Genomic DNA, 57,671 nt, shown 5'->3' with positions numbered 1-57,671 from the left:
GATAACGTCCTAGGTATAAATATGATTGGCCCCCACGTAACTGAGCTCATTAATGAATTATCACTATTTCAATTTATGAATGGTTCAACATTGGAATTAGGGTTAACTACACATGCACATCCGTCACTTTCAGAAGTGCTGATGGAATTAGGATTAAAAGTCGAAAATAGATCGATTCACGTTTAATTAAGGAGGATACAAAATGTTTGATTATAAATCAGTAGGTCTTGATACTTCTGAATTAAAATCTATGTATAAATGGATGGATTTAGGCCGAAAAATTGATGAGCGCATGTGGCTACTTAATCGTGCAGGTAAAATACCTTTTGTAATAAGCTGTCAGGGACAAGAAGCTACACAAATAGGTATGGCATTCGCAATGCAAGAAGGGGATATTTCATCACCTTATTATAGAGATCTTGCACTTGTTACATATTTAGGTATGACGCCACTTGATTCAATGTTAGCTGCTTTTGGTAAACGTGATGATATCAGTTCTGGCGGCAAACAAATGCCATCTCATTTTAGTAAAAAAGAAAAAGGAATTCTATCTCAAGGTTCACCAGTTGCTACACAAATATTACATGCAGTTGGTGCTGCACTAGCTTTAAAAATGGACAGTAAACAAAATATTGCAATAACTACTGTAGGTGAAGGAAGTTCTAACCAAGGAGATTTCCATGAAGGTTTAAACTTCGCTGGTGTACATAAATTACCTTTTATTTGCGTTATAGAAAATAATAAATATGCTATTTCTGTACCTGACTCATTGCAATATGGTACTGAAAAATTATCTGATCGTGCTATTGGATATGGTATACATGGTGAACAAGTAGATGGCAATGATCCTATTGCAGTATATAAAGTTATGAAAGAGGCTCGTGAGCGTGCATTGAGTGGCGAAGGTTCAACTTTAATTGAAGCGATGTGTACACGTTTGACTGCGCATTCTTCTGATGATGATGATAAATATCGTTCACAAGAAGAACGTGAAGGATTAAAATCATTGGATTGTAATCAAAAATTCAAATCTTTCTTATTAGAAGAAGGAATTATTGATGAACAGTGGTTGGATGAAATAGAAAAAGAACATAAAGAAATTGTTAATCAAGCTACAAAAGAAGCTGAAAAAGCACCTTATCCATCACCAGAAGAAACTTACACACATGTCTACGAAGAAGGGAGCTTAAATAATGGCTAAATTATCTTATTTAGAAGCGATTCATCAAGGTCTAGACCAAGCAATGGAAAAAGACAATGATGTTTTTGTATTGGGTGAAGATGTAGGTAAAAAAGGTGGCGTCTTTGGTGTTACTCTAGGATTACAACAAAAATATGGGGAAGCACGTGTGTTAGACACGCCATTAGCTGAATCTAACATTGTGGGAACTGGTATAGGAGCAGCAATGATGGGTAAAAGACCAGTGGCAGAAATACAATTTGCAGAATACATTTTACCTGCTACCAACCAAATTATGAGTGAAGCTGCTAAGATGAGATATCGCTCAAATAATGATTGGCACTGTCCATTAACCATTCGTTCTCCATTTGGCGGTGGAATTCATGGCGCTTTATACCATTCTCAAAGTGTAGAATCTATTTTTGCATCAACACCTGGTCTAACAATAGTCATACCTTCTTCACCTTATGATGCAAAGGGGCTATTACTTGCTTCAATCGAATCTAATGACCCAGTCCTATACTTTGAACATAAAAAAGCATATCGTTTATTAAAAGAAGAAGTACCTGAGTCATATTATACGGTGCCAATTGGTAAAGCTGATGTAAAACGTGAAGGAGATGACATTACAGTATTTACCTATGGCTTATGTGTCAATTATTGTATACAAGCTGCTGATATGTTAATGGAAGAAGGCATCAATGTTGAAGTTGTAGATTTACGTACCGTGTATCCATTAGATAAAGATACAATTATTGAACGCGCGAAACAAACAGGTAAAATATTATTAGTTACTGAGGATAATTTAGAAGGAAGTATTATTTCTGAAGTAGCCGCTATTATTTCAGAAAACTGTTTATTTGACCTTGATGCACCGATTATGAGACTTGCCGGGCCAGATGTTCCATCAATGCCATTTGCACCGACGCTTGAAGATGAGTTTATGATAAATCCAGAAAAAATAAAAAACAAAATGCGTGAACTCGCAGAATTTTAAGGAGGCACAACCATGGAAATTAAAATGCCTAAACTCGGTGAAAGTGTACATGAAGGAACAATTGAACAATGGCTTGTTTCAGTAGGCGATAAAATAGAAGAATATGACCCACTTTGTGAAGTCATAACTGATAAAGTTACAGCAGAAGTGCCATCATCATTTGCAGGTACAATCCGTGAAATTATTGTGGAGGAAGGTACAACAGTTGAAGTAGGTGAAGTAATTTGTTACTTAGATACTGAAGAAGATTTATCAGATGAAAATACCGATAACGGTGCTACAAATGACCAACCTGAAGATGTAAAAGAAACATCACAAACTCAAGAGAGTAACTCAAATGTAAACAATAGCGAAAACGCTGCAGCTGATCAGCGCCCTCAAAATAATGGACGTTTTTCACCTGTAGTATTTAAACTAGCGTCTGAACATCAAATTGACCTTTCACAAGTTAAAGGAACTGGCTTTGAAGGAAGAGTAACTAAAAAGGACATAGAGAAAGCAATCAAAGAAGGTACCCATAAATTAGGTTCAGAAATCATCGCGCCTAAAGACTCACCTAAAGTCAATAAGCAAGTGCAATATAATGAACCCTCTCCGGGTTCAGCAATACCAGTAAATGGCGTTCGTAAGCAAATTGCTGAAAATATGGTCAACAGTGTTAATGAAATCCCACATGCTTGGATGATGGTAGAGGCAGATGCTACAAATCTAGTTAAAACAAGAAATTATCATAAAAATAGTTTTAAAGAAAATGAAGGTTATAACCTTACTTATTTTGCATTCTTTGTAAAAGCAGTTGCAGAAGGCTTAAAAGCATATCCTTTACTAAATAGCAGCTGGCAAAATTCTGAAATAGTAATGCATAAAGATGTTAATATTTCAATTGCAGTAGCTGATGAAGAGAAATTATATGTTCCAGTAATCAAAAATGCTGATGAAAAATCTTTAAAAGGCATTGCTAGAGAAATTAATGATTTAGCTCAAAAAGCACGTAATAAAAAATTAAGATCTGAAGATATGCAAGGTGGTACTTTTACAGTCAATAATACTGGTACATTTGGTTCAGTATCATCTATGGGAATTATCAATCACCCTGAAGCAGCAATACTTCAAATTGAATCTATTATCAAAAAACCTGTCGTTATTGATGATATGATTGCAATTAGACATATGGTTAATTTATGTATTTCTATCGACCATCGTATATTAGATGGCTTGCAAGCAGGTAGATTTATGAATTTCGTCAAAACGAGAATCGAGCAATATTCTATAGAAAACACAAGCATTTATTAGTTTTGTAATATCGGTAAATACTATTAAATATGATAAATAGTAAGTTAGAAATCAAATTTCATTATTTTGATTTCTAACTTTTTTATTTTAAAAACTTTATTATTGAAGGTTCCATGATGAACGAACTTGTTGTCAGATTAAACACACATGTTGAACTATTGTCTATATATTAGTAAAATGAAATTAATAAATTGATAACGAAAGGTGATTTGAATATGGATTTAAATTTTGATTTATATATGAATGATGTAGTAAGCCAAGCAAGAAATGAAATCGAAGAAGCAGGTTATGAACAATTAACGACAGCTGATGAAGTTGATAAAGTCTTAAATCAAGAAGGCACATCACTAGTAATGGTTAACTCAGTTTGTGGTTGTGCCGGTGGTATTGCTAGACCAGCAGCTACGCATGCATTACATTATGATAAATTACCAGACAGACTTGTAACAGTGTTTGCTGGACAAGATAAAGAAGCAACTCAACAAGCAAGAGATTATTTTAAAGGATATGCACCATCAAGCCCATCATTTGCATTAATAAAAAATGGTGAAATCACACAAATGATAGAACGCCATCAAATCGAAGGCCACGATGTGATGGATGTTATTAATCAATTACAAAATTTATTTGATACTTATTGTGATGAAAGATAGAGGTTAACATCGATGATGCGATTAAATCCATATCGAATCGGATTTAGAACAATTAAAACTGCTGTAGGTATGGCACTAGGAATTATCATTGCTAAATTAATGGGGTTAGATAATTTTGCTTCTAGTGCCATTTTAGTGGTGCTTTGTATTAAACATACAAAAGTGCATTCACTACAAGCGATAATATCTAGATTTGTCTCTTGTATATTAATCCTTGTGATTGGCTCAATAGCTTTCAGTTATTTTGGTCAAAGCGCAATTATTTTAGGTGTGATCGTACTTTTATTTATACCGCTCACTGTTGTTTTTAAAGTACAAGAGGGAGTAGTTACAAGTTGTGTTATTTTGCTGCATGTATTTAATGCTAAAGTCATTGACATACACTTGTTTATCAATGAAATTTTATTGTTAATCGTTGGTCTAGGTATTGCATTTTTAATGAATTTAATCATGCCTAGTTTAGACTTTAAACTAAAACAATATAAAGAGGAAATAGAAAATCAATTCACAAAAATCTTTGAAACATTTAGTACTACTTGCAAAGCACCTAACCCTACTTTAGATATGTCCTTCAATCAATTACAACTTACGATACAAAAAGCAAAATCAATTGCATTTAGAGATGTTAAAAATCATTTTGTACGTAATGAAAATTCTTACTATCATTATTTTGATATGAGAGAAGCACAGTTAGAATTATTAGAAAGAATGTCTAAAATGATACAAAACATTGAAACAAAAGACACGTTATTAGATAAAATCAGTAGTTTGTTTTTAGAGGTAGCTCAAAACGTAAATAGTAATGATTATACTGCCTTACGCTTGCATTCTCTTTATGAAATCAAATTAGAGTTAGATCAATTAGAGTTACCAAACTCACATGCTTCTTTCAGAACTAGAGCAAGCATTAAACAATTACTCAATGAATTAGAAGAATATTTAGAAGTTAAATCACAATTCGGATCCTTAAAATTACATAAAGATACAAAATCAACAATTTTTTCATAATATGCATAAATAATAATCACCTTGACCTAGTTAAAAGAAATGGCGCACTCACTTTCTTTTACCTAGGTCATTTTAATGTAAAAAAGCACAAAAAATGTACCATAAAGCAATATAATTTACACCGCTAAATGATACATGACACAATTTTAATTAATATTTATTTTCATTTTTTAATTTGTTAAAGGAACTATACTCGTCAAGATTAATGCAAGTACGACTGCTATCAACATAACTACAATTATAAATCTAAGCACTTTATTGTTATTCAAACTTAATTCCTCCAAAATATATCAAATGCGTTTTAAAAAGCAATATTGTACTGTGACTCATCCACAATATTTCAAGTCACTACTATTTTATCAATGTATATTATAACATAACTAGACGAATACGTATAAACATATTTGTTTTGCTAAGCTTTAAACTTATGTAAACTAAAATAAATTGTGATTATAGAAAAGGGGATTTATATGATAAATAAACAACGTCTATTAGAGACATTTTTAGAACTCGTTCAAATTGATTCTGAAAGTGGCAATGAACAGGATATCCAATACCATCTTAAAAAAATAATGGAACAGCAAAATATAGATATCTATGAAGATAAAGCCAGTATTCAAAATGATACTTTAGGTGCGAATAATTTAATTTGCACCTTAAAGGCAACGCCCAATTATGACCATCTTGAAAAAATATATTTCACAAGTCATATGGATACAGTTGTACCAGGTCAAAAAATCACACCAACTGTAAAAGATGATGGATACATATACTCAGATGGAACTACGATTTTAGGTGCAGATGATAAGGCTGGCTTAGCAGCTATTATAGAATTTATCCATGTTATTAATGAACAACATTTGCCTCATGGTCAAATTCAATTTATTTTGACTGTTGGTGAAGAAATTGGCTTAGAGGGGGCGAAAGCAATAGATAAAACTTTACTAGATGCGAGTTATGGTTTTGCAATTGATGCAAGTGTTCCAGTTGGCACAACTGTAGTTGGTGCGCCAACTCAAATGAAACTGAATGCGACTATATTTGGAAAAACAGCGCACGCCAGTACACCTAACCATGGTATAAGCGCAATCAATGTAGCTGCAAAGGCAATTAGTGAAATGAACTTAGGTCGAATAGATGACTATACCACTGCAAATATTGGTCGTTTTGAAGGTGGTTCTGCTACCAATATTGTGGCAGAAAAAGTAACATTAAATGCAGAAGCACGTTCACATTCAGAAGAAAGTATCGTCAGACAAGTCAATCATATGAAATCTGTTTTTGAAACAACAGCAAAAAGGTATCATTGTCATGCCGAAGTAGAAATCATCAAAAGTTATCCAGGATTTAAAATTTCTGATGATGCAGCGGTAACTTCTATAGCAAAATCTAGCGCTTTAGCTTTAGGTTTAGAAGCAAATACTGTCATTGCTGGTGGTGGATCAGATGGTAATATAATAAATCAACTTGGAATACCTACAGTCATTTTAGGTGTAGGTTATGAAAACATTCACACTACAGAAGAAAGAATTTCAATTGAATCTTTAAATCAGTTAGCTAGTCAACTTTTAAGTATTAACGACGTGCTTATTAAACAATCTATAAACTGATTAAGTGAATATAAAGATACCTTTGTGATACAATATACTAGAAAACTTTAATAAGAGAGGTTAGTTAAATGACACAACAAATAGGTGTAGTAGGTTTAGCCGTAATGGGTAAAAACCTTGCTTGGAATATTGAATCACGTGGATACAGCGTATCAGTTTTTAACCGTTCTTCAGAAAAAACAGATGAAATGGTAAAAGAATCTGAAGGAAAAAACATACATCCAACATATTCAATGGAAGAATTTGTAAATTCCTTAGAAAAACCCCGTAAAATACTACTAATGGTAAAAGCAGGAACAGCTACAGATGCAACAATTGATACGCTTTTACCATTATTAGACGATGATGACATTTTAATTGATGGTGGAAATACTAATTATCAAGATACAATTAGACGAAACAAAGCACTCGCTGAAAGTGGTGTTAATTTCATTGGTATGGGTGTATCTGGTGGTGAAGTTGGTGCATTAACAGGACCTTCACTTATGCCTGGTGGACAAGAAGCAGCTTTTAATAAAGTGAGTCATATATTAGAAGCTATATCAGCAAAAGCAAAAGACGGCGCACCATGTGTAGCCTATATCGGACCAAATGGTGCCGGACATTACGTTAAAATGGTCCATAATGGTATAGAATATGCTGACATGCAGTTAATTGCAGAAAGTTATGCAATGATGAAAAACTTACTAGGTATGTCACATGAAGATATCGCTCAAACATTTAAGGATTGGAATGCTGGGGAATTATCAAGTTATTTAATAGAAATAACTGGTGATATTTTCAATAAATTAGATGATGAAACAAATGGACCATTAGTTGAACAAATACTAGATACAGCCGGCCAAAAAGGTACTGGTAAATGGACATCTATCAATGCTTTAGAACTAGGAATACCTTTAACAATAATCACTGAATCTGTATTTGCTCGTTTTATTTCTTCAATTAAAGAAGAACGTGTAAATGCTTCTAAACAATTAAATGGACCTAGTGCTAAATTTGAGGGTGATAAAGAAGCATTCCTTGAAAAAATCCGCAAAGCACTTTATATGAGTAAAATCTGTTCTTACGCGCAAGGTTTTGCTCAAATGAGAAAAGCTAGTGAAGACCATGCATGGAATCTTCAATTAGGTGAGCTTGCTATGATCTGGCGTGAAGGTTGTATAATCCGTGCGCAATTCTTACAAAAAATTAAAGAAGCGTATGATAATGATAGTGAATTACAAAACTTACTATTAGATCCTTATTTCAAAGACATCGTTACAAATTATCAAGATGCTTTACGTGACGTTGTAGCAACAGGCGTACAAAATGGCGTACCAACACCTGGTTTTTCTGCAAGTATTAACTATTATGACAGTTATCGTTCAGAAAATTTACCAGCTAACTTAATCCAAGCACAACGCGATTATTTTGGTGCACACACATATGAGCGTAAAGACCGTTCTGGTATTTTCCATACACAGTGGATTGATGAATAATTTAGATGTTTTATAACATTCATGTTCTAATATAATTATCTCAGATGGAACTGAAAAATTACCAAAAACATAAGTAATTCTAGCTAAAGCGTGTTAATTGTCATTAAAATTAACGATGGATTGGCCTCAAATAGTGAAGTTCATAATTATAATATAAACACTTTCGCTAAATTCATAATATAAAATGAATTTATACGGAAGTGTTTTTTCTATAAATAAAATTACTTATTCAATCGAATTTAAAAATAAAGTTATTGTTTAGCTGATTTTTAAAAATGAAATCTATATGTATAAACTAAATATCTTTTTTATATCATACCTGTTTCATTTGGAAGCGATTACGCCAAACTTTTGACTTTTATACATACATTAATTAACCTAATAATATATGTAATTAATTCTTTTATATTTAATATTGTATTAACCTATAACAATGAAATATTCGCTACTGCTTGTCATGCAAATATTTTATGACAATACAACTCATAGGTAACACTTCAAATATTAATAATGAACGGATTTAACGAATTCAATACCTTTGAAGGGGGATTTATATGAACAGGAAATGGTGGAAAGAAGCAATTGCTTACCAAGTTTATCCAAGAAGCTTTAATGATACAAATAACGATGGTATCGGAGATTTAAAAGGTGTGATAGAAAAATTAGATTACTTAGATGATTTAGGCATCGATGTTATTTGGCTTAGCCCAATGTATAAATCTCCAAATGATGATAATGGTTATGACATTAGCGACTATAAAGATATTATGGATGAGTTTGGGACTATGGAAGATTTTGATCAATTACTATATGAAGTACATCAAAGAGATATGAAATTAATATTAGATTTAGTCGTAAACCATACGTCAGATGAACATCAGTGGTTTATAGAATCAAAATCAAGTAAAGATAATCCTAAACGTGACTGGTATATCTGGAGAGATCCGAAACCAGATGGTTCAGAGCCAAATAATTGGGAAAGTATATTTAATGGATCTACATGGGAATTTGATGAACATACAGGTCAATATTATTTTCATTTATTCAGTAAAAAACAACCAGATTTAAACTGGGAAAATAAAGAAGTGAGAAATGCTATTTTTGAAATGATGAATTGGTGGTTTAATAAAGGTATAGATGGTTTTAGAGTAGATGCAATAACACATATTAAAAAAACATTTGAAGCTGGTGACTTAAAACTACCAGAAGGAAAAGATTATGCGCCAGCATTTGAAGTGGATATGAATCAACCTGGCATACAAACTTGGTTACAAGAAATGAAGGATAAATCTTTAAATCATTATGATATTATGACTGTAGGGGAAGCAAACGGCGTCAGTCCAGATAATGCTGAACCATGGGTAGGTGAGTCAACTGGTAAGTTCAATATGATTTTTCAATTCGAACATTTAAGTTTATGGAATTCAGGTGATGTTAAATTTGATGTCAATGCCTATAAAAATGTGTTAAATGAATGGCAAAAAAAACTTGAAAATGTTGGTTGGAATGCATTATTTATTGAAAATCATGATCAGCCAAGACGTGTATCAACTTGGGGAGATGATTCGCATTATTGGTTTGAATCTGCTACAAGTCATGCAGTCGTTTATTTTTTACAAAAAGGTACACCCTTTATCTATCAAGGGCAAGAAATTGGTATGACCAATTATCCATTTGATGATATTAAAACTTTTAATGATGTTGCAGTAGTCAATGAATACCAAATTGTCAAACAGCAGGGTGGCGACGTATCCAAACTTTTAGATAAACATAAAAAAGAAAATAGAGATAATTCACGAACGCCTATGCAATGGAATAGTTCTAACTTTGCAGGATTTTCAGACGTAACGCCTTGGTTCCCTGTAAATCCAAACTATAAAACGATTAATGTTGCACAACAACAACAAGACCCAAATTCAATATTAAATTTCTATAAAGCTTTAATAAAATTAAAAAAATCTCAAGATATTTTTACATATGGAACGTTTAATCTAGTTGATTCAGAAAATAGTCAAGTATTTGCATATACACGAGAATTAGATGGTCAAAGTGTACTAATTGTTGGTAATTTAACAAATCAAGAAGCTAAATTATACTTTGATATGAACGTGATAGAAGAAAATATCTTACTACACAACTATAAAAGCAATACTATTGATTTTGAAAATATCCAACCATACGAAGCATTTGTAATTAAATTATAAAACATTTTCGATTTACCACATTAAATAGTATTACAAACACAAAATAGCGAGTAAGCAACTCAATTAATAATAAGTTTGCTTACTCGCTTTTTGTTATTTAAGCATTTTTGTGTATTGTTATTCAAGTATGTCATATTGCTCTTGATCAACAGGCATCCATAATTGAACTTTAGTGAATGGATCTTCGAATGAGATGTCAAATGGATAAACTTCAACATACAAACTATTATGTTCATAGGGTAATGTCATTTGCAGGCTAGTCTCAATATAATACCAAGCTTCATTGACGACATAATCCATCTCACCTTGCAAATTAAATTTAGCATATTGTCTTTCAGGTAAGTAACGACTTTCAAGATGAGCAGGGTATCTTTCACTTGGCACGCCAACAAAAATTTCCATACCATGATCAAGTGGACAATTAACCACAAATAGCTCATGAGGACTCGTATCATTATATCGTTGTAATTCCTTAACTTTATCGTCAATTAATAAATCTTCTAAAAAATCAGGCACTTTAAATGGGTTGTCAATCTCGTCTGAATTCAAAAATTTAGCATAACCCACTAAAGATAAGCCTTGTGTATCTTCTAAACGATACGTATAAGGCGCACGTTCTGTAGTAGTAAGTTTAATATAAAGTCTTGGTTGCATTTTTAAATCGTCTCGTTTTGTATTGACTTGAATAGGAGAAACACCATGAAAATCACTAAAATCATTAGCAAAATCATTAGCATCTTTATAGCTATACTTTTTTGCAACATCTACCAAGCGAGCTGAACCACTTAAAATGTCTTGAGCAGCTAAAGTCAATCTTCTTGACCTTGCATATTCTGTTGGCGATTGACCTACAATCATTTTAAATGATTGATCAATATGAAATGGTGAAAGACCAACGTAATCACTAAGTGCTTGCAAATGTAAAGGTTCTAGCAAATGATCTTCAATATATACAATTGCCTGTTGGATTTGCTTGATAACGTCCAAAACTTTCACTCCTAAATTATAACTAAATACAATTAAATATGTACCTCGCTACTTTTCTATACACTATGTTATGAATCATTGTTGATTAGTTCTATTTTACATCATTTTTATATGACTTACATCTCAAAAATATTAAATAGGGTAAAATGTAAACAATCTAAAATTGTATATTCATAGTTTAATCAATAGTCTAAATCATAACACAAATAGGGTATAATAAAAAAGCAACAACACAAGCACAAATAGAAACTTGTATCATTGCCTTATTTTTTAAAAGTTACATGTTAACTAATGAATATCGTCCCACCAGTGGAAACCATCTCTACTTAATAGTAAATCACTTGCTAATGGACCATTTGTTCCAGCTGTATAATTAGGGAATTCAGGTTCATTTTGGTTCCATTCTTCTTGAATTGCATCAACGAATTTCCAAGTTGATTTTAATTCTTCCCAATGTGTAAAGTTAGTTGCATCTCCATTTAAACAGTCAAATAATAAATTTTCATAAGCATCAACCGTATTCATTTTATCTTGCGCGCTCATTGCGTACGATAGTTGTACTGGCTCAGTTTCAATGCCTTGTACATTCTTTTTAGCATTTAAGTGTAAGGAGACACCCTCATTTGGTTGTATGTTAATAACTAGGAGGTTGGAATCTAATTTTTTATCTGTTTTATAGTATAGGTTCATTGGAACTTCTTTGAATTCGACAACTACTTGAATCGTTTTACTTTTCATTCGTTTACCAGTTCTTATATAGAACGGTACACCAGCCCATCTAAAATTATCAATCGTTAGTTTACCTGAAACAAAAGTTGGTGTGGTAGAATTTTCTGCTACACGATCTTCATCTCTATAACGTTTTACTTGCTGACCTTCAATGACACCTTCATCATATTGACCACGAACAAAATTTTGCCGAACTTCTTCTGGTTCTAATTTACGTAAAGATTTTAAAGCTTTAACTTTTTCTGCTCTGATATCTTCACTATTTAAACTAATAGGTGCTTCCATTGCGAGTAAGGCAACCATTTGTAACATATGGTTTTGAACCATATCTTTTAATGCGCCGCTAGATTCGTAGTAGCCACCTCTGTCTTCAACACCAAGCACTTCCGATGAAGTAACTTGAATGTTAGAAATGTATTTGTTATTCCACAATGGTTCGAACATTGCGTTGGCAAAACGTAATACCTCAATATTTTGAACCATATCTTTGCCTAGATAATGATCGATACGGTATATTTCTTCTTCTTTAAATGAACGACGTAATTGTTCATTTAATTTTTCAGCAGATTCTAAATCTGAGCCGAATGGTTTTTCAATTACTAGGCGTTTAAAACCTGTTGTATCTGTTAATCCAGAAGATTTTAAATAGTCAGATATAACACCAAAGAAATTTGGAGCCATAGCTAAATAAAAGAGTCTATTACCTTGCAATTGGAAATCATGATCTAATTTATTACTGAATTCTAATAGTGATTGATAACTCGCTTCATCACTTACATCGTGTTTATGATAAAATACGTGTTCCATAAATTTATCTAAGTGTTTAGTATCTTTAACGTGTTCTTGAATTGACGACTTCACTTGACTACGGAAATCATCGTTTGTTAAATCTCTTCTACCAATTCCAACGATTGCAATGTGCTCATTCAAATTTTCTTGTTGGTATAAATGGAATAATGATGGAAATAATTTTCTGTGACTAAGATCACCAGTTGCTCCAAAAATAGTAATTAAGCATGGGATATCTTTATTTCTAGTATTCAAGATCAAAACCTCAATTCTTTATTAAATCTGTATTTATTATAGACCAATATACCAGTATCTTCCCACAATTTTGCTTGTAATATCATATTTTATTATATTTTTAATACTTTTATATGATAAAATATGAACAAGAAGAGGAGGCATATGCATGGAAATTACGTTTTTTGGGACAAGTGCTGGTCTGCCAACTAAAGAAAGAAATACGCAAGCGATTGCATTAAATTTGGAACCATACTCTAACAGCATATGGCTTTTTGATGTTGGTGAGGGCACACAGCATCAAATATTACATCATTCAATTAAATTAGGTAAAGTTGATCACATTTTTATCACGCATATGCACGGAGATCATATATTTGGCTTACCTGGCTTGCTAACAAGCCGTTCTTTCCAAGGAGGTGAGGGTAAACCGCTTACGATTATTGGTCCCAAAGGTATTAAATCATATATAGAAACAACTTTAACTTTATCAGAATCAAAATTAAATTATCCTATTACCTATATTGAGGTTGAGGAACAATTGTCCTATCAACACAATGGATTTAATGTTGAAGCACATATGTTAAATCATGGTATTCCTTCATTTGGATATAGAGTGGAAGCACCATATAAATCTGGTAAAATAAATGTTGAAGCACTTAGAAGCATCGGATTAGAACCCGGCCCTAAATATCAAGATGTAAAAAACAATGAAACATTTGAATATAAAGGTGAAATATACAACTCCAAGGACTTTAAAGACGACGCAGTTAAAGGTCCAGTAGTAGCAATATTTGGAGACACTATGCCTTGTAAAAATGAATTATTAATTGCACGTGATGCAAATATCATGGTACATGAAAGTACATATATAGAAGGAGATAAATCATTGGCTAATAGTTATCACCATAGTCATATTGATGATGTTTTTGAATTGATAAGAGAAGCCAATGTCGACTACAGTTTAATCACACATATCAGTAATCGTTATACTAAAGAAGAAGTATGTGAAATTAGTAAATCGCTTAAACTTTTAAGTGATACACCACCATTTAATTTTGTTAATGACTTTGATGCTTGGCAATTTTAAAAATGAAAAGTGGGGCAGTTATCTAAAAATTGATGTATTCCAAAACGAGTCTTAATAATAAACTTTGGAAGTATTTTACAATTTAGATTACTGTCCCACTTATCTATAATAATTTAATTTTTTTAAAAGATATTAATCATTGTCTTGGTTGGATAATTCAATACTTCTATTAACTGCAGAACGTAAACAATCTTCGAATATAGCCTCTATATCATAATCTGCAAGTGCATTAAGTCCTGCTTGTGTTGTACCACCTTTAGAAGTGATATTTTTTCTTAACTGTTCCATACTCAATTCTGAACGTTCTATCATTTTACTCGTTCCTATAATTAAATTCCGAATCGATTCTTCTACTTGTGATTTTTCTAAACCTAAACGTGTACCTGCTGTAACATATTGCTCAAAGACATGGTATAAAAATGCTGGACCGCTTCCAGTAATCGCTGTTACTTGATGTAAATTATCTTCTGAAACTTCTATTGCAGAACCAAATGCATTTATTAAACTATCAACTTCTTCTTTTGATTTAGCGCCGAAATTATTGGAAAAGCTAATGCCAGTAACTGAATGTCCGACATGTGCATTTGTGTTTGGCATGATACGCGCAATTGGATTATTAGAAGCCAATTTTTCACGAATATAGCTAATCGGTAAACCAGCCATAATAGAAATGAATTTATTCTTTTCTGCAATATATGGTTTGATACGGTCTGCTAACTCATCAAAATCATATGGTTTCGTTCCTAAGAATACATAATCTGCATCTTCTAACAATGCCGCATCATCATAGCTATAGTTCACACCTAACTCGTCAGCATATTCTTTTAATGCAACTTCATTCGAACGATTCGTTAAATAAATATTTTTAGAATCAATCACTTTTGAACTAACGATACCTGTAAAAATTGCATGCGCCATATTTCCGGCACCATAAAATACTAGTTTCATGTGAAGACTTCACTTCCTCTTTGCTTTTTATGTTTCCATACTAACATAGTTTTAAATTATGGCTAAGAATTTTTAAAGATCTATAGTAAAATATCATTTACACTCATATACTTAAACTATGAATTTAAAGCTAGGAGAATTTACTATGATAGGTAAACATTTTATATTAACAGGTGGTACAAGTGGATTAGGAAAAGCCATATTAAAAACATTATTAACTAAAAAAGTACATGTTACGGTACTAGCACGAAATCCAGAGAAATTAAAACAATTTAAAACACAATATAACACAGAACATCTTAATATCATTAAATGTGATTTACAATCACAACAGGAAATCATGGATTTAAAAAATTACTTTCAACATCAAACGATTGATGGACTCATCTATTGTTCTGGTCTTGGGTATTTTAAATCCATTGAAGACCATACATCTGTTGAAATGTTTGAAACATATAAGTTGAATGTATTGCATTTTAATCTATTAATGAAAGTTGTACAACCGGCTTTCTCTAAAAATCCAATTATCGTTGGTATAGGTAGTCAAGCTGCCTTTATAAGCCAAGGTTATGCTGCACATTATGGTGCAAGTAAAGCGGCTTTCAATCAATTATTAAATGCACTGCGCATTGAAAAACCAAATTATCATATTATGACAGTTAATACAGGGCCAATAGCGACGCCATTCCATGAAAAAGCAGATCCATCAATGAAATTTGCTAAAAAATACAGAGATATAATGCTTGATCCCGAAAAACTAGCAAACCAAATTATCGAAGGTATAATTAGGCAAAAATTAGAAATTAATCAACCTAGATGGATGCATAATTTACTAAAAATTTATCAATTAATGCCACGCTTTATAGAAAAAAACCTCACTTCTTTATTTAAAAACAAAAGGTAACGCTACTTCAAAAATGAGAAATTGTCATTTTGACAATAGCATTAAAATAGAAGATAGCAATAATGGTGTTACGGATAATTAAGCTTTTAATATAAAAACGTCAATTTCTATAAAATCACAATAGAAATTGACGTTTTGGCTTTGATTGAAGTTATTTATTTTTTAGCTTTCGGTCTTAGAAACAATCTCGTTTATACAATTAAAACTTTAATATTTTCAATTTTTCGCATACATACATATTGGAAACAAGTAAAAGAGATTTATTTTAAATGTTGGGTATACTCTAAATTTTTCACACGCTCTTGTGCTGCTTTTAAAGCTTCTAAACTTATGTCTTTTGAACGTTGATAATTTTTTACATTTTCATCAAGTTGATCTGTACTACTTGCACCAACAATGATAGAACCTAAAGCATCATGAGACGTTAAATAATTAAACGTAAGTGCAGTTAAATTACTTTCTATTTCTTTTATGGATGCAATTGTTTCGCCGAGTTCTTGATAAGTATAGTCAAAAATACCTTCACTGAATTTTGAATCTAACACATTATTACTTTTAGCAGTTAATAATCCTTTAAACACTGGACCGCGAGCTAATACTTTAACTTTTTTAGCATGTACATCATCTAAAAGTTGTTCCGGTCTGTTATCAATTAAATTAAATTGAGACATTAGCGTTTCGATATCGCTATGTTTTAAATAGTAATCGATTACGTTAGGTCTTATTGAGGAGATACCGTAAGCACGGATAATACCTTCTTTCTTTAATTCATCGAAAGCGCTAATCGTTTCATCTATAGGATCATCAATTGTACCACCATGTAGCTGATATAAATCTAAATGATCTAAACCAAGTCTTTTCAATGAGCCTTTAACTGCTTCTTTAATATAAGATTTAGAAGGATCCCATGTTGTAGACCCATCTTCCGTTAAACGATTTCCTACTTTTGTGCCAATGATTATATCATCTCTATTTTGGTATTTCTTTAAAGTCTCACCAACGATTGTCTCATTTACACCTTTGTCATACATATCAGCTGTATCAAAATAAGTGATACCATGTTCAATTGCACGTTCTATGATAGGCTCTGCTTGCTTTTTATTTGTCCCAAGACTCATACAGCCTAAACCTAACTCTGAAATTTCTATACCGCTTTTCAAAACATTTTTTTGCATGTTTTATCTCCTTTCGATACACTTGGATAATAGGGCGTAGACGTAATAAAGTAAGTTGGATTTTTCAATATTAACTATCTATACAAAACAAAAATCAAACTCAAATGTGTTCATTCGCTATTCCCATAATAATAACTAATGAGTACATCTTAACAATATCTTAAACCAATTAAAAGGACAGTGATTATTTATGAACCTATTTGAAAAGACATTGCATAGCGCTTCTATTTATAAAGGAGCAATCATAGATTTAGAAGTCCACGATGTTGAACTACCCGATGGACAAACTTCTAAACGTGAATTAATATACCACAACGGTGCTGTCGCTGTTTGTCCAATTACACCTGATAATAAAGTGATATTAGTGAAACAATTTCGTAAAGCTTGCGAAAAACCACTATTAGAAATACCAGCAGGTAAATTAGAAAAAGACGAAGAACGTATATCCGCAGCTAAGCGTGAACTTGAGGAAGAAACTGGTTATATTGCAGATGAATTAGAACATATTACTGAAATGTATGGTTCACCTGGTTTCTCAAACGAAAAAATATCAATTTATATGGCAAAAAATTTAACAAAAGGTGAAATGCATTTAGATGCAGATGAATTTTTAGAAATAGCATATTTTGATATAAATGAAATTAAAACATTATTAGATAATAAAGAATTGGAAGATGCAAAAACCATTATTGCTTTACAACATTTACTACTTAATTATAATCATTATAAATAAGATGCGAGAATACTTGCGAATTTTATCAATTATTGGTATTTTAAATATATATATCATAACTAAATTAAAATGATTATAATTATTAGTAGGGGAGTGAGGCTTCCGTGGAAGAACGATTAAATCGCGTGAAGCAACAATTACAGCAATCATCTTATAAATTGACACCACAACGTGAGGCAACATTGAGAGTTTTAATTGAAAATGAAAAAGATCATTTAAGTGCTGAAGATGTTTATTTAAAAGTTAAAGACAAAGCACCTGAAATAGGACTTGCAACTGTCTATCGTACTTTAGAATTGCTAGCAGAATTAAAGGTAGTGGATAAAATAAACTTTGGTGATGGTGTTGCACGATTCGATTTAAGAAAAGAAGGAGCAAAACATTTTCACCACCATCTTGTGTGTATGGAATGTGGTAAAGTAGAAGAAATCGAAGAAGACTTATTACCTCGCGTAGAGGAAAGAGTAGAAAATGAATTTGAATTTAAAATATTAGACCATCGTTTAACATTCCATGGTATTTGTGCATCGTGCCAAGCAAAAGGAAAATAATTTAAAAAATACTATTTCAGAAACAGAGGTAGTACAGTGAAAAATATTATAGATGAATATTTGAAATTTATACAATTAGAAAAAGGATTAAGTGTAAATACAATTGGTGCATATCGAAGAGATTTAAAAAAATATGATGAATTTTTAACATTACACAAAATTAGTCATATTGATTTTGTAGATAGACAACTTATTCAAGAATGTTTGGGTCACTTACATGATGAAGGTGCATCTTCAAAATCGTTAGCACGCTTCATTTCCACTATCCGCAGTTTTCATCAGTTTGCATTAAGAGAAAAATATGCAGCAAAAGATCCAACAGTATTAATAGAAACGCCGAAATATGATCGTAAATTACCAGATGTTTTAGAAATAGATGAAGTACTTAGACTATTAGAAACACCTGATTTATCCAAAAATAACGGATATAGAGATCGCACGATGTTAGAATTACTTTATGCCACTGGCATGCGTGTGTCAGAACTGATTCAAATAGAGTTAGAAGATGTTAATTTAATTATGGGCTTTATACGTGTTTTTGGTAAGGGAAATAAAGAAAGAATTGTGCCATTAGGAGATACAGTGATTGAATACTTAAATACTTATTTAGAAACAGTAAGACCACAATTATTAAAGAACACGGTAACTGATACACTCTTTTTAAATATGCACGGTAAACCTTTATCAAGACAAGCCATATGGAAGATGATTAAACAAAATGGTATCAAAGCAAATATACTAAAAACTTTAACACCACATACATTAAGGCATTCATTTGCCACACATTTACTTGAAAATGGAGCAGATTTACGTGCAGTACAAGAAATGCTCGGCCATTCTGACATATCTACAACACAATTGTATACACATGTTTCAAAATCACAAATTCGTAAAATGTATAATGAATTTCATCCAAGAGCATAAACACAGCCTGGTTTATTCTATTGAATAACTAGACTGTGTTTTTTATTGTAGTTACATTATTTAAATAAATATATTCATATAAGATTAATGCTTATATCCATTTGTTTCGAGCTTGTAGAGCGCGTTTTCTTGCTGCTTCGACTTCAGTTCTATCTCTTTTTAAATGGTGGTCAATGATATAATCATCTTCAATTTTATAATATGTCATCGCATAATGCGGGTATTGTTGTAATATAACTTGCTCCATTGTCGTAGTTAATGGGAGATGAATAGGCTCGAAAGATTTCTCCTTCTTTGTAGCATTAATTAATTCGACTAATAGCGCTTTATACGCTTCTATATCGAGTCCAATATTAATTGCTGAGTCGTACTTTTCTATTACTTTTAATGACTTACCAAACGATTTATAGGCACCTACATAATTATGTCTACGGTAATGATAAGCGCCAGTTGCAGTCAATATAAGACTTACAACAGCATCTCCTTTATTGTAATTTGGGTTTGTTTTCCAAGCGTCTTCTAAAATATCGTGACAAAGAAAGTAATGTTGCTTTGTATGGAATTGGAAATAAAAATCTTGAAGTGCAATTTTTAACATGTTTATCGCTCCGATTTTAAATGTTTGTATTAAACATGCTATAATATTTTAGTGAATTACGCACTTAACTTGCTAATATGAGGTAGATAAAATGTATGAAGTAAAACTCGATGCCTTTAATGGTCCTTTAGATTTATTATTGCATCTTATTCAAAAATTTAAAATTGATATTTATGATATACCAATGAAATCTTTAACAGAACAGTATATGCAATATATTCATGCGATGAGTCAATTAGAAATTAATGTGGCAAGTGAATATTTAGTTATGGCATCAGAATTACTAATGATAAAAAGCAAAATGCTTTTGCCTCATTCAGATGAAGTTGACGATTTAGAAGATGACCCACGTGAAAATTTGGTTGAGCGATTAATTGAATATCAAAACTATAAAGAATATACAGTGCTATTAAACGAAAAAAGAGCAGAAAGAGAGAAGTATTATTCTAAACACCCAACGGATTTAACACATTTAGAGTCAAATGAAACTTGGGACCCTAATAATACGATTGATTTAACAGAACTCATCATTGCTTATCAAAAAGTGAAAAATCGTGTGGAATACCAAACACCCAAAACCGTTGATATTCGAAAAGAAACGTTCACAATACAAGAAGCTACTACACAAGTAACTCAACGTTTGCAAAAACATGAATCATTCAACTTTTTTAGTTTATTTAATTTTACTGAACCACTGGAAATGGTAGTCACTCATTTCCTCGCCATACTAGAAATGTCGAAATCTGGAATAGTAAATATTGAACAACAAAAAAGTTTTGACGATATTAATATTTTAAGAGGAGTTAATTATGGCATTGAACGATAAAGGAATCCTAGAAGCATTACTTTATACTGCAGGTGATGAAGGACTTGAAGAAAAGCAAATACTAGAAATTTTAGACATTGACCAACATCGTTTTCATACATTAATCAATGAATATGACGCTTGTGGCTTAGAGATCCAACATTATGGTAAAAATTATGTCTTAACCACCAAAAAAGATGCGTCAGAATTTATTGAGAAGTTAATTGAACAAAAATCAAAAATGAAATTATCACAAGCAGCTATGGAAGCTTTATCGATAATCGCATACAATCAGCCATTATCTCGTAGTGATATTGAATTGATTAGAGGTATAAATTCGGACGGAGCCGTCAAAACCTTGATAGCACGAGGTTTAATTGAAGCCAAAGATGAGGAAGATTCTAGAAGCCAACAATTATATACAACAGAACTATTCTTAAATGTATTTGGTATTGAACAATTAGATGATTTACCAACTACGGATGAAGAAGATGAGGAAATAGAAGCCTTCTTCAGTAATTTAGTAAATCAAAAAGGAGAAAAAAATGAATAAAGAAACAGAAAGATTACAAAAACGTATCGCAAATAGTGGCTATACTTCAAGACGTAAAGCGGAAACATTAATTACAGAAGGTAAAGTGAAAGTAAACGGTGAAATCAAAACAGAATTAGGTACTAAAGTAAAACCAACGGATACAGTAGAAGTTGAAGGCATTAAATTAGAACAAGAAGACAAACTATATATTCTTTTCTATAAACCTTCACAAGTTATCACTAGCGTTTCTGATGACAAAGGTAGAAAGGTCGTTACTGATTATTTCAAACAAATTAAGACAAGAATATACCCTGTAGGACGCTTAGATTATGATACATCAGGGCTACTTTTACTTACCAATGATGGTGAATTCACTAACTTAATGACACATCCACGTTATAAAATCAAAAAGAAATATGTTGTTAAATTAAAAGGGTATCTCATGCGTGAAGAAGTTAAAGCATTAGAACAAGGCATTAATTTAGAAGATGGGCAAACGCAACCTGCGACAGTTAAAGTTAAAAACCAAGATAAAGATAAAAATACGACACTTGTAGAAATTACAATAACTGAAGGTCGCAATAGACAAGTTAGACGCATGTTTGAATATTTTGGGCATCAAGTATCAAAATTACAACGCATAGAATTTGGACCGTTAAATTTGAAAGGACTCAATGCTGGCGAAGGCCGAGTACTTACACCGCATGAAGTAAAAATATTACGTCAAATTGCAGAACACGGACAATAATTATGACATTCCTTTAACAAAATCCTGATATTGATAATTTTTTCACAAACTTTTCATTCATAAACACTTTTATAGCTCAACCTATGATATAATATGGTTGAAATTGAAGTTAGCAGTGTGGGAGGGTACGAACCTATGTCAAACGAAATACTTATCGTTGATGATGAAGATAGAATCAGACGATTATTAAAATTGTACTTAGAAAGAGAATCTTTTGAAACTCATGAAGCTAGAGATGGACAAGAAGCATACAAAATGGCAATGGAACATGATTATGCATGTATCTTGTTAGATTTAATGTTGCCAGAAATGGATGGCATTACTGTAGCAGCTAGACTCAGAGAACAGAAAGAAACACCAATTATTATGTTAACTGCTAAAGGAGAAGAAACAAACCGCGTAGAAGGTTTCGAATCCGGTGCAGATGATTATATTGTAAAACCATTTTCACCACGTGAAGTGGTCTTACGTGTCAAAGCACTATTAAGACGAACTCAAGTTGCACATACAGAACAAAGTGAACCACATGCACGAGATTTAATAGAATTTGAACATCTTGTGATTGATAATGATGCTCATCGCGTGCTAGCTGATGGCAACCAAGTAAACTTAACGCCAAAAGAATATGAACTTTTAATCTTTTTAGCAAAAACGCCAAATAAAGTCTTTGATCGTGAGCAACTATTAAAAGAAGTATGGCATTATGAATTTTATGGAGATTTGCGTACTGTTGATACACATGTAAAACGTTTAAGAGAGAAATTAAATCGCGTTTCTGATGAAGCTGCCCAAATGATTCAAACAGTTTGGGGCGTTGGCTATAAATTCGAGGTTAAATCTGAAAATGAACCGCCTCAATAATGTAGTAGTAAAACTGTGGTTAACTATAATTTTTATAGTAACGACAGTTTTAATTTTATTAAGTGCAGCACTTATAACGTTTATACAATCTTACTTTACGCAAGAAACAGAAGATTCATTACTTGAAGATGCTAAAAGAATCAGTCATTTAGTTGAGCATTCAGAAGATAAAACGACTGCCATAAAGCATAGTAAGTCTCTTATCGAGGGTCCAGTGGGGCTTATTATCATGAATCATAAACATATGGATAGCGTCAATAATGATGAGACAAAAGAAAAGATGTTCAAAGAAATAAAAAGTAATAAAAACTACGAAAAAGTGTTCGATAAAGGAAAGCAGATATCTGAGCATGTGACAATAGATATAAATAAACAGCAAAAAACTTATGTTTTAATAGGTTATCCATCAAAAAATTTAGAATCGAGTGCACATAATAGTAAATATAGTGGTGTTTTTATCTATCAAGATTTGAAAACGATAGAAGATACCAATAATGTGATTACAGTCATTATTTTAATTATTGCAATAATCTTTTTATCTATTACTACTGTGTTCGCCTTTTTCTTATCATCTCGAATTACAAAACCACTTAGAAATTTAAGGACTCAAGCATTAAAGGTTTCTAAAGGAGACTATACACAAGTAGTTCCTGTTAATTCTCGAGATGAAATTGGTGAGTTATCACGTGCTTTTAACACGATGAGTTCGGAAATACAACAACACATCGACGCATTATCCTCATCAAAAAATATCAGAGATAGTTTAATAAACTCTATGGTTGAAGGTGTTCTAGGTTTTAATGATAAACAAGAAATAATTATATCAAACAAGATGGCACAAAATATTTTGAAAATATTGGATGCACACGATTTAGACAAGCTTGATCGTCAAAATGAATTAACATTTAAATCCAAAAAAACACAATTCGAAGAATATGAAATTAGCACACGCTATTTTGTCATTATTACAAGTTATATTGAACAAATTCAGCCTGATGGCAGAAGTGGTATTGTAGCTATTATTCGTGATATGACCAATGAACATAATATTGATCAAATGAAAAAAGATTTTATTGCTAATGTATCACATGAATTGCGTACACCTATTTCATTGCTACAAGGATATACAGAGTCGATAGTGGATGGTATTGTAACAGAACCAGACGAAATACATGAATCATTGTCCATTGTCCTTGATGAAACAAAACGTTTAAATCGATTAGTAAATGAGTTGCTCAATGTTGCACGGATGGATGCTGAAGGGCTAACTGTAGAGAAAGTGAAACAGCCAATTGATCCACTGCTTAATAGAATGCAACAAAAATACCAGAAACAAGCAAATGACTTAAAGTTAACGATGAATTTAAATCCAAATACACACAATCAATTATGGTATTTCGACACCGATAGAATTGAACAGGTTTTAACTAATCTTATAGATAATGCTACTAGATATACAGAACCTGGTGATTTAATATCGATTAGTTATGGAGAGTCAGAAAATGAAAATATTTTATACATTTCAGACACAGGATCTGGTATTGCTCCAGAACATTTACAACAAGTATTTGATCGTTTCTATAAAGTCGACACTGCTCGTAAACGAGGTAAACAAGGTACTGGGTTAGGTCTGTTTATCTGTCGTATGATTATTGATGAACATGGAGGTACGATAGACGTTAAGAGTGAGCTTGGCAAAGGCACAACATTTATAATTAAATTACCAAAACCAACAGAAGAATATGAAGATACATGACTATTAAACTAATCATAGAAAGTGAAATGTAATTTAATTTATAATCTTAATGTAAATCAAGCATGTGTGTTCTATAAATATCGAGATTGAGAGTCAATACATTACTATTGATTTTCAATCTCGTCTTTTTCATAAGTTATGTAATTTACTAAGCATAAGCAGGTCCATTGTTTTTATCTGAGTAATAGGCTATGATATATTTATAAAATTTAAGAAATTCATCTTCGGGGTAGGGTGTAATTCCCAACCGGCAGTAATTGAAGCCTGCGACCCATTTATCTATTAAAAAGATAAATGGCTGATCTAGTGTAATTCTAGAGCCGACAGTATAGTCTGGATGGGAGAAGATGGAGGGTTTTTGTTGTGCAATTAAATCCTCCTTTTCTAAGTAAGATGAATGGAAGGAGATAATTGAATATGCAACAACAAACCAAGCGACTTATTACGATAAGTATGTTAAGTGCGGTGTCATTTATTTTGATGTTTATCAAATTTCCAATCCCATTTTTACCACCGTATTTAACATTAGACTTTAGTGATATTCCAGCTCTATTAGCAACTTTTAGTTTAGGACCAGTAGCTGGTATTATTATATTATTTATAAAAAATTTACTTAATTTCTTATTTAATATAGGGGATCCAGTTGGACCAATTGCTAATTTCTTAGCTGGCGCTAGTTTTATTTTAAGTGCCTTTTATATAATTAAAAATAATCATACAGTCAAAACACAAATCATTGGATTTACGATAGCGACGATTGTTATGACGATTGTTCTAAGTATTTTAAATTATTTTGTTTTATTACCACTTTATGGGATGATTATGAATTTATCAAATGTAGTTGAAAATATAAAAATTGTGATAGTTTCAGGTGTTATACCTTTTAATATAGTAAAAGGTATAATAATTTCTTTAATATTTATGTTATTATTCAAACGTTTAAAAAAGATTTTACTTAGATAATTTTTAATTAATTAGCTTATACCATGAATATGAAAAAATGGACACGCAATAATAAAAGAAGCTGAGACAATTTATTTGTCTCAGCTTCTTTTATTATTGAAAACTTTTGCTAAAGTTGAAAGTGAAGTTGCTTATCATTATTTTTGTACTTAAACGCATCTTTTAAAATAGTTTTTTAACTTGTTAACACTTAATGGAATGATATAAGCACAAGATTATAGAATCGAGTCATATCTCCAGACGAGTGAACAACCTGTTCGAATTTGTCGAATTTTAAAATTTAAAATGACCAAGCTATTTCATATGGATTAGTCATTTATTTTGATTGTGAGATTTACATGCTATATTTCAACTTGCTTTATTTTCATACTACAATTAATAAATGATTATTTTTCATAAAATAAGAGCTCAGATTTTTCATTAAAACAATGAATATACTGAGCTTTTATAAATTCATTTCATGCAAAAATGAATATCTATTTGATTAATTTTATTATTCAAATTTTAGAGGGTCTCCGTCAAAAGATTCCTCTTCAATTTTAATAGAATCTGTAGGACAACCTTCTAAAGCATCTTCCATGTCTTCATATAATTCTTCTGGTACTTCCGCAGTACCTTGGTTATCATCTAGTATAACGTATGCGATACCTTCATCGTCGTAATCATATATATCAGGAGCAGCAGCACCGCAAGCACCACATGCAATGCATGTATCCATATCAACAATTGTATATTTAGCCAAACTCTTCGCCTCCTTTAACAAACATGCTACACTAATAACACAATTAGTATTGTAGTTACTGTTTAAAATTTTATCAAATGTTTTTGTTTTATAAAATGAGGGAGCACACATGTATAATTTAATTCGCTTTACACGAATGCAAGCACATAATTACAAAACAGAAAAAAGCATATATAATATTATCACAGGCAAAAAATCCCATCAAACCTTTTTTGACGCCTGTAGTCAACAACTATTATCATTGTATCATAGCTTACCAAACTTAAAATATCCATCATTTGTTGGATATATTCAAAATGGACAACAGGATGTTGATAGTACGCGATTAATTCGTACACATCCAAGGTATACATATGATAGTTTATTAAACACCTTTAAGGCACTTCAATTATTAACCCAAACAATTTCGAATATTTCACATGATTCATTACATTTTGTGCCTATTACACACAACAATACAATTCAACATAGAGTTAAAAAAGTATATAACAGTGCTAAAAATAAGAATATATCTTGCAAATTAAATGAAGAATTAAATCTTCTTTTCTCTTCAATTTCTGAAAAAAATAGTAAAACGTATTTGCACTATTATTTACAAGGTTATAAAGAAAGTATGTATACAAGACAACAAGTCAGCTTAATAGAAAATATTTCGCAACAACAATTGTTCGAACTAGAAATAAATGAATTAGTAATCATGATGTTTGAATTGGAAAATGCGATTAAATATCCTATTTTAAATCAATTAATTATTTTACCAACGTTGCTTTTTAAAACAGAGGAAACTTACATAGGTATTAAAAAAGGTCTCAGCTTTAACGAATTAGCTAAGACACAAAATGTAAAATCAAACACAATTGAAGATCATATTCTAGAATTATTTATAAAAGGGTATCTTTCACAATACGATGTATTTATAAATGATAATTCATATTCGCAGTTTCTAAGTTACTATGTAGAAAATCGCAGCGAAAGATTAAGAAATTACAAAGAGAAATTTCCAAAATTAAATTACTTTGAAATTAAACTATTAATCATCGGTGTTGAAAGAGGTGATTTAAATGTTACATCATGAATTAAAAAAATGGTTTGGTTTTGATTCATTTAAGCCTGGACAACAGGAAATTATAGAGCATGTTTTAAATGATGAAAATACTTTGGGTATATTGCCGACTGGTAGTGGAAAAAGTTTATGTTATCAATTACCAACCTATATCAAACAAAAGCCCACCCTTATCATCTCACCGTTAATATCCTTAATGGATGATCAAGTTATGCAATTAAAACTACAAGGCGAGCATTACGTTTCATGCATCCATTCCGGATTAGATGAAAATGAAAAAAAACAAAATTTACAATACTTAAAGCATAGTCGTTTTATATTTTTAAGTCCCGAATTTTTGTTGCAACCACATAATTTTAAACTTATACAACATCTAGATTTAGGTTTAATCGTTTTAGATGAAGCCCACTGCTTATCTGAATGGGGTTATGATTTCAGACCACACTATGCACTTGTAGGGAAAATCATCAATTATTTTCCTAAAGCCAATATACTTGCTTTGACTGCCACAGCACCACCTTATTTAACATATGATTTAAATCACATGCTAAATAAAACATTTACTGTTGTGAAAACAACTACGAATAGAGAAAATATTACATTATCACACATAAATTTCGAAAATGATCATGAAAAGTTAAAATGGTTACTTCCAACGTTAGAACAATCAGGTCCAACTATTATCTATGTTTCATCCAAAAAAATGTGCCTAACTTTAGCAAAGGCAATTTATCAATATGGTTTTTTAACTGGGATATACCATGGTGACTTAACCTATCAGGAAAGACATACTGTACAGCATCAATTTATAAATAATGAAATACCAATTATTGTTGCAACAAGTGCTTTTGGAATGGGGATAAATAAAAAAGATATACGAACCATCATACATTTTCATCTAGCCACAAGTCCATCAAGTTATATGCAAGAAATTGGTCGTGCAGGACGTGATGGCTACTCTAGCCAAGCAATCAGTCTTTACCAACCAGATGATAGTTATCTATTAGAAACGTTATTGTTTGCAGATATAATTACTGAAGAAGATGTGAATACATTTGAATTAGGTATGTTTTTACCACCTGAAAAAAATGAAATATTAGAGGTTCTAAGTAGTAATTTTAAAATTGAACAATTGCGTACTATTTTCAAAACAGCATTTGAAAGAAAACAACGCGGTTATTATCGAATGTTAGGTTATAAAAATTTAGACCAATGTCGTAGGTCATATATGGTAGAGTTTTTCGGTGAAAATCTATCAACAAAACCAACACAGTGCTGTGATAATGACACAGAATTAAAACCAATTAATATTATTAATAGAAAAAAAGTAAAAAGAAAAATGGATTTTAAAGAAAAATTACGAAATATATTCAAATAAAAGATAAATACTTTACTTCACTTTTTCAATCAAGCTATAATACTAGATATACGCTAAATTTTTATTTGTTTTTCATATAAAATTAATACATATATACTGGCTTTTAGGGTAAAACAGTATATACTAAAATTAAATGATGGAAGGATGATGAATTTGTCTAATAATAATTTCAAAGATGATTTTGAGAAAAATCGTCAATCTATTGATCCAAAAGAACATCGAGATGATGTAAAGGATTCTGTTAACGATTCCGTTGACAATGTAAAAGAGGAAGTTTCTGATAAACAAGACGAACAATTCCCTCCAAGAAATGCCCAAAGAAGACAACGTAGAAGAGATACGGCAACACATCAAAATGAAGGAAATGAATCAACTGTTGATGAGAAAAATGATACATCAAGTCAACAAGACAGTAAGCAACAACAGGAAACACATTCATCATCCAAGACGGTTGCGGATGAAACCAATAAAAATCAAGACCCTTCAGAAAATAACAATATTAATCAAAATAGAAGTGAAAAAGATCACGACATTTCTGAAGGTAACCAATCTGAAGATAAAAATGATAAGAAAAAAGGCGCTGCCGTAGCTGGCGGAGCAGCCGCAGCTGGTGCAGGTGCCACTGGAGCAAGTGCTGCGCATTCGAATGGAAATGGCTCCGGTGGAAATAATGGTAACGGTGATCACAACAACGATCCAAATGATGATAACAACAATAAAAAGAAAAAAGGCGGCTTATTTGGAAAAATATTACCAATCGTAGCAGCAATTTTAATTTTAGCAGCAATCGGAATTTTTGGTGGTATGGCATTAACTGGCAACAATGATGATAGTAGTAATAACGACGATAAAAAGGTAGCGGACAACAAAGATAAAAAATCTGACTCAGATTCAGACAAGGACAGCAAGAAAGATTCAGACAAAAACAAAGACGATGATAGTGAAAAAGCAAATACAAATAATGACGATAACGCTGAATCAGATAGTAATGATAATTCAAACCAAAGCGATTCTAATTCTGACGATGCAGCTACTAGCGATCAAAATCAAGCTACTGAATCTGATCAAAATAACCAAAGTGATCAAAATGCACAGAACAGTCAAAATGATCAATCACAACAAAATAATCAAGCTACGAATCAAGGTAATGATTCAGCAAACCAAGGTCAAGCAACTAACAGCCAAAACAATCAACAAAACAACCAAGCTTCAAACAACAATTCAGGACAACAAACACATACTGTAAATGGTCAAAATCTTTACAGAATAGCCATCCAATACTATGGAAGCGGATCTCCTGAAAATGTAGAAAAAATCAGAAAAGCAAATGGATTACAAGGTAATGATATTCATAACGGACAACAATTAGTTATTCCTCAATAAAACATTCATCTTTAACAAATAAAATGAAGTTTGATTATCGAGCCTGTTCCTAAAAAAGGACTAATCCATAACATGATATGCTCCCTACAAAGTAGACATTTAAAAAAGTAAACTTTGTAGGGAGCTTTTATATGAATTAGTCATTTTTGTAAACAAATTTTCAAAATCTATCACTTGGTTTTTTTAAATCTACTGGTATAATAAATGGGTGGTTAAAGGAGGACAAATACTATGCAAACAGTAGAAAGTATAATCATCGGCGGTGGACCATGTGGGTTAAGTGCCGCTATTGAACAAAAGAAAAAAGGGATTGATACTTTAGTAATTGAAAAAGGAAATGTTGTGGACGCTATTTATAACTATCCAACACATCAAACATTCTTTTCTTCAAGTGATAAATTAAGTATTGGCGACATTCCATTTATTGTCGAAGAAAGCAAACCACGTCGTAATCAAGCATTAGTGTATTATAGAGAAGTTGTTAAACATCATCAACTGCGTATCAATGCTTTCGAAGAAGTCCTTACTGTTAAAAAAATTAATAATCGTTTTACACTCACTACTACGAAAGATGTTTATCAGTGTCGATTTCTAACCGTAGCTACTGGTTATTATGGTCAACATAATACTTTAGAAGTAGAAGGTGCAGAATTGCCAAAAGTAAAACATTATTTTAAAGAAGCACACCCTTATTTCGATCAAAATGTTGTCATCATTGGTGGAAAAAACTCAGCAGTTGATGCAGCATTGGAATTAGAAAAGGCAGGTGCACATGTCACAGTTATCTATCGTGGTTCTGACTATCCAAAAGCAGTTAAACCATGGATTTTACCTAATTTTGAGTCATTAGTGAAACACGAAAAAATAAACATGGCCTTTAACGCTGAAGTCACAAAAATTACTGAAGATAGTGTTATTTATGAGCAAGATGGAGAAGTAATTGAGATTCCTAACGATTACATTTTTGCAATGATTGGTTATCATCCGGACTATAATTTCTTAGAATCAATTGGAATTGAAATCAATGAAAATGAATATGGGACAGCACCAGTTCATAACAAAGAAACTTACGAAACAAATGTAGAAAATTGTTATATCGCCGGCGTGATTGCTGCAGGTAATGATGCAAATACGATTTTTATTGAAAATGGTAAGTATCATGGTGGCATTATCACTCAAAATATTTTATCTAAAAAGCAAACGCCTTTAGAGTCATAATATAAAAAAGAGCTGGATAAGTGATTATTATTTGAGAATACTTTCAATATTCTTAAATAAAACGTTACTTATCACAACTCTTTTTTTATAATTGAGCTTCAAAATACTTTTTTAATTGTGCTTTAGTTAAATGATTACTTAAGCCGATTAATAATTTCAGTCTCGCTTTTTGTCCATTTAATCCATTAGAGAAAATAACTCCTTTTTGTTCTAATGTTGCACCGCCACCTTCATAAGCATAAATAGGGCCGACAATACCATTAAAAGATCTAGATACAAGTATAACTGGAATATTGTTATTTAAACATTGATTCAACCCTTCTAAACATGTAGGCGGCAAATTGCCTTGACCTAGCGCTTCTATTATAATCCCATCAACTTGTTTTTCACTGTAAAAAGCCAAAACATCGCTATTCATTCCCATATACGCTTTCACGAGTGGGATATTTAAAGATTGATTGATATCAGTCAATACTAAATGCCCAAATGGTTTATGATGAAACTGTACACTTTGTTTTGTTATCACACCTAAGGGACCATGATTTGGACTTTGAAATGTATTCGTATTAGAAGTGTGCGTTTTCGTTACATTTCTAGCTGTATGAATCTCGTCGTTAAAGACGACCATAACACCCATATTTAATGATTCATCACTAATTGCAACTCTAATTGCTGATAAAAAATTATATAAACCATCTGCACCAATTTCATTGGAAGAACGCATCGCACCAGTGATTACAATTGGTTTTGAGGTGTCTATTGTTAAATCTAATAAATAAGCTGTTTCCTCTAGTGTATCAGTACCATGTGTAATCACATAACCATCATAATCATCTTGATCCTCAGATTGATTTATAATTTGTTTTAAAGTTTCCACATACGCAATATTCATGTGTGGAGATGGTACATTAAAAGGTGTTATTTCAGTTACATCAGCATATTGATTAATAATATTTTGATGATTAGAAATTGGATTGTCTTTATTTGTAACAACTTTGTTCGATTCATCTTGTGACATGCTAATCGTGCCGCCAGTATGTATGACAAGAAGTTTTTTCATGTGTGCATTCCTCCTATTTATAAAATACATATTTATGATAAAATATTATTTATAAAACAACAAGGAAGGGTTACTAAAATGAAACCAATAAATATCGCACTTGATGGACCTGCAGCTGCAGGTAAGAGTACAATAGCAAAACTTGTGGCAGCCAAGTTATCTATGGTGTATGTAGATACTGGTGCAATGTATCGTGCTATAACATATAAATATTTACAATTAAATAAAACAGAAAATTTTTCTGAACTTGTCGAATCAACTGAACTTTCATTAACTTATGACGAAGAAAAAGGACAAAGAGTCATTTTAGACAATCAAGATGTGACAGATTATTTAAGAGAAAATGATGTGACAAATCATGTTTCTTATGTATCTTCAAAAGAATCAGTGCGCTCATTTGCCGTTGAAAAGCAACAAGAGTTGGCGCAGCAAAAAGGCATTGTAATGGATGGTAGAGACATTGGTACGGTTGTGTTGCCAGATGCTGATTTAAAAATATATATGATTGCCTCTGTTGAAGAACGTGCTTTACGTCGTCAAAAAGATAACGAACTAAGAGATATACAATCAACAGTAGAACAATTAAAAAAAGAAATAGCCGAACGCGATCATTATGATATGAATAGAGAAATATCTCCTTTGAAAAAAGCAGAAGATGCAATAACTATTGATACTACCGGTATGAGTATCGAAGAAGTTACTGATAAAATTTTGACATTAGTAGAAGATATCTAAATTCATAAAATCATATTATCCATTGATTTTTTTTGTAGTCCTTTTGTTAAAATTGTGTAAAAAAGTTATAAAATATCAAAATCAGGGTATATTATCGTAGTAGGTTTTTAAAACTTGTACTACATATAAGTCAATGTAAATTGCTATTGATATTAAAACTATTATCTACATGTTAAGTATCAATTAATATTTTTAAATGTATAGAATGAGAGTATTCACTATAAAGTGGAATTCCTTGACAATTCTGTCAAATTATAAGATGTTATAAATATGTAGTGTAATAAGGAGGCAGACAAGATGACTGAAGAATTCAATGAATCAATGATTAACGAAATTAAAGAAGGGGATAGAGTTACTGGTGAAATTCAAGAAATTGAAGATAAACAAGTAATTGTACATGTTAATGGAGGTAAATTTAACGGTATTATCCCTATAAGTCAACTTTCAACACATCATATTGATAATCCTAGTGATGCTGTTAAAGTTGGTGACGAAATCGGTGCATATGTCACAAAAGTGGAATATGACGAAGAAAATGAGACAGGTGCTTATATCTTATCAAAACGTCAATTAGAAACTGAAAAATCATATGAATTTTTACAAGAAAAATTAGATAATGATGAAATCATCGAGGCTAAAGTCACTGAAGTTGTAAAAGGTGGTTTAGTAGTAGATGTTGGTCAAAGAGGATTTGTACCAGCTTCATTAATTTCAACTGATTTCATCGAAGATTTCTCTCATTTTGAAGGACAAGTTCTAAAATTAAAAGTTGAAGAACTAGATCCAGCAAATAATCGCGTCATTCTTAGTCGTAAAGCTGTAGAAGCATTAGAAAATGCTGAGAAAAAAGATGACTTACTCAATAATCTTAATGAAGGCGATGTCATAGAAGGTAAAGTTGCACGCTTAACAAACTTTGGTGCGTTTATCGATATTGGTGGTGTAGATGGACTTGTACATGTTTCCGAACTATCACATGAGCATGTTAAATCACCAGAAGATGTTGTTTCAATTGGTGATCAAGTCAAAGTGAAAGTAAAATCTGTTGATAAAGATTCTGAACGTATTTCATTATCAATTAAAGATACATTACCAAGCCCGTTTGAATCGTTAAGAGGAGAAGTCAATGAAGGTGAAGAAATCGAAGGTAAAGTTGTCAGACTTACAAGCTTTGGTGCCTTTGTTGAAATCAAACCTGGTGTGCAAGGTTTAGTTCATATTTCAGAAATCAGTCATTCTCACATCGGTACACCTGGTGAAGTATTAGAACCAGGACAAGTTGTCAGTGTTAAAATACTCAGTGTCGATATTGACAATGAACGTATTTCACTTTCTATTAAAGCAACATTACCTGACGAAAATGTTGCTGAAAGTGATAGTGAAACAACACAATCATATTTAGATAATAATGAAGACGAAGACAATCCAACACTAGGTGATGTTTTCGGAGATAAACTTAAAGATATTAAGTTTTAATAATTATCATAAGACTAAAAATAAATCTTGTCCTATTTTTACGTTAGGGCAAGATTTATTTTTTTAGTATACATATCAATCAATAAATTAATTGTATTTCATGAAAGTCATTTAAATTGATTCATTAATAATTTCTTTTGAAATACTTACCCCGTATGATAGAATTATAGAGATTAAAAAAGAGAGGAAGTTAGTTATGACTAAACCTATAGTTGCTATTGTAGGAAGACCCAATGTTGGAAAGTCTACAATTTTTAACAGAGTCGTAGGTGAACGTGTCTCAATTGTTGAAGATACACCAGGTGTGACTCGTGACAGAATTTATTCATCAGGCGAATGGTTAACTCATGATTTCAATATCATTGATACTGGAGGTATTGAAATAGGTGATGCACCATTCCAAACACAGATTAGAGCGCAAGCAGAAATTGCCATAGATGAAGCTGATGTCATTATTTTTATGGTAAATGTTAGAGAAGGTTTAACACAAAGTGATGAAATGGTAGCTCAAATGCTATACAAATCTAAAAAGCCCGTTGTATTGGCAGTGAATAAAGTTGATAATCCTGAAATGCGAAATGAAATTTATGATTTTTATTCACTAGGTTTTGGAGATCCGTATCCAATTTCTGGTTCACATGGTTTAGGATTAGGTGATTTATTAGATGAAGTAGTTAAAAATTTCAAAGAAGAAGAGCCCGATCCATATGACGAGGATACAATTCGTTTATCAATTATTGGTCGCCCTAACGTAGGTAAGTCGAGCTTAGTTAACGCGATTTTAGGTGAAAATCGAGTCATAGTATCCAATGTTGCTGGAACAACTCGAGACGCTGTTGATACTGAATATAGCTATGACGATCAAGATTATGTGCTCATAGATACTGCTGGTATGCGTAAAAAAGGTAAAGTATATGAAAATACAGAAAAGTACTCAGTTTTACGTGCACTTAAAGCGATAGAGCGATCAAACGTTGTTTTAGTAGTTATCGATGCTGAACAAGGTATCATAGAACAAGACAAGCGTGTTGCTGGCTATGCGCACGAAGAAGGAAAAGCGATTGTTATCGTTGTCAATAAATGGGATGCTGTAGATAAAGAAACAAATACTATGAAGAAATTCAAGGACGAAGTACGCAAAGAATTTCAATTTTTAGATTACGCACAAATCGCTTTTGTTTCAGCAAAAGAACAAAAAAGATTATCTACGCTATTCCCGTATATTTTGGAAGCGAGTGAAAACCATAAAAAACGTGTTCAAAGTTCAACATTAAATGAAGTAATTACAGATGCAATTTCTATGAATCCTACACCAACAGATAAAGGTCGTCGATTAAACGTATTTTATGCTACACAAGTTGCAATAGAACCTCCAACATTTGTTGTGTTTGTAAATGACGTAGAATTAATGCATTTTTCTTATAAACGTTATCTTGAAAATCAAATCAGAGCTGCCTTTGGATTTGAAGGTACACCTGTACACATCATAACTAGAAGAAGAAATTAATAAATGGAGGGGTTACATGTCTAATATAGCTGTCTTTGGTACTGGGAGTTTCGGTACGGCATTAGCAAATGTCTTAGCTGAAAACGGGCATCAAGTATTAATGTGGGGAAAAAATGAAAAGACTGTTAATGAAATAAATGAATTTCATACAAACACTAAATATCTTAAAAATGCACAACTTGAATTATCAATTAACGCAACAACAGATATTCATAAAGCAATAGCGCATTCAGATGTATATCTCATGGCTTTACCTACAAAAGCGATGAGGGAAGTTGCAAGTGAAATTGATTCACACTTAACATCGAAAAAAACTTTTATCCATGTTGCTAAAGGAATAGAAAACGATACTTATAAACGCGTCTCTGAAATGTTAGAAGACTCAATTAGCTCTGAACATAATGCAGGTATTGGTGTACTATCAGGTCCAAGCCATGCTGAAGAGGTTGTTATCAAACAACCAACTACAGTGGCTGCTTCTTCTAAATCACCAGAAGTGAGTAAACTAGCTCAAGATTTATTTATGAATGATTATTTAAGAGTTTATACGAATGACGATTTAGTAGGCGTAGAATTGGGTGGCGCATTAAAAAATATTATAGCTGTTGCAAGCGGTGTAATTTCAGGCATGGGCTTCGGAGACAATGCCAAAGCGGCATTAATGACTAGAGGTTTGGCTGAAATAAGTCGACTTGGTGAAAAATTAGGAGCAGATCCATTGACCTTTTTAGGTTTAGGTGGTATTGGTGATTTAATTGTAACGTGCACGTCTACTCATTCTAGAAATTATACATTAGGGTATAAATTAGGTGAAGGTAAATCACTAGAAAAAGCATTAGAAGAAATGAATATGGTGGTTGAAGGTGTATATACTACAAAATCAGTTTATAATTTAGCTAAAGAACATCATATTGATATGCCAATTACAACTGCATTATATAGAGTTTTGTTTGAAAATCAACCTGTTGATGAAAGCGTCAAAGACTTAATGGGACGGGGCAAAAAGGCCGAATAAGATAGAACTATTACACTTTTTTGCAAATATATAACAATTTGATATTAAAATCCTATTAATTCAACGTTTTTTACACATAAATCATTGCAGTTGCAGTATTCGTTGTGTTAAAGTCATACCATAATGATATTAAGTTATCATTATAAACCCTAGGGGAGGTGAATTCATAATGAACAAAACAGATTTAATCAATGCTGTTGCAGAACAAGCTGATTTAACTAAAAAAGAAGCTGGTTTAGCTGTAGATGCAGTATTCGAATCAATTCAAACATCACTTTCTAAAGGTGAAAAAGTACAATTAATTGGATTCGGTAATTTCGAAGTACGTGAACGTGCTGCTCGTAAAGGACGTAATCCACAAACTGGTAAAGAAATTGATATCCCTGCAAGCAAAGTTCCAGCATTCAAAGCTGGTAAAGCTTTAAAAGATGCAGTTAAATAATTCTTTACTTAAAAGTGAAGCCCTTGTTACAGGGGCTTTTTTTCTTTTGGTAAAAACTTTTAAATACAAATAAAAATAGATTGTAAACTAAGTCTCTTAATATGGTATCATTCGATATGATGATATGATATTAAGAGATTTTTAAAGTGATCAAACATCAATTTAGTTTTTATAAAGATAATAAACAAACATAATTCATTTATTTTTATAATTTTTACTATTCACAAAATACATAAAACGTATATATTTATCACTTTGAAAACCGTTGATTTTAATTTTCCCTATATAATGTTAATATGTATATTGATAATAACGTGAGGTGTGAACATGGAAACGACATTAAGTATTTTTGAAAAACAAATTACCCAACGCTTGAAAGGTATACATCATTATGACGCTATTTATATAAATGAAGTATTAGCAAAAATCCTTGATTCTTATGATATACCTGAAGATGCTAAATTAGCTTGCCTCACTATAGATACTGCGATGCGTCATTTAGATGAGGTTTCCAAAAATTTATCCTCTAAGAAAGCCATTTTGATTGGTGATTTACTAAGCGCTCACTTTTATACATTATTAGCGAAGTTACATGATCCAATTTTTCAAAAGCAAATTAGTTCAGCGATTGTTGAAATTAATGAAATGAAATCCTCCATCCATAACGGAGTGATTCCCAAAGAAGAAATCGGTCATTTTATTTTAAAAATCGAAAATAAATTTCCACTTATTACTATCAATCGATACGTACCAAACATAGAAACAACAGATATCAATCAAAAATTATTAGCAAACTTATTAGAAAATCATCCTTCGTATTTAAAAAAATATTCGAAAGATGAACTAAATACATTTTTAGAAGAAATTAAATTAGAAATTAATTAAAAAAGAGGTAATCAATGATGGCAGATAATAAATTAAAAAAAGAACAAGTACATAACGTTTTTCAAAATATTTCTGGAAAATATGATCGCCTAAACAACATCATCAGCTTTGAACAACACAAGACATGGAGAAAACGCGTAATGAAAGAAATGAATGTTAAAGATGGTAGCAAAGCATTAGATGTTTGTTGCGGAACGGCAGACTGGACCATTTCTTTAAGCAAAGCAGTCGGTCCTTCTGGTGAAGTATTAGGTGTAGATTTTAGTGAAAACATGCTTGAAGTAGGTAAAAAGAAAACAGCGGACATGCAAAATATCCAACTCATTCATGGTGATGCAATGCATTTACCATTCGAGGATAATGAATTTGATTATGTCACAATTGGCTTTGGTTTACGTAATGTACCTGATTACCTTGCAACGCTTAAAGAACTAAATCGAGTTTTAAAGCCTGGTGGAATGGTTGTTTGCTTAGAAACAAGTCAACCAACTGCTCCAATATTTAAACAATGTTATAAATTATACTTTAAATTTATAATGCCTATATTTGGTAAAATATTTGCGAAATCGAAAGATGAATATGAATGGTTACAGCAATCTACTTTTGATTTTCCAGACAAAGAAAAATTAAAGCGTTTATTTTCACAAGCAGGATTTAGTAATATTAAGGTACGTAGCTTCACTGGTGGCGTTGCAGCGATGCACCTAGGCTATAAATAAAAATGAAACAACCAAAGGTGATGACTGTGTCAAAGTTAAATATGAACAATGAAATTAAAATAATTGAACAGCGATTGGAAGAAGCATTAATAAGTAAGGATCAAATCTTAGAAGATGCTTCTTATCATTTATTTTCATCAGGCGGAAAACGTGTAAGACCTGCCTTTGTAATATTAAGTAGTCAATTTGGCGAAGAAATTAATGAAGATGTCTATCGTGTTGCTGTAGCACTCGAATTAATCCATATGGCTACTTTAGTACATGATGATGTTATTGACAAAAGTGATAAACGTCGCGGTAGTTTAACGATTGCCAAAAAATGGGATCAAGACACTGCAATTCTCACAGGTAATTTTCTATTAGCTGTCGGTTTAGAACATATTTCAAATATTGAGGATAACCGAGTACATAAAGTGATATCTAGTGCAATTGTCGAAGTATGCATGGGTGAATTGTACCAGTTTCAAGATCAATTCAATGCACATCAAACAATTACTAATTATTTAAGAAGAATCAAACGTAAAACTGCATTGCTTATACAATTATCAACAGAAGTTGGAGCAATTGCTTCACATGCTGATGCCAAAACGGTTCGTAATTTGAAAATGATTGGTCATTATATTGGTATGAGTTTTCAAATCGTTGACGATATTCTAGATTTTACTAGTACTGAAAAGAAATTAGGAAAACCAGTGGGCAGTGATTTAATGAACGGCCATTTAACGTTACCAGTATTGTTAGAAATGCGTAAAAATCCTGAGTTTAAATCACAAATAGAACAACTTGGCCCAAACAGTGATCAATCCTTATTTGATAAATGTATACAAACCGTTAAACATTCTGATGTCATAAAACAATCACAAGCAATTAGCGATAGATATTTAGATAAAGCGCTTCATCTTATTGATCAATTAGAAAAAGATGATGCTAAACCAATATTTAAAAAAATTATTAAAAAAGTAGGGAAAAGAAACGTATAATTGTGTGAAAAGCATTGAAAGCGCTTAAATTAACTGTTAATATTATAATGTGCTTCAAGACATTATAATATTTTGTTTTGTATTTTTATAAAACTTACATCACTAACAGGGGGATAAACACACAATGGAAAGAACATTTTTAATGATTAAACCGGACGCGGTTCAACGTAATTTGATAGGTGAAATCGTTTCACGTATTGAACGTAAAGGACTAAAACTTGTAGGTGCTAAACTAATGACAGTACCTAAATCGCTTGCAGAAGAACATTATGCTGAACATACGGATAAACCATTCTATGGCAATTTAATCGACTTTATTACTTCTGCACCTGTATTTGCAATGGTTGTAGAAGGTGAAGATGCAGTACATATTGCGCGTCACATTATTGGATCAACAAATCCATCAGAAGCTACACCTGGTACAATCAGAGGAGACTTTGGTTTAACTGTAGGCAGAAACATTATTCATGGTTCAGATTCAGTTGAATCTGCTAATAAAGAAATCAATCTTTGGTTTAATGCAGAAGAATTAAGTGATTTTACAGAATCACGTGAAGCATGGTTATACGAATAATCATCGTTGAATCTATACACCATTACTTGTAAGATGATATGCGTTATTAACTTAATTATTTAATACGCTCAACAATAAAGATAAAAAATAATAGTAAAAATGCGATTCATGGTCGTATCCGTAAAATCAAAACACTTTCGTTGTATTCATAATAAAATGAATTTATGCGAAGGTGTTTTTTTGTATAAAAGTTGCAATTGCATTCTAAAGTGAAGTCGTTTAATATCTTAAGTTATTACTGAATTTTAGACAGATGTTATAGTTGTATGTAAGGAAATCTTATAAAGTTTAGTTATTTGAAATTTTTCTGTTAATTTGAACAATTGAATGTGATAAGATAAGGAACATATAATCATTTAAAGTACTAAAGAACGGAGTGGGTAAATAATGAGATATTTAACTTCAGGAGAATCACATGGTCCGCAACTAACAGTAATTATTGAAGGTGTGCCAGCAAATTTAGAAATTCATGCTGCCGATATAAATGAAGAAATGTTTAAACGTCAAGGTGGATACGGTAGAGGTAGACGCATGCAAATTGAAAAAGATAGTGTTGAAATTGTATCTGGGGTACGTAACGGATATACGCTTGGTAGTCCAATCACGCTTATTGTCACAAATGATGATTTTAAACATTGGAGAAAAATCATGGGCGCTGATCCTATTAGCGATGAAGATCAAGAAAACATGAAGCGCGTAATTACAAAACCACGTCCAGGTCATGCCGATTTAATCGGCGGTATGAAATATAATCATCGAGACTTAAGAAATGTATTAGAGCGTTCTTCTGCTAGAGAAACTGCTGCGCGAGTGGCTGTAGGTGCTGTATCGAAAATATTACTAAAGCAACTCGATATTCATTTTTATAGTAGAGTTATGGAAATTGGTGGTATTAAAGATGATTTAGCTTATGACCTTGAAACAATCAAATCTAATATTGATAAAAATGATGTCCGTGTGATTAATGATGATATTGCTCAACAAATGAGAGATAAAATTGATGACGCCAAAAAGGCAGGAGATACTATTGGCGGTGTTGTACAAACTATTATTGAAGGAGTACCAATTGGTATCGGCAGTTATGTACATTATGACCGTAAATTAGATGGTAGAATTGCTCAAGGGGTTGTAAGTATTAATGCTTTTAAAGGCGTCAGTTTTGGAGAAGGATTTAAAGCAGCCGAAAAACCTGGCAGTGAAATACAAGATGAAATACTTTATGATACAAACAATGGTTATTACAGAGGATCAAATCATTTAGGTGGTTTTGAAGGTGGTATGTCTAACGGAATGCCTATTGTTGTCAATGGTGTTATGAAACCAATTCCAACATTATATAAACCGCTAAATTCAGTAGATATTAATACTAAAGAATCTTTTAAAGCTTCTGTTGAACGCTCTGATAGTTGTGCCGTTCCAGCTGCAAGTGTTGTAGTAGAAAATGTCGTTGCTTTTGAACTTGCAAAAGCATTATTAGAAGAATTCCAATGTAATCATATCGAGCAATTAAAATCACAAATTGAAGAACGCCGCTTGTTGAATATTGAATACTAAATTATAAGATTAGCCAGGTGATATCGATGAAATTACAAACTACGTATGAGACTAATAATTATCCTATTATCATAGAACATAACGCGCTAAAACATTTACGTCATTACATTGAAAATTACAAAGATATTGTACTAGTCGTAGATAATACAATTGCTCAAAAATGGGATGATACATTAGAATTTATTACATCTGAATACGATGCTCACATGTTGGCTGTACCGTCAGGTGAGTCTACAAAATCTCTAGATTATTATGCAGAGACTATAGAAACATTATTGAGCAAAAATTTGACTAGAAATACTTGCATCATTGCAATAGGTGGTGGCGCTACCGGTGATTTCGCTGGATTTTTAGCTGCTACCCTATTGAGAGGCGTTGATTTTATCCAAGTACCTACGACGATATTAGCACATGATTCTAGTGTTGGTGGTAAAGTGGGAATCAATTCAAAACACGGTAAAAATTTAATTGGTGCATTTTATAGACCAACTGCGGTTATCTATGATTTGAATTTTCTCTCAACGCTTCCTTATACAGAAATATTGAGTGGTTACGCTGAAGTATATAAACATGCATTGTTAACTGATGCCGATGCAGCACGTAATATTGAATCACATTTTTATGATAAGACAACGTTAGCGTCTTTAGATGAAATGGAATATTATATTTATAAAGGCATAGAGACAAAGTTAAATATTATTGTAAAAGATGAAAAAGAATCAAACGTTCGTAAATTTTTAAATTTAGGACATACTTTTGGTCATGCCGTTGAATACACATTTAAAATACCACACGGTCATGCCGTGATGATTGGCATTCTTTTTCAATTCATCGTATCGAACCATATTTTAAACCAAAAATTTGATATTTTACATTACGTCAATTATTTAAGTTCTCTAGATTATCCATTAAATATCATCAATACCTTCAAATTCGATTCACTTTATGAATTAATGTTAAGAGATAAGAAGAATGACCAACAAGGCGTACAGATGGTTTTATTAGAAGGTATAGGAAATCCTGTGGTTAAACATGTCGATAAATCCACTTTAGTAGAGAGTTTCACGACATTACAAACATATTTTAAAAAGTAGGTGGCATAATTGGTTAATAGTAAAACAATTGATATAAATGGTCCTCTGATTGGAGAAATAGAAGTTCCAGGAGATAAGTCAATGACACATAGAGCGATTATTTTAAGCTCATTAGCATCAGGTAGGTCAACGATATATAAACCCTTACTTGGTGAAGATTGTATTCGTACAGTAGAAATTTTCCGTCTACTTGGTGTCGAAATAGAAATTTTAGAAGATAAAATTGAAATAAACTCACCTGGATATAAATTTTTCCAAACACCACATCAAGTACTCTATACTGGCAATTCTGGAACGACGACACGTTTAGTTGCTGGATTATTATGCGGACTAGGCATTGAAGCAGTCCTTTCTGGTGATGCTTCTATTGGTAAAAGACCGATGGATCGAATTATGAAACCTCTAACGTTAATGAATGCAGATATTTCAGGTGTGAATCATAACTTTACGCCTTTAATCATCAAACCTGCTCAAATTAAAGGCATATCATACCAAATGGAAGTCGCAAGTGCTCAAGTTAAAAGTGCAATATTATTTGCAAGCTTGTTTGCAAACGAAAAAACAACGATTTCTGAAATAGGTATAACGCGCAATCATACAGAAACAATGTTTGAACATTATCAAATTCCGATTACTTACAATGATAAAATGATTCAATTACCTGAAAATAGTATTGAACCTATTACTGCCACTGATTTTCATGTACCTGGGGACATTTCCTCAGCTGCATATTTCATTGTTGCAGGGTTGATAACTCCAGGAAGTGATATTACAATTCACAATGTTGGCATAAATCCAACACGTTCAGGTATCATAGATATCGTGACACAAATGGATGGCAATATAACTTTATTCAATCAAACTAATGGTTCAGAACCTACCGCTTCAATACGCGTACAATATACACCAAATATGAAACCTATCCATATTGAAGGTGAATTGGTACCAAGAGCGATTGATGAATTACCAGTTATCGCCTTACTTTGTACTCAAGCAAATGGAACAAGTATTATAAAAGAGGCGGAAGAATTAAAGGTCAAAGAAACCAATCGTATTGACACTACGGCAAACATGTTGAATTTATTAGGTTTCACCTTACAACCAACAAGTGACGGCATGATTATCCATCCATCAAGATTGGAACAAACTGCCACAGTGGATAGCTTTACTGATCACCGCATTGGTATGATGCTTGCTGTAACTTCTTTACTAACTAGTGATACATTAACGATTGATCAATTTGATGCAGTCAATGTTTCCTTCCCAGGTTTCTTAGCTAAATTTAATCAATTAGAAAAAGAGGGATAAAGTATGGAAGATATCTATAAACTTATAGATGATATCAACTTACAAAAACTAGATAACTTAGATACACGGGTAAATGACGCGCTAAGTTCTCCAAAAGATGATGCGCTCTTTATACTCGGTGAAACATTATATAACTTTGGACTAATGCCACAAGGTCTTGAAGTATTTCGTACACTTTATCACAAATACCCAGATGAAAGTGAACTGTTAATTTATTTCATTGAAGGACTGATTGCGGAAGATCAAACAGATGAAGCATTAGAATATTTAAGCACTGTTGAACTATCTACAGAACGTTTGATGCTAGAAGCAGATTTATACCAACAATTAAATATGCTTGAAGTGGCTATAGATAAATTAGTAGAAGCTATTGATATTGAACCAAACGACCCAATCATACATTTCGCATTGGCAGAATTACTTTATTTTGATGGTCAATATTTACGTGCTTCTTCGGAATATGAAACGGTATTAGAAACGGGAGAATATCAAATCAATAATGTTAATTTATTCTCACGTTTAGCTGATTGTAGCTTACAAAGTGGAAATTATAGTGATGCCATCACAATGTTCAATGAAATCAGCGAAGATGAAATGGATTCAGAAATATACTTCAAAAAGGCCATTGCTTATGAAAAAAATGACTTAACACAGGAAGCTATCAAATTAGTGCAAACACTATTATCAAAAGATCCAGACTTCCTACAGGGCTACTTTTATCTACAACAATTATTTGAAAACGAGCATAATCATGCAGATGCCATTGAAATTGGTAAAGAAGGGTTGCGCTTGAGTCAATTTTATAAAGAATTAATGGTATCAACAGGTAGTATTCAAATAGAACACGGAGATGCTAATGAAGGTGTACAATTGTTACTACAAGCCTTAGACGTAGATAATGCTTATCAAGAACCACTTTTAATCTTGAGTGATTTCTTTAGACAAGAAGAAGATTACGATTCAATTATTAGCTTATTACAATATGTAGATGAAGAAGATTTAGATCCCGTATTTATGTGGCATGTAGCACATGCTTTAGGTCAAGAAGAGCGAGATAAAGAAGCACAACATTTCTTTGAATTAGCCTATCCAACCATGAGAACGCAATCAGCATTTTTAAGTGATTATTATTTCTATTTAGTTGAAATAGGTTATATAGAACAAACACAACAAATCTTAAAGCAATTGCTAGAAATAGACCCATCGAACGAAACTTGGCATGATGAAGCTGAAAGATTGCAATCATTCTAAAAAGTAAAGAAGGTGAGTATATTGACTGATACCTTACAACAATTAAAAGCAAGTTTTATAGAATACGTATTATTTCAGTATCGTTTTAAATCTCGAATTAGTGTATGGGTATTAAATTTGATAAAATCCTCACCTGAACTTTTACAAAAAATATACTTTGTAGATGAGCAAATTCCCAGTCATAACACTTTAGAAATTGCAACTGTGAATACAGACAACATCGCCATAAAACTTATAGTAGAGGATCAACAATATATTAATAATGAAAAAATATTTGACTATATCGCAAATCAAAATATCTTTTTTGATATCAAATTATATTTAAATAAAGAAGATTCTAGAGATACGAAATTAGACGATTTATTGTTAACACAATTACTTCACTCTCCATATTATGCCGTATATATTCAAGATATATATGGTTTGCCATTATCAAAAAAAAGTGAATCATCTATTATCAAATATTTACAAGACAATATTGACTTAAGTCTGCAACTTCAGGATAGAGCTTTATTTTATCAATTATCTCAAATCCTAAATACATTTAAGTTGAGGAATCTTAATACATTATCGAAGGATTGACTATATGAACATTTACTCACTATGGCAACTTATCATTTTTAATAAAGGTATGCTGTATTTCTTATTAATATGTAATTTATTAGGCACAGTTTACGGGTATATTTGGTACGGTTCACAAATGAGTGCTACACCTTGGCAATTTATACCATTTGTACCTGATAGCCCAACTGCATCATTATTTTTATGTATTGCTATTCTAGGGTTGATTGTTAACAAGAACTTACCAATCATCGAAGCACTCGCTTTTGTCACATTAATCAAGTATGGAGTATGGGCTGTAATTATGAATATCATTCTTTTTATTCAATACGATATGATTACAATTACAGGTTGTATGTTGATACTTTCTCACGGCATTATGGCAATTGAAGGTTTTATTTTTTATCCAAGATTTAAAGTGACGATTTCTGCCTTTTTCGTAGCGATGATATGGGTGGTTCATAATGACATTATCGATTATGTATTTATGCAATATCCTTTTTATGATTTTATTGCAAGTCACATTGAAGCAATTGCATACTTAGCATTCTGGTTAAGCGTTATACCTTTAGTTTTATATTTAAGTTTAACTCTATTTAAAAAAGATAAAATATTTGACCATTATTAACGTCCACAGTAAAATGTTTATAAAGGAGTGAGGATTTTTGTCTTTTATTTATATGATTATATACTTTGTTATTTTAATGGTTCTGCCTCTATGGGCACAACACAAGGTTAAATCTAACTATGAAAAGTATTCTCAAGTGAGATCAACTAGTGGGAAAACAGGGCGTGAAGTAGCGCTTGAAATACTCCATTCAAATGGAATTTATGATGTAGATGTTGTCGAAGGTAAAGGATTTCTAACAGATCACTATGATCCTAGTAAAAAAGTTCTTGTCTTATCACCAGCAAACTTCAATAGACCTTCAGTTGCTGGTACAGCAATTGCAGCCCATGAAGTAGGACATGCTATACAGCATGCCCAAGGATATTTCTTCTTAAGATTTAGAACTTCATTAGTACCTTTAGCAAATATTGGTAGTTCTTTAGGTTACATGGCAGTGTTTGCTGGTATTGTTTTAACGAGTTTACAGAGTACATTGGGTTCAACTGCACTTTGGATAGGAATTGCATTAATGTCATTCGCAGTATTGTTCTCAATTGTTACCTTGCCAGTCGAATTTGATGCTAGTAGTAGAGCAATGAAACAAATTAAAAGCTTAGATATTGTTAATGAAAAAGAATATCGCCATGCAAAAAAAGTATTATCAGCTGCTGCAATGACTTACGTTGCATCCACTGCTGTAGCATTAGCAGAACTTGCACGTTTCATTTTAATCGCTAGATCAAGTGAATAATTTATCCATGCAAATGAGACAGAAATATAAATTATTTAAATTTATTTCACTGTTTCACAACGCTTAGGTTGATAAAATTAGGATAAGAGGTTGAGGCAATCATTTTGCCCAATCTCTTTTTTTATGTATACAATTATTTTTTTAATATAGATTTAAAAGATGACTTTCTTTACATCTATTATTGTTATACCTCAGCATATCATATTATCATTTAATTTAACTACTTAATTCATATTGAATAGTGTATAAAGGTTGCAGGAATAATGCATGAATCATAGAATTAGTCTATACTATAAAAGAAACTGATAGAATGAGAGGCGTTTATCATGAAATCGATGAAAGACATGCAAATAGAAGTAGATGACTATATAAATCAATTTAAAACTGGCTACTTTTCACCTCTAGCAAATCTCGCAAGGTTATCAGAAGAAGTAGGAGAGTTATCAAGAGAAATCAATCATTTTTATGGAGAAAAAAAGAAAAAAGATAGTGAAGCTGCAAACACGGTAAAGGCAGAACTTGGAGATAATTTATTCGTGTTACTATGTATAGCTAATTCCTTAGATATAGATATGACTGAAAGTTTTAACGAAACAATGGATAAGTTTAATACACGAGATAAAAATCGTTTTGAAAGAAAATAGATTGATATTGTTTAAGAAAGGATGTGCCACCTATGAAAATAGGAATTACATGTTACCCTTCTATGGGTGGTTCTGGAATTATCGCCACTGAATTGGGAATCAAATTAGCAGAAAGAGGACATGATATCCATTTTATAACATCGAATATACCTTTTAGAATTAGAAAACCTTTACCTAATATTACATTTCATCAAGTTGAAGTGAATCAATATGCTGTATTCCAATATGCGCCTTACGATATTACCTTAAGTACCAAGATTGCTGAAGTAATCAATGAGTATGACCTAGATTTATTACATATGCATTATGCCGTACCGCATGCTGTTTGTGGTATCTTAGCAAAACACATGTCTGGTAAAGACATTAAAATAATGACTACCTTACATGGCACTGATATTACAGTATTGGGATATGATCACTCATTAAAAAATGCGATTAAATTTGGTATAGAAGGTAGCGATGTAGTCACAAGTGTCAGTAAATCACTTGCAGAACAAACGACTGATATTATTGAAACAGATAAAACAATCATTCCAATTTATAATTTCGTTAGAGAAAATGAATTCCCTACAAAACATTCAATGCCAACTGAATCTGATATCAAATTAAAAGCTTGTTACGGGATAGAACCTGAAGAAAAAGTGATTATTCACGTTTCTAATTTTAGAGCAGTCAAACGAATTGATACAATCATTGAAACTTTCGCAAAGATACACCAAAAATTGCCATCAAAACTTATTTTATTAGGTGATGGACCTCAATTAATGGATATGAAAGCAAAAGCACGTGAATTAGACATTGAAGATGCTGTGTTATTTTTAGGTAAACAAAATTGGGTGAGTGAATTTTATCAAATATCAGATTTAGTATTATTATTAAGTGAGAAGGAAAGCTTTGGTCTCACATTGCTAGAAGCAATGAAATCAGGTGTACTTCCAATTGGCTCTACTGCTGGAGGTATCAAAGAAGTAATTAAACATAACGAAACAGGTTTTATAGTAAATATTGGTGATAGTGATACAGCCAGTACGTATGCGTTACAATTGTTGACAAATGATGAACTTTATAAAAAAATGCAGCAGCAAATGCTGGATGATGTTGCTGAACGTTTTTCTTCAGATTTAATTGCAGACCAATATGAATATTATTATAAAAAAATGTTAGAGGGTAATCATGACTAAAACATTATTCGAACAAGCAAAACCAATATTAAAAACTTTACAATCTAACCATTACCAAGCATTTTTTGTTGGGGGTTCTGTGAGAGATTATCTAATGCATAAAACAATACACGATATTGATATTACTACGAGTGCGACGCCTGAAGAAGTAGAAGCTATTTTCGAAAAGACAATTCCTATAGGTAGAGAACATGGCACAGTCAATGTTGTCTATAATGGTGAACACTATGAAGTAACAACATTTCGTGCAGAAGGTGATTATGATGATCATCGAAGACCTAACGAAGTCTTTTTTGTGCGTGAATTATATGAGGATGTTAAAAGACGTGATTTCACAATGAATGCAATAGCTATGGACGCCGATTTTCATATTCACGACTACTTCAATGGTCAACAAGATATTGAAAATCACATAATTAGAACCGTAGGCAATGCGCATGAACGTTTTAATGAAGACGCGTTAAGGATTATTCGAGGTCTACGTTTTCAAGCACAATTAGGATTTGCATTAGAAAATGAAACTTTTTATGGTATGAAATCACATATCCATGATATTAAATATTTATCAATTGAACGAATTGTGGTTGAACTAAAAAAACTCACTTCTGGTAAGTATGTAGCCTGTAGTTTTGAAAACTTACAGTACTTGAATGCATTTAATTACATTCCTTTTTTCAAACATTATAAACTAAATGATTTTATTTTAGATGAAGCCATTCCGTTCACTTTATTTGTAGCTTTATTGAAAGCACAACAACCTTTAGTAAATGGTGCGCTTAATGATTTAAAAATTAGTAATAATGAAAAAAAGTATATAGGTAAATTAGAACGGCTACTTAATCAATTACCCAATATTAAATCTAAATCAGACTTTAAAATACTTCTTTATGATTATGGTGAACAAGATATACTATTAATATTAAATTTCATTGATTTACATATTAAAAACCATTTACCTTCTTTTTCACCGCTTATTATAAATATACAATCTGTAAAAGAAGAATCTAAAAAGTTACCTATTCACTCAAGAAAGGATATTGATATTAATGGTAAAGATATCCTTGAGGCAGTTAATAAGCAAAGCGGTCCTTGGCTAAAAACACTATTGAGAGATATTGAGATTGCTATTATCAATAGAGATGTTCAAAATATTAAACCAGAAATCATTAGGTGGGTGAAGTCACATGTCGAAATACAGTAAAGATGTTATTCAAATCTTATATACAAACCAGTCAGAATATATTTCTGGACAGTTTATTGCAGAACATCTTGCAATTTCTCGAACAGCAGTCAAAAAAGTAATTGATCAACTTAAGCAAGAAGGGTGTGAAATTGAATCAATTAACCATAAAGGACATCGCTTAATTGAACTACCTGATAAATGGTATAGTGGGATTGTAGAACCTTTAATCGATGAACAAAAAATGTTTGATCATGTAGAGGTCAAAGCGCAAGTTGATTCCACACAGTTACTCGCAAAACAAAAATTAGTTGGAAACTCAAACACCTTTTTAATTTTAAGTGATGAGCAAACGAAAGGAAAAGGGCGCTTCAATAGACCATGGGATTCATCACGCGGCAAAGGATTATGGATGTCTATTGTGTTACGTCCAAATGTCCCATTTGAAATGATAACAAAGTTTAACTTGTTTATGGCATTAGGTATCAGAGATACAATGCAACAATTTAGTAATGAGAAAGTAACGATTAAATGGCCAAACGATATCTATATTGAAGGAAAAAAAGCTTGTGGATTTTTGACTGAAATGGTAGCTAATAGTGATGGTATAGAAGCGGTGATATGCGGTATTGGCATAAATATGAATCACTTGCCTGAAGATTTTCATGGTGAGTTGCAATCAAAGGCCACGAGCTTAAGAATACATGCTAACCAAAAAATACATCGTTATCATTTATTAGAGCAATTAATAAATCAGATTGAAAAACGTTACCATCAATTTTTAAGCCAGCCATTTTCCACGATACGACATGAATACATTGAAGCTTCAAATATTTGGAATAGAACTTTAAAATTCACTGAAAATGGTCAACAATTTCAAGGTGAAGCTATAGATATTGATGAGCATGGTTATCTAATTGTCATTGATGAGCAACAGACACAACACAAACTCATGAGTGCAGATATAGAACTATAAATTTATAAGAAAAGGAGGAATGAAAATGACACAGCCTTGCTACGCTGTTGTTGATTTAGAAACAACAGGCAACCAATTAGACTACGATGAAATTATTCAAATTGGTATTACTTTCGTCCGCGATAATAAAATAATTGGCACCTATCACTCTATGGTAAAAACAGATTTAGAAATTCCTCCTTTTATTCAAGCATTAACCTCAATTGAAGATGAAATGCTAAAGCAATCACCATATTTCCATGAAATTGCTGACGATATATACAAACAACTTGAAGGCTGTATCTTTGTCGCACATAATGTAACTTTTGATTTAAATTTCATAAAAAAATCATTTAAAAAATGTAATATCAGATATAGACCCAAAAAAGTATTAGATACATTAGAATTGTTTAAAGTTGCTTTCCCAACAGATAAAAGTTATCAATTAAGTGAATTAGCAGAAGCACATGGTATTACGTTAAATAATGCCCACCGTGCGGATGAAGATGCTGCAACGACTGCACAACTTATGATACTTGCTTTCAATAAATTCGAAGCACTACATTTAGATACTTTAAAACAACTTTATTATTTAAGTAAAAATTTAAAATATGATTTACATGATATTCTTTTTGAAATGGCTCGAAACCATAACCATGAACAACTAAGTGAAGATTTCGAACAATTTGAACAGATTATTTATAAAAAGCAAAGAGATTTTAAAGCGCCCACAGTAAACTTTGACGGAACTTTAAAAGATCTTTATACAGACATTACTGAAAAATTAAATTTAACATATAGACCCCAACAATTATATTTAGCTGAAATTATATTAGAACAGTTGATGCATAGCGAGAAAGCTATGATTGAAGCGCCGTTAGGGAGTGGTAAATCATTTTCATATTTATTAGCTTCACTAATGTATAACATACAAACAGGAAAACATGTAATGATTTCTACAAATACAAAATTATTACAAAATCAGTTGTTGGAAAAAGATATACCTGCATTAAAATCAGCATTGAATTTTAAAATAAATGCATCTTTAATCAAAAGTAAACGAGATTATATTTCGTTAGGATTAATCAGTCAAATCTTAAAAGATGAATCTAATAATTACGAAGTTAGCATTTTGAAAATGCAATTATTGATCTGGATTACAGAAACACATACTGGAGATATACAAGAGTTAGATTTAAAAGGCGGACAAAAAATGTATTATGAACAAAAGTTAGAAACTTATGTTCCAGTGCGTAATGACATTAATTATTTTAATTTTATTAAGCGCAACGCAAAAAATATACAAATTGGTATAACAAATCACGCTCATTTAATACATGCTTCACATGACAATACAATTTATCAATTATTTGATGATTGTATCATTGACGAAGCCCATAGGTTACCTGATTACACATTAAACCAAGTTACGAATGAATTAAGCTATTCTGATGTCAAATACCAATTAGGCTTAATTGGTAAAACTGAAAACGATAAACTACTTGCCGCTATCGACCATTTAGAACAACAACGTATACTTGAAAAATTAGATATACCACCAATCGATGTTTTTGGCCTTAAAACAAATATCAATGAAATACATGATTTAAACGAACAATTGTTTAGTACGATGTTTAATAGCATCCAACAATCAGAAATACATGATGATGAAGTGCATAAAGTTCATTTTGTATATCATTTTGATGTAACACCTATTTTAAATGATTTGCATGCCATCATTCATAAATTAAATATGACCTTAGAATTCTTTAACGGCATGAGCCATAAAACAATTAAAACAGTAAGAAAACAATTACTTTATATTAATGATAAATTTAGAGCAATTGAAACTAGTTTAAAAAATAATCATACTTGTTATTTATCCATTAAAAACATTAACCAAAAATCTACAATCAAATTAAATGTGAAAGATTATGATGTGAAAGAAATATTAACAAAACAAGTGTTAGATAAATTTAATGCACTAACATTTATTTCAGGTACCTTAACTTTTAATCACTCATTTGAAAATTTCAAGCAATGGTTTAATAAGGACATCATGTTCAATACTTATGAGCTTGATACTGCAACAGTATCTTCAAACCAGACAACTGTATTTATACCAAATGATGTCGTTTCATATAATTATAAAAATATTGATGACTATGTGAGCTCTATTGTCAATTATGTTATAGAATATACAACAGTTATTGAATCAAAATGTTTAATTCTATTCACTAGTTATAAGATGATGCATATGGTACAAGAACTCTTGAATGAATTACCTGAGTTTGAGGATTACGTAATACTCACACAACAACAAAATCAAAACTATAAAATTGTACAGCAATTCAATAGTTTTTCTAAAGCCATCCTATTAGGGACTAGCACATTTTTTGAAGGTTTTGATTTCCAATCAAATGGTATCAAGTGTGTAATGATTACAAAATTACCTTTTATGAATCATAACAATACGAAATATTGGTTAATGGAATCTGAATTCACTTCCACATTTAAAGATTTCGTTTTACCTGATGCTGTTACTCGTTTCAGGCAGGGACTAGGCAGACTTATTAGAAATGAGCAAGATAAAGGTATCATCGTATCATTTGATGATCGTTTAATTAAAAGTAATTACAAACAATTCTTTGAACAATCATTAGAAAGTTATCGTCAAAAGAAAGGCGATATAAAACAATTTTCAAGCTTACTTAAAAAAATAAAAAAAGAGACAATACATCATAAAAGTAACTCGCGCAACTAGAAGTTGTACCTTGATTTTGTTAAAATGTATAAGGATTAATAAAAGAAGACTACAAAAATATTAGGAGTTTGGTTATGAAAACAACGATAAAAGAAGCAAAACATTACATTAACCAAGAAGTAACGATAGGTGCTTGGTTAACGAATAAACGTTCAAGTGGTAAAATTGCATTCTTGCAGTTAAGAGATGGTACTGGCTTTATGCAAGGTGTCGTAGTAAAAGCTGATGTAGATGAAGATACTTTTCAGTTAGCTAAAGATATTACGCAAGAAACTTCATTATATATTACTGGCGTTATTTCAGAAGATAATCGTTCTGATTTAGGTTATGAAATCCAAGTGAAATCTATTGAAATCATTGCAGAAGCTCATGATTACCCAATCACACCGAAAAACCATGGTACAGAATTCTTAATGGATCATCGTCACCTTTGGTTACGTTCAAAAAAACAACATGCAGTTATGAAAATAAGAAACGAAATTATTCGTGCAACATATGAATTCTTTAATAATACTGGGTTTACCAAAATAGATCCACCTATTTTAACAGCTAGTGCACCAGAAGGTACAAGTGAACTATTCCATACTAAATATTTTGATCAAGATGCTTTTTTATCTCAAAGTGGTCAACTCTATTTAGAAGCAGCTGCAATGGCTCATGGTAAAGTATTTTCATTTGGACCTACATTCCGTGCAGAAAAATCTAAAACACGCCGTCATTTAATTGAATTTTGGATGATAGAGGCTGAAAAAGCGTTTTGCGATCATAACGAAAGCCTAGAAATTCAAGAACAATATGTGACACATGTTGTTAAATCAGTACTAGAAAATTGCAAATTAGAATTAAATATTTTAGAACGTGACACTGAAAAGCTTGAAAAAGTTACAACGCCTTTCCCACGTATCACATATGATGATGCAGTTGAATTCTTGAAAGAACAAGGCTTTGATGATATCGAATGGGGAGAAGACTTTGGTGCGCCTCATGAAACTGCAATTGCAAATCATTACGATTTACCTGTATTTATTACAAATTATCCAACAAAAATCAAACCTTTCTATATGCAACCAAATCCAGATAATGAGGATACAGTGTTGTGTGCAGATTTAATAGCACCCGAAGGATATGGAGAAATAATCGGTGGTTCTGAACGTATCAATGACCTTGCATTATTAGAACAACGTATCGATGAATTTGAATTAGACCCTGAAAGTTATAGTTACTATTTAGATTTACGTCGTTATGGTAGTGTACCTCACAGTGGATTCGGTTTAGGTCTAGAAAGAACAGTCGCATGGCTATCGGGTGTAGAGCATGTTCGTGAAACTGCACCATTCCCTCGTTTATTAAATCGACTATATCCATAATATTATCAATACAAGAAACTACCTAAACTACGTCCAGTCTATTTTACGGCTGGACTTTTTTATAATATTTACACATGATAAGGAGGGGTGCTTTTGAATATCGATATGCTTAAAACTAGACCTGTTGTAATTCGCAAAGAATTACTAGATCATTATAATGAATTAGGTATCAATGAGCGTGAATTAGTTATCTTAATAAAATTAATTTACGCGTCGGAAACGACCAATAAACAACCATCCATTGAATCTTTACAAAAAGGTACATCACTAGATTCTAGAGAAATTACTGCTATTATACAAAATCTTATTCAACGTGATTTATTAGAGTTAAATGTTAACAAAGACGAAGAAGGTAAATTCACTGAATATATGAATCTCGATCAGTTCTATCATAAACTAAATGATATTATGCAACACGTTAATAATAATAGTAACCAAAAACAAGTTGAACTTGAATTCAATAAACTTTTCCAACAGATTGAGCAAGCTTTTGGTAGACCATTATCACCGTATGAAATCGAGACATTAAACCAATGGTTAGACATAGATAAACACGACTTAAGTGTGATTCAAGCAGCATTAGATGAAGCGCAAAGTCAGAACAAAATGAGTTTTAAATACATTGATCGAATTTTATTAAATTGGAAAAAAAATAATGTAAAAACCATTGAGGATTCCAAAAAAATAAGTCAACAGTTTAACCAACCTAAAATGAAACATACTGTTAAAAAAGTGCCTAAATTTGATTGGCTAAATGAGGAGAATCAAGATGATAAGTAATAAAAAAGCTTTAGAAATGATCGATGTCATTGCTAATATGTTCCCAAACGCTGAATGTGAACTCGTACATGATAACCCATTTGAACTAACAATTGCGGTACTATTATCAGCACAAACTACAGATGTTTCTGTAAATAAACTCACTAGAGAGCTTTTCAAAAAATACAAAACACCTGAAGACTATCTAAATGTAGATATATCAGAATTAGAAAATGATCTGCGTACCATTGGTTTATACAGAAATAAAGCTAAAAACATTCAAAAATTATGTGCGTCATTACTAAATAAATTCGACGGGGTGATTCCGCAAACACATGCCGAACTTGAAAGTCTAGCTGGAGTGGGGCGTAAAACAGCAAACGTAGTGATGAGTGTTGCTTTTAATGAGCCTTCACTTGCAGTAGATACTCATGTAGAACGTGTAGCTAAACGTTTAGGCATTTGTAGGTGGAAAGATAATGTTAGACAAGTAGAAGATAAATTGTGCAAAGTCGTACCTAGAGAACGTTGGAATAAAACACATCATCAACTTATTTTCTTCGGACGCTATCACTGTTTAGCACGTAGCCCTAAATGTGATATATGCCCCTTATTTAATGAATGTAGGGAAGGGCAAAAAAGATATAAAGCCAGTTTGAAAGAAGTGTGACACAATTGATTTCAAAAGAAGCGTTTAAACAATTAGAAGAACAAATAGATTTATTTTCTAAACAGAAGAAATTAAATTCTTCTGAAGCCAAG

At 31.8% G+C, this 57,671-nt stretch carries 57 protein-coding genes and 1 riboswitch (2 of these 58 only partly in view); of the genes, 49 read left to right on the top strand and 8 right to left on the bottom strand.

Features of this window, described 5'->3' with window-relative positions; translation table 11 throughout:
• The 6 genes from lpdA to HMPREF2586_RS10265 form a co-directional block, all read left to right on the top strand.
• Positions 1–186 carry the 3' end of a dihydrolipoyl dehydrogenase gene (lpdA, locus tag HMPREF2586_RS10290; RefSeq protein ID WP_070658613.1) on the top strand. It extends 1,236 nt beyond the left edge of the window, so 186 of the gene's 1,422 nt are visible here — the last part of the coding sequence; the start codon falls outside the window, past its left edge; it ends in the stop codon at positions 184–186.
• 16 nt (positions 187–202) lie between these two features.
• Positions 203–1,201 carry a thiamine pyrophosphate-dependent dehydrogenase E1 component subunit alpha gene (locus HMPREF2586_RS10285; RefSeq protein WP_070658611.1) on the top strand — a complete coding sequence of 333 codons (999 nt, stop codon included), beginning with the start codon at positions 203–205 and terminating at the stop codon, positions 1,199–1,201.
• Positions 1,194–2,177 (top strand): alpha-ketoacid dehydrogenase subunit beta, encoded by a 984-nt coding sequence (locus HMPREF2586_RS10280; protein ID WP_046208196.1) that lies wholly within the window; start codon positions 1,194–1,196, stop codon positions 2,175–2,177. The genes HMPREF2586_RS10285 and HMPREF2586_RS10280 overlap by 8 nt, the downstream gene beginning before the upstream one ends.
• A gap of 12 nt (positions 2,178–2,189) precedes the next feature.
• Positions 2,190–3,470, top strand: coding sequence for a dihydrolipoamide acetyltransferase family protein (locus tag HMPREF2586_RS10275; RefSeq protein WP_070658608.1), 1,281 nt, complete (start codon positions 2,190–2,192; stop codon positions 3,468–3,470).
• Positions 3,471–3,685: 215 nt separating this feature from the next.
• Entirely contained in the window at positions 3,686–4,123 is a 438-nt protein-coding gene (gene brxB, locus HMPREF2586_RS10270; RefSeq protein ID WP_046208198.1) for a bacilliredoxin BrxB, read from the top strand.
• Between the two features lie 12 nt (positions 4,124–4,135).
• Complete coding sequence (locus HMPREF2586_RS10265) at positions 4,136–5,131, top strand: aromatic acid exporter family protein (protein WP_070812735.1); 996 nt, start codon at positions 4,136–4,138, stop codon at positions 5,129–5,131.
• A gap of 170 nt (positions 5,132–5,301) precedes the next feature.
• Here the strand turns inward: HMPREF2586_RS10265 and prli42 are convergent, their stop codons facing one another.
• A complete protein-coding gene (gene prli42 / locus HMPREF2586_RS12890) occupies positions 5,302–5,400 on the bottom strand; it encodes a stressosome-associated protein Prli42 (RefSeq protein ID WP_150822912.1) in 99 nt (32 codons plus the stop codon).
• A gap of 201 nt (positions 5,401–5,601) precedes the next feature.
• Here prli42 and HMPREF2586_RS10260 point away from each other — a divergent pair, with 201 nt between their 5' ends.
• The 3 genes from HMPREF2586_RS10260 to HMPREF2586_RS10250 all read left to right on the top strand — a co-directional run bounded on the left by HMPREF2586_RS10260 (position 5,602) and on the right by HMPREF2586_RS10250 (position 10,423).
• The gene (locus tag HMPREF2586_RS10260) at positions 5,602–6,741 is read left to right on the top strand and encodes a M20/M25/M40 family metallo-hydrolase (RefSeq protein ID WP_070658604.1); all 1,140 of its coding nucleotides are present in this window, start codon (positions 5,602–5,604) and stop codon (positions 6,739–6,741) included.
• A gap of 68 nt (positions 6,742–6,809) precedes the next feature.
• Positions 6,810–8,219, top strand: a complete 1,410-nt coding sequence (gene gndA, locus HMPREF2586_RS10255; RefSeq protein ID WP_070038247.1) for an NADP-dependent phosphogluconate dehydrogenase — start codon at positions 6,810–6,812, stop codon at positions 8,217–8,219.
• A gap of 554 nt (positions 8,220–8,773) precedes the next feature.
• Complete coding sequence (locus HMPREF2586_RS10250; RefSeq protein ID WP_070658602.1) at positions 8,774–10,423, top strand: glycoside hydrolase family 13 protein; 1,650 nt, start codon at positions 8,774–8,776, stop codon at positions 10,421–10,423.
• Positions 10,424–10,540: 117 nt separating this feature from the next.
• Here HMPREF2586_RS10250 and HMPREF2586_RS10245 read toward each other — a convergent pair whose 3' ends face one another.
• Both HMPREF2586_RS10245 and zwf read right to left on the bottom strand, forming a co-directional pair.
• Positions 10,541–11,410, bottom strand: coding sequence for an AraC family transcriptional regulator (locus HMPREF2586_RS10245; RefSeq protein WP_070658600.1), 870 nt, complete (start codon positions 11,408–11,410; stop codon positions 10,541–10,543).
• Positions 11,411–11,698: 288 nt separating this feature from the next.
• Positions 11,699–13,183, bottom strand: coding sequence for a glucose-6-phosphate dehydrogenase (gene zwf, locus HMPREF2586_RS10240; RefSeq protein ID WP_046208204.1), 1,485 nt, complete (start codon positions 13,181–13,183; stop codon positions 11,699–11,701).
• Positions 13,184–13,331: 148 nt separating this feature from the next.
• Between zwf and rnz the strand changes: the two genes are divergently transcribed.
• Positions 13,332–14,252, top strand: coding sequence for a ribonuclease Z (gene rnz / locus HMPREF2586_RS10235; RefSeq protein WP_070658598.1), 921 nt, complete (start codon positions 13,332–13,334; stop codon positions 14,250–14,252).
• Positions 14,253–14,384: 132 nt separating this feature from the next.
• Here rnz and proC read toward each other — a convergent pair whose 3' ends face one another.
• Positions 14,385–15,200 (bottom strand): pyrroline-5-carboxylate reductase, encoded by an 816-nt coding sequence (gene proC / locus HMPREF2586_RS10230; RefSeq protein WP_070658596.1) that lies wholly within the window; start codon positions 15,198–15,200, stop codon positions 14,385–14,387.
• Between the two features lie 145 nt (positions 15,201–15,345).
• Here proC and HMPREF2586_RS10225 point away from each other — a divergent pair, with 145 nt between their 5' ends.
• The gene (locus tag HMPREF2586_RS10225) at positions 15,346–16,104 is read left to right on the top strand and encodes an SDR family NAD(P)-dependent oxidoreductase (RefSeq protein WP_046208207.1); all 759 of its coding nucleotides are present in this window, start codon (positions 15,346–15,348) and stop codon (positions 16,102–16,104) included.
• Positions 16,105–16,364: 260 nt separating this feature from the next.
• On the opposite strand, the gene HMPREF2586_RS10220 is transcribed toward HMPREF2586_RS10225, so the two are convergent.
• Positions 16,365–17,279: an aldo/keto reductase gene (locus HMPREF2586_RS10220; RefSeq protein WP_046208208.1), complete on the bottom strand. Its 915-nt coding sequence runs from the start codon at positions 17,277–17,279 to the stop codon at positions 16,365–16,367.
• Positions 17,280–17,469: 190 nt separating this feature from the next.
• Between HMPREF2586_RS10220 and HMPREF2586_RS10215 the strand changes: the two genes are divergently transcribed.
• The 3 genes from HMPREF2586_RS10215 to xerD all read left to right on the top strand — a co-directional run bounded on the left by HMPREF2586_RS10215 (position 17,470) and on the right by xerD (position 19,487).
• Positions 17,470–18,012, top strand: a complete 543-nt coding sequence (locus HMPREF2586_RS10215) for an NUDIX hydrolase (protein WP_070658594.1) — start codon at positions 17,470–17,472, stop codon at positions 18,010–18,012.
• Between the two features lie 104 nt (positions 18,013–18,116).
• Positions 18,117–18,563 carry a ferric iron uptake transcriptional regulator gene (locus HMPREF2586_RS10210; RefSeq protein ID WP_019468360.1) on the top strand — a complete coding sequence of 149 codons (447 nt, stop codon included), beginning with the start codon at positions 18,117–18,119 and terminating at the stop codon, positions 18,561–18,563.
• Positions 18,564–18,599: 36 nt separating this feature from the next.
• The gene (xerD, locus tag HMPREF2586_RS10205; RefSeq protein ID WP_064208929.1) at positions 18,600–19,487 is read left to right on the top strand and encodes a site-specific tyrosine recombinase XerD; all 888 of its coding nucleotides are present in this window, start codon (positions 18,600–18,602) and stop codon (positions 19,485–19,487) included.
• A gap of 91 nt (positions 19,488–19,578) precedes the next feature.
• On the opposite strand, the gene HMPREF2586_RS10200 is transcribed toward xerD, so the two are convergent.
• Entirely contained in the window at positions 19,579–20,085 is a 507-nt protein-coding gene (locus HMPREF2586_RS10200) for a DUF309 domain-containing protein (RefSeq protein ID WP_070812734.1), read from the bottom strand.
• 91 nt (positions 20,086–20,176) lie between these two features.
• On the opposite strand from HMPREF2586_RS10200, the gene HMPREF2586_RS10195 reads away from it, so the two are divergent.
• From HMPREF2586_RS10195 to HMPREF2586_RS10170, 6 genes are all read left to right on the top strand, one after another.
• Positions 20,177–20,911 carry a segregation and condensation protein A gene (locus HMPREF2586_RS10195; protein ID WP_070658589.1) on the top strand — a complete coding sequence of 245 codons (735 nt, stop codon included), beginning with the start codon at positions 20,177–20,179 and terminating at the stop codon, positions 20,909–20,911.
• Positions 20,895–21,443 (top strand): SMC-Scp complex subunit ScpB, encoded by a 549-nt coding sequence (gene scpB, locus HMPREF2586_RS10190; RefSeq protein ID WP_080937836.1) that lies wholly within the window; start codon positions 20,895–20,897, stop codon positions 21,441–21,443. Before HMPREF2586_RS10195 ends, scpB begins: the two co-directional genes overlap by 17 nt.
• Positions 21,436–22,173 carry a pseudouridine synthase gene (locus tag HMPREF2586_RS10185; RefSeq protein WP_046208213.1) on the top strand — a complete coding sequence of 246 codons (738 nt, stop codon included), beginning with the start codon at positions 21,436–21,438 and terminating at the stop codon, positions 22,171–22,173. The genes scpB and HMPREF2586_RS10185 overlap by 8 nt, the downstream gene beginning before the upstream one ends.
• A gap of 135 nt (positions 22,174–22,308) precedes the next feature.
• Entirely contained in the window at positions 22,309–23,034 is a 726-nt protein-coding gene (locus HMPREF2586_RS10180) for a response regulator transcription factor (RefSeq protein ID WP_046208214.1), read from the top strand.
• Positions 23,018–24,790: an ATP-binding protein gene (locus tag HMPREF2586_RS10175; RefSeq protein ID WP_064208930.1), complete on the top strand. Its 1,773-nt coding sequence runs from the start codon at positions 23,018–23,020 to the stop codon at positions 24,788–24,790. The genes HMPREF2586_RS10180 and HMPREF2586_RS10175 overlap by 17 nt, the downstream gene beginning before the upstream one ends.
• 216 nt (positions 24,791–25,006) lie before the next feature.
• Positions 25,007–25,143: riboswitch (FMN riboswitch) on the top strand.
• Between the two features lie 64 nt (positions 25,144–25,207).
• On the top strand, positions 25,208–25,753 hold the full coding sequence (locus HMPREF2586_RS10170) for an ECF transporter S component (protein ID WP_046208216.1): 546 nt from the start codon (positions 25,208–25,210) through the stop codon (positions 25,751–25,753).
• A gap of 493 nt (positions 25,754–26,246) precedes the next feature.
• On the opposite strand, the gene HMPREF2586_RS10165 is transcribed toward HMPREF2586_RS10170, so the two are convergent.
• A complete protein-coding gene (locus HMPREF2586_RS10165) occupies positions 26,247–26,495 on the bottom strand; it encodes a ferredoxin (RefSeq protein ID WP_019468351.1) in 249 nt (82 codons plus the stop codon).
• A gap of 109 nt (positions 26,496–26,604) precedes the next feature.
• On the opposite strand from HMPREF2586_RS10165, the gene HMPREF2586_RS10160 reads away from it, so the two are divergent.
• From HMPREF2586_RS10160 to ypdA, 4 genes are all read left to right on the top strand, one after another.
• Positions 26,605–27,570: a helix-turn-helix domain-containing protein gene (locus tag HMPREF2586_RS10160; RefSeq protein ID WP_070658585.1), complete on the top strand. Its 966-nt coding sequence runs from the start codon at positions 26,605–26,607 to the stop codon at positions 27,568–27,570.
• Positions 27,557–28,936, top strand: a complete 1,380-nt coding sequence (locus HMPREF2586_RS10155; protein WP_046208218.1) for a RecQ family ATP-dependent DNA helicase — start codon at positions 27,557–27,559, stop codon at positions 28,934–28,936. The genes HMPREF2586_RS10160 and HMPREF2586_RS10155 overlap by 14 nt, the downstream gene beginning before the upstream one ends.
• A 147-nt stretch (positions 28,937–29,083) precedes the next feature.
• On the top strand, positions 29,084–30,319 hold the full coding sequence (locus HMPREF2586_RS10150) for a LysM peptidoglycan-binding domain-containing protein (RefSeq protein WP_070812733.1): 1,236 nt from the start codon (positions 29,084–29,086) through the stop codon (positions 30,317–30,319).
• Between the two features lie 231 nt (positions 30,320–30,550).
• Positions 30,551–31,537 carry a bacillithiol disulfide reductase YpdA gene (gene ypdA / locus HMPREF2586_RS10145; RefSeq protein ID WP_070658583.1) on the top strand — a complete coding sequence of 329 codons (987 nt, stop codon included), beginning with the start codon at positions 30,551–30,553 and terminating at the stop codon, positions 31,535–31,537.
• A gap of 85 nt (positions 31,538–31,622) precedes the next feature.
• Here the strand turns inward: ypdA and HMPREF2586_RS10140 are convergent, their stop codons facing one another.
• Entirely contained in the window at positions 31,623–32,597 is a 975-nt protein-coding gene (locus HMPREF2586_RS10140; protein WP_070658582.1) for an asparaginase, read from the bottom strand.
• A gap of 78 nt (positions 32,598–32,675) precedes the next feature.
• On the opposite strand from HMPREF2586_RS10140, the gene cmk reads away from it, so the two are divergent.
• The 25 genes from cmk to HMPREF2586_RS10015 all read left to right on the top strand — a co-directional run.
• The gene (gene cmk, locus HMPREF2586_RS10135; protein WP_064208934.1) at positions 32,676–33,332 is read left to right on the top strand and encodes a (d)CMP kinase; all 657 of its coding nucleotides are present in this window, start codon (positions 32,676–32,678) and stop codon (positions 33,330–33,332) included.
• Between the two features lie 297 nt (positions 33,333–33,629).
• The gene (rpsA, locus tag HMPREF2586_RS10130) at positions 33,630–34,808 is read left to right on the top strand and encodes a 30S ribosomal protein S1 (protein WP_070658580.1); all 1,179 of its coding nucleotides are present in this window, start codon (positions 33,630–33,632) and stop codon (positions 34,806–34,808) included.
• Between the two features lie 196 nt (positions 34,809–35,004).
• Positions 35,005–36,315 carry a ribosome biogenesis GTPase Der gene (gene der, locus HMPREF2586_RS10125; protein ID WP_046208224.1) on the top strand — a complete coding sequence of 437 codons (1,311 nt, stop codon included), beginning with the start codon at positions 35,005–35,007 and terminating at the stop codon, positions 36,313–36,315.
• A gap of 16 nt (positions 36,316–36,331) precedes the next feature.
• The gene (locus HMPREF2586_RS10120) at positions 36,332–37,330 is read left to right on the top strand and encodes an NAD(P)H-dependent glycerol-3-phosphate dehydrogenase (RefSeq protein WP_064208936.1); all 999 of its coding nucleotides are present in this window, start codon (positions 36,332–36,334) and stop codon (positions 37,328–37,330) included.
• A gap of 169 nt (positions 37,331–37,499) precedes the next feature.
• Positions 37,500–37,772 carry an HU family DNA-binding protein gene (locus HMPREF2586_RS10115; protein WP_019468914.1) on the top strand — a complete coding sequence of 91 codons (273 nt, stop codon included), beginning with the start codon at positions 37,500–37,502 and terminating at the stop codon, positions 37,770–37,772.
• Between the two features lie 327 nt (positions 37,773–38,099).
• Positions 38,100–38,657 carry a heptaprenyl pyrophosphate synthase subunit A gene (locus HMPREF2586_RS10110; protein WP_070658570.1) on the top strand — a complete coding sequence of 186 codons (558 nt, stop codon included), beginning with the start codon at positions 38,100–38,102 and terminating at the stop codon, positions 38,655–38,657.
• A gap of 17 nt (positions 38,658–38,674) precedes the next feature.
• Positions 38,675–39,376 (top strand): demethylmenaquinone methyltransferase, encoded by a 702-nt coding sequence (locus tag HMPREF2586_RS10105; RefSeq protein WP_070658792.1) that lies wholly within the window; start codon positions 38,675–38,677, stop codon positions 39,374–39,376.
• Between the two features lie 26 nt (positions 39,377–39,402).
• Positions 39,403–40,356, top strand: a complete 954-nt coding sequence (locus HMPREF2586_RS10100; protein WP_176745335.1) for a polyprenyl synthetase family protein — start codon at positions 39,403–39,405, stop codon at positions 40,354–40,356.
• 124 nt (positions 40,357–40,480) lie between these two features.
• Positions 40,481–40,930, top strand: coding sequence for a nucleoside-diphosphate kinase (gene ndk / locus HMPREF2586_RS10095; RefSeq protein ID WP_070038216.1), 450 nt, complete (start codon positions 40,481–40,483; stop codon positions 40,928–40,930).
• Positions 40,931–41,317: 387 nt separating this feature from the next.
• Positions 41,318–42,484: a chorismate synthase gene (aroC, locus tag HMPREF2586_RS10090; RefSeq protein ID WP_046208229.1), complete on the top strand. Its 1,167-nt coding sequence runs from the start codon at positions 41,318–41,320 to the stop codon at positions 42,482–42,484.
• A gap of 26 nt (positions 42,485–42,510) precedes the next feature.
• Entirely contained in the window at positions 42,511–43,578 is a 1,068-nt protein-coding gene (aroB, locus tag HMPREF2586_RS10085; protein WP_070658568.1) for a 3-dehydroquinate synthase, read from the top strand.
• Positions 43,579–43,587: 9 nt separating this feature from the next.
• Complete coding sequence (gene aroA / locus HMPREF2586_RS10080) at positions 43,588–44,886, top strand: 3-phosphoshikimate 1-carboxyvinyltransferase (protein WP_070658566.1); 1,299 nt, start codon at positions 43,588–43,590, stop codon at positions 44,884–44,886.
• A 3-nt stretch (positions 44,887–44,889) separates the two neighbouring features.
• A complete protein-coding gene (locus tag HMPREF2586_RS10075) occupies positions 44,890–46,137 on the top strand; it encodes a tetratricopeptide repeat protein (RefSeq protein WP_070812732.1) in 1,248 nt (415 codons plus the stop codon).
• 21 nt (positions 46,138–46,158) lie between these two features.
• The gene (locus HMPREF2586_RS10070; protein WP_046208233.1) at positions 46,159–46,719 is read left to right on the top strand and encodes a YpiB family protein; all 561 of its coding nucleotides are present in this window, start codon (positions 46,159–46,161) and stop codon (positions 46,717–46,719) included.
• A gap of 4 nt (positions 46,720–46,723) precedes the next feature.
• Positions 46,724–47,326: a DUF1405 domain-containing protein gene (locus HMPREF2586_RS10065; RefSeq protein ID WP_070658563.1), complete on the top strand. Its 603-nt coding sequence runs from the start codon at positions 46,724–46,726 to the stop codon at positions 47,324–47,326.
• Positions 47,327–47,363: 37 nt separating this feature from the next.
• On the top strand, positions 47,364–48,059 hold the full coding sequence (locus HMPREF2586_RS10060) for a zinc metallopeptidase (RefSeq protein ID WP_046208235.1): 696 nt from the start codon (positions 47,364–47,366) through the stop codon (positions 48,057–48,059).
• 326 nt (positions 48,060–48,385) lie between these two features.
• Entirely contained in the window at positions 48,386–48,703 is a 318-nt protein-coding gene (locus HMPREF2586_RS10055; protein ID WP_019468926.1) for a nucleotide pyrophosphohydrolase, read from the top strand.
• Positions 48,704–48,735: 32 nt separating this feature from the next.
• The gene (gene bshA, locus HMPREF2586_RS10050) at positions 48,736–49,884 is read left to right on the top strand and encodes an N-acetyl-alpha-D-glucosaminyl L-malate synthase BshA (protein WP_070038201.1); all 1,149 of its coding nucleotides are present in this window, start codon (positions 48,736–48,738) and stop codon (positions 49,882–49,884) included.
• Positions 49,877–51,085 carry a CCA tRNA nucleotidyltransferase gene (locus HMPREF2586_RS10045; protein ID WP_070658561.1) on the top strand — a complete coding sequence of 403 codons (1,209 nt, stop codon included), beginning with the start codon at positions 49,877–49,879 and terminating at the stop codon, positions 51,083–51,085. The genes bshA and HMPREF2586_RS10045 overlap by 8 nt, the downstream gene beginning before the upstream one ends.
• On the top strand, positions 51,069–52,040 hold the full coding sequence (locus tag HMPREF2586_RS10040; protein WP_070038193.1) for a biotin--[acetyl-CoA-carboxylase] ligase: 972 nt from the start codon (positions 51,069–51,071) through the stop codon (positions 52,038–52,040). Before HMPREF2586_RS10045 ends, HMPREF2586_RS10040 begins: the two co-directional genes overlap by 17 nt.
• A 25-nt stretch (positions 52,041–52,065) precedes the next feature.
• Positions 52,066–54,783, top strand: a complete 2,718-nt coding sequence (locus tag HMPREF2586_RS10035) for a helicase C-terminal domain-containing protein (RefSeq protein WP_070658559.1) — start codon at positions 52,066–52,068, stop codon at positions 54,781–54,783.
• Between the two features lie 74 nt (positions 54,784–54,857).
• Positions 54,858–56,150 carry an asparagine--tRNA ligase gene (gene asnS, locus HMPREF2586_RS10030; RefSeq protein WP_070658557.1) on the top strand — a complete coding sequence of 431 codons (1,293 nt, stop codon included), beginning with the start codon at positions 54,858–54,860 and terminating at the stop codon, positions 56,148–56,150.
• A gap of 105 nt (positions 56,151–56,255) precedes the next feature.
• The gene (locus tag HMPREF2586_RS10025; protein ID WP_371090942.1) at positions 56,256–56,930 is read left to right on the top strand and encodes a DnaD domain-containing protein; all 675 of its coding nucleotides are present in this window, start codon (positions 56,256–56,258) and stop codon (positions 56,928–56,930) included.
• A complete protein-coding gene (nth, locus tag HMPREF2586_RS10020; protein WP_046208242.1) occupies positions 56,920–57,579 on the top strand; it encodes an endonuclease III in 660 nt (219 codons plus the stop codon). The genes HMPREF2586_RS10025 and nth overlap by 11 nt, the downstream gene beginning before the upstream one ends.
• Before the next feature lie 5 nt (positions 57,580–57,584).
• On the top strand, positions 57,585–57,671 hold the beginning of the coding sequence (locus tag HMPREF2586_RS10015; protein ID WP_064208947.1) for a YpoC family protein. Its footprint extends 249 nt past the window's final position; 87 of the gene's 336 nt are visible here — the first part of the coding sequence; it begins with the start codon at positions 57,585–57,587; the stop codon falls past the right edge of the window.

Origin of the sequence: Staphylococcus sp. HMSC034G07, assembly GCF_001835975.1 — a bacterium.
Classification (GTDB): Bacteria; Bacillota; Bacilli; order Staphylococcales; family Staphylococcaceae; genus Staphylococcus; species Staphylococcus ureilyticus.
This window is presented reverse-complemented; position numbering and strand designations above follow the sequence as displayed.

Bases quoted from the DNA above. Each gene is read 5' to 3' on its own strand.
- HMPREF2586_RS10285 (WP_070658611.1), top strand. From the start codon at position 203: ATGTTTGATTATAAATCAGTAGGTCTTGATACTTCTGAATTAAAATCT.
- HMPREF2586_RS10280 (WP_046208196.1), top strand. From the start codon at position 1,194: ATGGCTAAATTATCTTATTTAGAAGCGATTCATCAAGGTCTAGACCAA.
- HMPREF2586_RS10275 (WP_070658608.1), top strand. From the start codon at position 2,190: ATGGAAATTAAAATGCCTAAACTCGGTGAAAGTGTACATGAAGGAACA.
- brxB (WP_046208198.1), top strand. From the start codon at position 3,686: ATGGATTTAAATTTTGATTTATATATGAATGATGTAGTAAGCCAAGCA.
- HMPREF2586_RS10265 (WP_070812735.1), top strand. From the start codon at position 4,136: ATGATGCGATTAAATCCATATCGAATCGGATTTAGAACAATTAAAACT.
- HMPREF2586_RS10260 (WP_070658604.1), top strand. From the start codon at position 5,602: ATGATAAATAAACAACGTCTATTAGAGACATTTTTAGAACTCGTTCAA.
- gndA (WP_070038247.1), top strand. From the start codon at position 6,810: ATGACACAACAAATAGGTGTAGTAGGTTTAGCCGTAATGGGTAAAAAC.
- HMPREF2586_RS10250 (WP_070658602.1), top strand. From the start codon at position 8,774: ATGAACAGGAAATGGTGGAAAGAAGCAATTGCTTACCAAGTTTATCCA.
- rnz (WP_070658598.1), top strand. From the start codon at position 13,332: ATGGAAATTACGTTTTTTGGGACAAGTGCTGGTCTGCCAACTAAAGAA.
- proC (WP_070658596.1), bottom strand. From the start codon at position 15,200: ATGAAACTAGTATTTTATGGTGCCGGAAATATGGCGCATGCAATTTTT.
- HMPREF2586_RS10225 (WP_046208207.1), top strand. From the start codon at position 15,346: ATGATAGGTAAACATTTTATATTAACAGGTGGTACAAGTGGATTAGGA.
- HMPREF2586_RS10220 (WP_046208208.1), bottom strand. From the start codon at position 17,279: ATGCAAAAAAATGTTTTGAAAAGCGGTATAGAAATTTCAGAGTTAGGT.
- HMPREF2586_RS10215 (WP_070658594.1), top strand. From the start codon at position 17,470: ATGAACCTATTTGAAAAGACATTGCATAGCGCTTCTATTTATAAAGGA.
- HMPREF2586_RS10200 (WP_070812734.1), bottom strand. From the start codon at position 20,085: ATGTTAAAAATTGCACTTCAAGATTTTTATTTCCAATTCCATACAAAG.
- HMPREF2586_RS10195 (WP_070658589.1), top strand. From the start codon at position 20,177: ATGTATGAAGTAAAACTCGATGCCTTTAATGGTCCTTTAGATTTATTA.
- scpB (WP_080937836.1), top strand. From the start codon at position 20,895: ATGGCATTGAACGATAAAGGAATCCTAGAAGCATTACTTTATACTGCA.
- HMPREF2586_RS10185 (WP_046208213.1), top strand. From the start codon at position 21,436: ATGAATAAAGAAACAGAAAGATTACAAAAACGTATCGCAAATAGTGGC.
- HMPREF2586_RS10180 (WP_046208214.1), top strand. From the start codon at position 22,309: ATGTCAAACGAAATACTTATCGTTGATGATGAAGATAGAATCAGACGA.
- HMPREF2586_RS10175 (WP_064208930.1), top strand. From the start codon at position 23,018: ATGAACCGCCTCAATAATGTAGTAGTAAAACTGTGGTTAACTATAATT.
- HMPREF2586_RS10170 (WP_046208216.1), top strand. From the start codon at position 25,208: ATGCAACAACAAACCAAGCGACTTATTACGATAAGTATGTTAAGTGCG.
- HMPREF2586_RS10160 (WP_070658585.1), top strand. From the start codon at position 26,605: ATGTATAATTTAATTCGCTTTACACGAATGCAAGCACATAATTACAAA.
- HMPREF2586_RS10155 (WP_046208218.1), top strand. From the start codon at position 27,557: ATGTTACATCATGAATTAAAAAAATGGTTTGGTTTTGATTCATTTAAG.
- HMPREF2586_RS10150 (WP_070812733.1), top strand. From the start codon at position 29,084: ATGAATTTGTCTAATAATAATTTCAAAGATGATTTTGAGAAAAATCGT.
- ypdA (WP_070658583.1), top strand. From the start codon at position 30,551: ATGCAAACAGTAGAAAGTATAATCATCGGCGGTGGACCATGTGGGTTA.
- HMPREF2586_RS10140 (WP_070658582.1), bottom strand. From the start codon at position 32,597: ATGAAAAAACTTCTTGTCATACATACTGGCGGCACGATTAGCATGTCA.
- cmk (WP_064208934.1), top strand. From the start codon at position 32,676: ATGAAACCAATAAATATCGCACTTGATGGACCTGCAGCTGCAGGTAAG.
- rpsA (WP_070658580.1), top strand. From the start codon at position 33,630: ATGACTGAAGAATTCAATGAATCAATGATTAACGAAATTAAAGAAGGG.
- der (WP_046208224.1), top strand. From the start codon at position 35,005: ATGACTAAACCTATAGTTGCTATTGTAGGAAGACCCAATGTTGGAAAG.
- HMPREF2586_RS10120 (WP_064208936.1), top strand. From the start codon at position 36,332: ATGTCTAATATAGCTGTCTTTGGTACTGGGAGTTTCGGTACGGCATTA.
- HMPREF2586_RS10115 (WP_019468914.1), top strand. From the start codon at position 37,500: ATGAACAAAACAGATTTAATCAATGCTGTTGCAGAACAAGCTGATTTA.
- HMPREF2586_RS10110 (WP_070658570.1), top strand. From the start codon at position 38,100: ATGGAAACGACATTAAGTATTTTTGAAAAACAAATTACCCAACGCTTG.
- HMPREF2586_RS10105 (WP_070658792.1), top strand. From the start codon at position 38,675: ATGGCAGATAATAAATTAAAAAAAGAACAAGTACATAACGTTTTTCAA.
- ndk (WP_070038216.1), top strand. From the start codon at position 40,481: ATGGAAAGAACATTTTTAATGATTAAACCGGACGCGGTTCAACGTAAT.
- aroC (WP_046208229.1), top strand. From the start codon at position 41,318: ATGAGATATTTAACTTCAGGAGAATCACATGGTCCGCAACTAACAGTA.
- aroB (WP_070658568.1), top strand. From the start codon at position 42,511: ATGAAATTACAAACTACGTATGAGACTAATAATTATCCTATTATCATA.
- HMPREF2586_RS10075 (WP_070812732.1), top strand. From the start codon at position 44,890: ATGGAAGATATCTATAAACTTATAGATGATATCAACTTACAAAAACTA.
- HMPREF2586_RS10065 (WP_070658563.1), top strand. From the start codon at position 46,724: ATGAACATTTACTCACTATGGCAACTTATCATTTTTAATAAAGGTATG.
- HMPREF2586_RS10055 (WP_019468926.1), top strand. From the start codon at position 48,386: ATGAAATCGATGAAAGACATGCAAATAGAAGTAGATGACTATATAAAT.
- bshA (WP_070038201.1), top strand. From the start codon at position 48,736: ATGAAAATAGGAATTACATGTTACCCTTCTATGGGTGGTTCTGGAATT.
- HMPREF2586_RS10045 (WP_070658561.1), top strand. From the start codon at position 49,877: ATGACTAAAACATTATTCGAACAAGCAAAACCAATATTAAAAACTTTA.
- HMPREF2586_RS10040 (WP_070038193.1), top strand. From the start codon at position 51,069: ATGTCGAAATACAGTAAAGATGTTATTCAAATCTTATATACAAACCAG.
- HMPREF2586_RS10035 (WP_070658559.1), top strand. From the start codon at position 52,066: ATGACACAGCCTTGCTACGCTGTTGTTGATTTAGAAACAACAGGCAAC.
- asnS (WP_070658557.1), top strand. From the start codon at position 54,858: ATGAAAACAACGATAAAAGAAGCAAAACATTACATTAACCAAGAAGTA.
- HMPREF2586_RS10025 (WP_371090942.1), top strand. From the start codon at position 56,256: ATGCTTAAAACTAGACCTGTTGTAATTCGCAAAGAATTACTAGATCAT.
- nth (WP_046208242.1), top strand. From the start codon at position 56,920: ATGATAAGTAATAAAAAAGCTTTAGAAATGATCGATGTCATTGCTAAT.